50 protein-coding genes, 1 other RNA gene and 1 pseudogene (1 of these 52 running past the window's edge) are annotated in these 57,671 nt (G+C 72.9%); 28 read left to right on the top strand and 24 right to left on the bottom strand.

Going from position 1 to position 57,671, the window contains the following annotated elements; all coding sequences use genetic code 11:
• The 5 genes from BCD48_RS22390 to BCD48_RS22365 form a co-directional block, all read right to left on the bottom strand.
• On the bottom strand, positions 1–484 hold the start of the coding sequence (locus tag BCD48_RS22390; protein ID WP_071050349.1) for a DUF58 domain-containing protein. The gene continues 812 nt to the left of window position 1, outside the view; only the first 484 of its 1,296 coding nucleotides appear in the window; the start codon lies at positions 482–484; the stop codon falls past the left edge of the window.
• Positions 485–491: 7 nt separating this feature from the next.
• Positions 492–1,460 (bottom strand): AAA family ATPase, encoded by a 969-nt coding sequence (locus BCD48_RS22385; protein ID WP_083419034.1) that lies wholly within the window; start codon positions 1,458–1,460, stop codon positions 492–494.
• 416 nt (positions 1,461–1,876) lie between these two features.
• Positions 1,877–3,346, bottom strand: a complete 1,470-nt coding sequence (locus BCD48_RS22375) for a DUF4350 domain-containing protein (RefSeq protein WP_071050346.1) — start codon at positions 3,344–3,346, stop codon at positions 1,877–1,879.
• Positions 3,343–4,029, bottom strand: coding sequence for a DUF4129 domain-containing protein (locus BCD48_RS22370; protein ID WP_071050367.1), 687 nt, complete (start codon positions 4,027–4,029; stop codon positions 3,343–3,345). The genes BCD48_RS22375 and BCD48_RS22370 overlap by 4 nt, the downstream gene beginning before the upstream one ends.
• The gene (locus tag BCD48_RS22365) at positions 4,029–5,216 is read right to left on the bottom strand and encodes a hypothetical protein (RefSeq protein WP_198543351.1); all 1,188 of its coding nucleotides are present in this window, start codon (positions 5,214–5,216) and stop codon (positions 4,029–4,031) included. Before BCD48_RS22365 ends, BCD48_RS22370 begins: the two co-directional genes overlap by 1 nt.
• A gap of 337 nt (positions 5,217–5,553) precedes the next feature.
• On the opposite strand from BCD48_RS22365, the gene BCD48_RS53960 reads away from it, so the two are divergent.
• From BCD48_RS53960 to BCD48_RS22350, 3 genes are all read left to right on the top strand, one after another.
• Positions 5,554–6,540, top strand: a complete 987-nt coding sequence (locus BCD48_RS53960) for a phosphoribosyltransferase family protein (RefSeq protein ID WP_071050344.1) — start codon at positions 5,554–5,556, stop codon at positions 6,538–6,540.
• 311 nt (positions 6,541–6,851) lie between these two features.
• On the top strand, positions 6,852–7,733 hold the full coding sequence (gene hpf, locus BCD48_RS22355; RefSeq protein ID WP_071050343.1) for a ribosome hibernation-promoting factor, HPF/YfiA family: 882 nt from the start codon (positions 6,852–6,854) through the stop codon (positions 7,731–7,733).
• A 501-nt stretch (positions 7,734–8,234) separates the two neighbouring features.
• Positions 8,235–8,948: a response regulator gene (locus BCD48_RS22350; RefSeq protein ID WP_071050342.1), complete on the top strand. Its 714-nt coding sequence runs from the start codon at positions 8,235–8,237 to the stop codon at positions 8,946–8,948.
• Between the two features lie 306 nt (positions 8,949–9,254).
• Here BCD48_RS22350 and BCD48_RS22345 read toward each other — a convergent pair whose 3' ends face one another.
• Entirely contained in the window at positions 9,255–9,821 is a 567-nt protein-coding gene (locus BCD48_RS22345; protein WP_071050341.1) for a GNAT family N-acetyltransferase, read from the bottom strand.
• Positions 9,822–10,124: 303 nt separating this feature from the next.
• Here BCD48_RS22345 and secA point away from each other — a divergent pair, with 303 nt between their 5' ends.
• A complete protein-coding gene (gene secA, locus BCD48_RS22340) occupies positions 10,125–13,115 on the top strand; it encodes a preprotein translocase subunit SecA (protein WP_071050340.1) in 2,991 nt (996 codons plus the stop codon).
• Positions 13,116–13,159: 44 nt separating this feature from the next.
• On the opposite strand, the gene BCD48_RS22335 is transcribed toward secA, so the two are convergent.
• Together BCD48_RS22335 and BCD48_RS50790 are read right to left on the bottom strand one after the other, a co-directional pair.
• Positions 13,160–14,023, bottom strand: coding sequence for an Rv3235 family protein (locus BCD48_RS22335; protein WP_071050339.1), 864 nt, complete (start codon positions 14,021–14,023; stop codon positions 13,160–13,162).
• 36 nt (positions 14,024–14,059) lie between these two features.
• Positions 14,060–15,640 (bottom strand): LysM peptidoglycan-binding domain-containing protein, encoded by a 1,581-nt coding sequence (locus tag BCD48_RS50790; RefSeq protein WP_131804089.1) that lies wholly within the window; start codon positions 15,638–15,640, stop codon positions 14,060–14,062.
• Between the two features lie 346 nt (positions 15,641–15,986).
• Between BCD48_RS50790 and BCD48_RS22320 the strand changes: the two genes are divergently transcribed.
• Positions 15,987–16,697, top strand: coding sequence for a hypothetical protein (locus tag BCD48_RS22320; protein ID WP_491677164.1), 711 nt, complete (start codon positions 15,987–15,989; stop codon positions 16,695–16,697).
• Between the two features lie 430 nt (positions 16,698–17,127).
• Here BCD48_RS22320 and BCD48_RS22315 read toward each other — a convergent pair whose 3' ends face one another.
• The gene (locus BCD48_RS22315) at positions 17,128–17,364 is read right to left on the bottom strand and encodes a helix-turn-helix domain-containing protein (protein ID WP_071050365.1); all 237 of its coding nucleotides are present in this window, start codon (positions 17,362–17,364) and stop codon (positions 17,128–17,130) included.
• Between the two features lie 694 nt (positions 17,365–18,058).
• On the opposite strand from BCD48_RS22315, the gene BCD48_RS22310 reads away from it, so the two are divergent.
• Both BCD48_RS22310 and BCD48_RS22305 read left to right on the top strand, forming a co-directional pair.
• Entirely contained in the window at positions 18,059–18,892 is an 834-nt protein-coding gene (locus tag BCD48_RS22310) for an SAF domain-containing protein (protein ID WP_083419031.1), read from the top strand.
• Positions 18,889–20,223: a CpaE/TadZ family protein gene (locus BCD48_RS22305; RefSeq protein WP_071050336.1), complete on the top strand. Its 1,335-nt coding sequence runs from the start codon at positions 18,889–18,891 to the stop codon at positions 20,221–20,223. Before BCD48_RS22310 ends, BCD48_RS22305 begins: the two co-directional genes overlap by 4 nt.
• Before the next feature lie 93 nt (positions 20,224–20,316).
• Here BCD48_RS22305 and BCD48_RS22300 read toward each other — a convergent pair whose 3' ends face one another.
• Both BCD48_RS22300 and BCD48_RS22295 read right to left on the bottom strand, forming a co-directional pair.
• Complete coding sequence (locus tag BCD48_RS22300) at positions 20,317–21,489, bottom strand: patatin-like phospholipase family protein (protein ID WP_071050363.1); 1,173 nt, start codon at positions 21,487–21,489, stop codon at positions 20,317–20,319.
• Positions 21,490–21,868: 379 nt separating this feature from the next.
• Positions 21,869–22,363, bottom strand: coding sequence for a transcriptional regulator (locus BCD48_RS22295; protein ID WP_071050335.1), 495 nt, complete (start codon positions 22,361–22,363; stop codon positions 21,869–21,871).
• A 450-nt stretch (positions 22,364–22,813) separates the two neighbouring features.
• Between BCD48_RS22295 and BCD48_RS22290 the strand changes: the two genes are divergently transcribed.
• Together BCD48_RS22290 and BCD48_RS22285 are read left to right on the top strand one after the other, a co-directional pair.
• Positions 22,814–23,296, top strand: coding sequence for a DUF6912 family protein (locus BCD48_RS22290; RefSeq protein WP_071050334.1), 483 nt, complete (start codon positions 22,814–22,816; stop codon positions 23,294–23,296).
• A 604-nt stretch (positions 23,297–23,900) separates the two neighbouring features.
• Entirely contained in the window at positions 23,901–25,685 is a 1,785-nt protein-coding gene (locus tag BCD48_RS22285) for a helix-hairpin-helix domain-containing protein (RefSeq protein WP_071050333.1), read from the top strand.
• Positions 25,686–25,694: 9 nt separating this feature from the next.
• On the opposite strand, the gene BCD48_RS22280 is transcribed toward BCD48_RS22285, so the two are convergent.
• Positions 25,695–27,638 (bottom strand): PAS domain-containing protein, encoded by a 1,944-nt coding sequence (locus tag BCD48_RS22280; protein WP_241841915.1) that lies wholly within the window; start codon positions 27,636–27,638, stop codon positions 25,695–25,697.
• A 594-nt stretch (positions 27,639–28,232) separates the two neighbouring features.
• Between BCD48_RS22280 and BCD48_RS22275 the strand changes: the two genes are divergently transcribed.
• The 6 genes from BCD48_RS22275 to BCD48_RS22245 all read left to right on the top strand — a co-directional run bounded on the left by BCD48_RS22275 (position 28,233) and on the right by BCD48_RS22245 (position 33,405).
• Positions 28,233–29,636, top strand: coding sequence for a TadA family conjugal transfer-associated ATPase (locus BCD48_RS22275; protein WP_241841914.1), 1,404 nt, complete (start codon positions 28,233–28,235; stop codon positions 29,634–29,636).
• A 64-nt stretch (positions 29,637–29,700) separates the two neighbouring features.
• Entirely contained in the window at positions 29,701–30,561 is an 861-nt protein-coding gene (locus tag BCD48_RS22270; protein ID WP_071050332.1) for a type II secretion system F family protein, read from the top strand.
• Positions 30,562–30,754: 193 nt separating this feature from the next.
• A complete protein-coding gene (locus tag BCD48_RS22260) occupies positions 30,755–31,726 on the top strand; it encodes a type II secretion system F family protein (protein ID WP_071050330.1) in 972 nt (323 codons plus the stop codon).
• Between the two features lie 317 nt (positions 31,727–32,043).
• Complete coding sequence (locus BCD48_RS22255) at positions 32,044–32,286, top strand: hypothetical protein (RefSeq protein WP_491677163.1); 243 nt, start codon at positions 32,044–32,046, stop codon at positions 32,284–32,286.
• Positions 32,273–32,785, top strand: a complete 513-nt coding sequence (locus BCD48_RS22250) for a TadE/TadG family type IV pilus assembly protein (RefSeq protein ID WP_397428680.1) — start codon at positions 32,273–32,275, stop codon at positions 32,783–32,785. Before BCD48_RS22255 ends, BCD48_RS22250 begins: the two co-directional genes overlap by 14 nt.
• A 176-nt stretch (positions 32,786–32,961) precedes the next feature.
• On the top strand, positions 32,962–33,405 hold the full coding sequence (locus tag BCD48_RS22245; RefSeq protein WP_071050359.1) for a hypothetical protein: 444 nt from the start codon (positions 32,962–32,964) through the stop codon (positions 33,403–33,405).
• A 43-nt stretch (positions 33,406–33,448) separates the two neighbouring features.
• On the opposite strand, the gene BCD48_RS22240 is transcribed toward BCD48_RS22245, so the two are convergent.
• The 4 genes from BCD48_RS22240 to BCD48_RS22220 all read right to left on the bottom strand — a co-directional run bounded on the left by BCD48_RS22240 (position 33,449) and on the right by BCD48_RS22220 (position 37,724).
• A complete protein-coding gene (locus tag BCD48_RS22240; RefSeq protein WP_071050328.1) occupies positions 33,449–33,808 on the bottom strand; it encodes a toll/interleukin-1 receptor domain-containing protein in 360 nt (119 codons plus the stop codon).
• A 605-nt stretch (positions 33,809–34,413) separates the two neighbouring features.
• Positions 34,414–35,022, bottom strand: a complete 609-nt coding sequence (locus tag BCD48_RS50785) for a hypothetical protein (RefSeq protein ID WP_131804088.1) — start codon at positions 35,020–35,022, stop codon at positions 34,414–34,416.
• A gap of 375 nt (positions 35,023–35,397) precedes the next feature.
• The gene (locus BCD48_RS22225; RefSeq protein ID WP_071050325.1) at positions 35,398–36,618 is read right to left on the bottom strand and encodes a cytochrome P450; all 1,221 of its coding nucleotides are present in this window, start codon (positions 36,616–36,618) and stop codon (positions 35,398–35,400) included.
• Positions 36,615–37,724 (bottom strand): type III polyketide synthase, encoded by a 1,110-nt coding sequence (locus BCD48_RS22220; protein WP_071050324.1) that lies wholly within the window; start codon positions 37,722–37,724, stop codon positions 36,615–36,617. Before BCD48_RS22220 ends, BCD48_RS22225 begins: the two co-directional genes overlap by 4 nt.
• 58 nt (positions 37,725–37,782) lie before the next feature.
• Between BCD48_RS22220 and BCD48_RS50780 the strand changes: the two genes are divergently transcribed.
• Positions 37,783–38,046, top strand: coding sequence for a hypothetical protein (locus tag BCD48_RS50780; protein ID WP_131804087.1), 264 nt, complete (start codon positions 37,783–37,785; stop codon positions 38,044–38,046).
• A 205-nt stretch (positions 38,047–38,251) separates the two neighbouring features.
• On the opposite strand, the gene BCD48_RS22215 is transcribed toward BCD48_RS50780, so the two are convergent.
• Positions 38,252–39,283, bottom strand: coding sequence for an ICP22 family protein (locus BCD48_RS22215; protein WP_071050358.1), 1,032 nt, complete (start codon positions 39,281–39,283; stop codon positions 38,252–38,254).
• Positions 39,284–39,684: 401 nt separating this feature from the next.
• Between BCD48_RS22215 and BCD48_RS22210 the strand changes: the two genes are divergently transcribed.
• The gene (locus BCD48_RS22210; RefSeq protein WP_071050357.1) at positions 39,685–40,140 is read left to right on the top strand and encodes a pilus assembly protein TadG-related protein; all 456 of its coding nucleotides are present in this window, start codon (positions 39,685–39,687) and stop codon (positions 40,138–40,140) included.
• Between the two features lie 90 nt (positions 40,141–40,230).
• Here the strand turns inward: BCD48_RS22210 and BCD48_RS22205 are convergent, their stop codons facing one another.
• Positions 40,231–41,232: a hypothetical protein gene (locus tag BCD48_RS22205; protein WP_071050323.1), complete on the bottom strand. Its 1,002-nt coding sequence runs from the start codon at positions 41,230–41,232 to the stop codon at positions 40,231–40,233.
• A gap of 693 nt (positions 41,233–41,925) precedes the next feature.
• Here BCD48_RS22205 and prfB point away from each other — a divergent pair.
• The 3 genes from prfB (at position 41,926) to cobA (ending at position 44,407) form a co-directional block, all read left to right on the top strand.
• Complete coding sequence (gene prfB / locus BCD48_RS22200; protein WP_071050322.1) at positions 41,926–43,029, top strand: peptide chain release factor 2; 1,104 nt, start codon at positions 41,926–41,928, stop codon at positions 43,027–43,029.
• Positions 43,030–43,355: 326 nt separating this feature from the next.
• On the top strand, positions 43,356–43,550 hold the full coding sequence (locus tag BCD48_RS22195) for a hypothetical protein (protein ID WP_071050321.1): 195 nt from the start codon (positions 43,356–43,358) through the stop codon (positions 43,548–43,550).
• Positions 43,551–43,624: 74 nt separating this feature from the next.
• Positions 43,625–44,407 carry a uroporphyrinogen-III C-methyltransferase gene (gene cobA, locus BCD48_RS22190; protein WP_241841913.1) on the top strand — a complete coding sequence of 261 codons (783 nt, stop codon included), beginning with the start codon at positions 43,625–43,627 and terminating at the stop codon, positions 44,405–44,407.
• A 70-nt stretch (positions 44,408–44,477) separates the two neighbouring features.
• On the opposite strand, the gene BCD48_RS22185 is transcribed toward cobA, so the two are convergent.
• Positions 44,478–45,767 carry a PQQ-dependent sugar dehydrogenase gene (locus tag BCD48_RS22185; protein WP_071050319.1) on the bottom strand — a complete coding sequence of 430 codons (1,290 nt, stop codon included), beginning with the start codon at positions 45,765–45,767 and terminating at the stop codon, positions 44,478–44,480.
• Positions 45,768–45,849: 82 nt separating this feature from the next.
• Complete coding sequence (locus BCD48_RS22180) at positions 45,850–46,041, bottom strand: hypothetical protein (protein WP_071050318.1); 192 nt, start codon at positions 46,039–46,041, stop codon at positions 45,850–45,852.
• 289 nt (positions 46,042–46,330) lie between these two features.
• On the opposite strand from BCD48_RS22180, the gene ftsE reads away from it, so the two are divergent.
• From ftsE to ssrA, 7 genes are all read left to right on the top strand, one after another.
• Positions 46,331–47,149 carry a cell division ATP-binding protein FtsE gene (gene ftsE / locus BCD48_RS22175; protein WP_241841912.1) on the top strand — a complete coding sequence of 273 codons (819 nt, stop codon included), beginning with the start codon at positions 46,331–46,333 and terminating at the stop codon, positions 47,147–47,149.
• Positions 47,150–48,022, top strand: coding sequence for a permease-like cell division protein FtsX (gene ftsX / locus BCD48_RS22170; protein ID WP_071050317.1), 873 nt, complete (start codon positions 47,150–47,152; stop codon positions 48,020–48,022).
• Positions 48,023–48,224: 202 nt separating this feature from the next.
• The gene (gene smpB, locus BCD48_RS22165) at positions 48,225–48,704 is read left to right on the top strand and encodes an SsrA-binding protein SmpB (protein ID WP_071050316.1); all 480 of its coding nucleotides are present in this window, start codon (positions 48,225–48,227) and stop codon (positions 48,702–48,704) included.
• 332 nt (positions 48,705–49,036) lie between these two features.
• Positions 49,037–50,401 (top strand): class I SAM-dependent methyltransferase, encoded by a 1,365-nt coding sequence (locus BCD48_RS22160; RefSeq protein WP_071050315.1) that lies wholly within the window; start codon positions 49,037–49,039, stop codon positions 50,399–50,401.
• A 126-nt stretch (positions 50,402–50,527) separates the two neighbouring features.
• The gene (locus BCD48_RS22155) at positions 50,528–50,995 is read left to right on the top strand and encodes a VOC family protein (RefSeq protein WP_071050314.1); all 468 of its coding nucleotides are present in this window, start codon (positions 50,528–50,530) and stop codon (positions 50,993–50,995) included.
• 215 nt (positions 50,996–51,210) lie between these two features.
• Positions 51,211–52,248, top strand: coding sequence for a YoaK family protein (locus tag BCD48_RS22150; RefSeq protein ID WP_083419027.1), 1,038 nt, complete (start codon positions 51,211–51,213; stop codon positions 52,246–52,248).
• 277 nt (positions 52,249–52,525) lie between these two features.
• Positions 52,526–52,898, top strand: a transfer-messenger RNA (tmRNA) gene (gene ssrA, locus BCD48_RS22145).
• Between the two features lie 82 nt (positions 52,899–52,980).
• Here the strand turns inward: ssrA and BCD48_RS22140 are convergent.
• The 4 genes from BCD48_RS22140 to BCD48_RS22120 all read right to left on the bottom strand — a co-directional run bounded on the left by BCD48_RS22140 (position 52,981) and on the right by BCD48_RS22120 (position 56,059).
• The gene (locus BCD48_RS22140) at positions 52,981–53,367 is read right to left on the bottom strand and encodes a hypothetical protein (RefSeq protein ID WP_241841911.1); all 387 of its coding nucleotides are present in this window, start codon (positions 53,365–53,367) and stop codon (positions 52,981–52,983) included.
• Positions 53,368–53,553: 186 nt separating this feature from the next.
• Positions 53,554–53,880 (bottom strand): hypothetical protein, encoded by a 327-nt coding sequence (locus tag BCD48_RS22135; RefSeq protein WP_131804086.1) that lies wholly within the window; start codon positions 53,878–53,880, stop codon positions 53,554–53,556.
• Between the two features lie 11 nt (positions 53,881–53,891).
• Positions 53,892–54,206, bottom strand: a complete 315-nt coding sequence (locus BCD48_RS22130; RefSeq protein WP_131804085.1) for a hypothetical protein — start codon at positions 54,204–54,206, stop codon at positions 53,892–53,894.
• A 1,541-nt stretch (positions 54,207–55,747) separates the two neighbouring features.
• Complete coding sequence (locus tag BCD48_RS22120; protein ID WP_071050308.1) at positions 55,748–56,059, bottom strand: cold-shock protein; 312 nt, start codon at positions 56,057–56,059, stop codon at positions 55,748–55,750.
• Positions 56,060–56,865: 806 nt separating this feature from the next.
• On the opposite strand from BCD48_RS22120, the pseudogene BCD48_RS52430 reads away from it, so the two are divergent.
• A pseudogene (locus BCD48_RS52430) lies at positions 56,866–57,671 on the top strand (hypothetical protein); the annotation flags it as partial.

Here is a 57,671-nt window from a genome sequence, read left to right as displayed (position 1 = left end):
GGGAGTGGAACGGTGGCAGCACCCGCACCCGCCACGGGCAGTGGTGGCGGCCCTGCCGTCCGGCCAGGCCCAGCGGGCCGAGCGAGCGGACGGTGATCCGGAACGGCTCCCGGTCACCACGCCGCGTCGGGTAGAGAGTCGCCTCCAGGAAGCGTCGCTCGCCGGCCGGAACGGTCACGCTGTAGGTCAGCGGCCGCGCGCCGGCCGACGGCGGCCACGCGTCCCGGATCCTGGCCCGCACCGCCCGGGTGCCGTTGTTGCTGACGGTCAGCACCAGCGGCACCGGCTGGCCGAGCCGCGCGCCGCGCGGCCCGCTCCGGGAGAACTCCAACGCCCGGACCGAGCCGGCGAGCGCCACGTCGAGCAGCACCAGCCCGACGATCAGCAGGTCGACGATCAGGATCACGACGCCGGGGACAGGGGCGAGCGCCACCGCCACCGCGCCGAGGAACGCGCATGCCGCCGCCCGCCCGGTTATCGCCATCGGCTGCTCAGCGGGGGACGGGAACGGTCGCGAGCACCTGCTCGAGCACCACGTCCGCGGTGACACCGTCCAGCTCGGCCTCCGGGCGCAGGCTGATCCGGTGCCGCAGCGTCGCGCGGGCGAGCGCCTTCACGTCGTCCGGGGTGGCATAGCCGCGGCCGGACAGCCACGCCCACGCCTTCGACGTCGCGAGCAGCGCCGTCGCGCCTCGCGGCGACACCCCGAGCAGGACCGACGGCGCGGAGCGGGTCGCCCGGGCGAGGTCGACGATGTACGCCAGCACCTCGGGACGGACCTGGACGGCGCGGGCACTGGCCCGGGCGATGGCCAGCTCGGCCGGGCCGGCGACCGCCGTCACGCCGGCGGCGTCGAGGTCACCGGGGTCAAAGCCCGCCGCGTGGTGCGCGAGCACCCGGACCTCGTCGTCACGGGACGGCAGCGGCAGCGTCACCTTGACGAGGAACCGGTCGAGCTGTGCCTCGGGCAGCGGGTAGGTGCCCTCGTGCTCGACCGGGTTCTGCGTGGCCAGCACGGCGAACGGGCTGGGCAGCGGCCTGGGGGTGCCGTCGACGCTGACCTGGCGCTCCTCCATGACCTCCAGCAGCGACGCCTGAGTCTTCGGCGGGGTGCGGTTGATCTCGTCGGCGAGCAGCAGGTTGGTGAAGACCGGGCCCTCGCGGAAGGCGAACTCGGAGCTCCGGTTGTCGTAGAACAGCGAGCCGGTGACGTCGCCGGGCATCAGGTCGGGGGTGAACTGCAGCCGCTTGGTCTCCAGCGCGAGCGCCCTGGCCAGGGTACGCACCAGCAGGGTCTTCGCCACGCCGGGAACGCCCTCCAGCAGCGCGTGGCCGCGGCAGAGCAGCGCCACCACCAGGCCGCTGACGGCCGCGTCCTGGCCGATGACGGCCTTCCCCACCTCGGAACGCAGCCGGACCAGCGCCGCCCTCGCGGCCTCCTGCTCCTGCGCGGACGGCATGCCGGCGGGCGCCGCCGCCACGGGCGCCGGCCGCGTTACGGGCGGCGGGGGCGGCGGGGGTGGCGGTGACGGTGGCGGGACGGTCAGCGCCGGGCCCGTGACCGGCGCGGGCGCGGCTGGCCACGGCGTCGGCAGTGGGGGTGGGGGTGGCTGTTCCGACGGTGGGGACGTCGAGGGCCGCGGGGCCGGCGCGGTCGGCGGCGGGGGCCCGAACGGCGCCCGGATCGTGTCGCCCCCGACGATGGTGACCTCACCGGCCGCCTCGTCCTCGAGTGCCGGGTCCTCGGGCGGCGCCGTGGTCCCGGGCGGCGCCGTCGTTGCGGACGGCCTGGCGGCGCCAGGGTAGCCCTGGCCGCCGGCCGCGCCAGGTTCCGGCGCCGGAACACCGGGGACATAGGCGCCGGGATACGGAGTTGTCACCTTCCACCCACCTGCCGATCGAGCTTGTCGAGTGCTTTAGCGAGCCGAACCAGCGCGGCGTCGTCCAGCGGTTCTGGTTGCTGGGGACCCGGCGCGGGGGGCCCGCCGGCGGGGGGAGCCGGCCAGGCCCCCGGCGCCGGCATGACCGCGGCCGGCGGCGCGGCCTGGGCCGCGGGCGACCAGCCCGAACCGTACAGGAGCGCCCAGATCTTCACCGGCGGGCGGCCTGTCCGCGCGACGACCGAGGCTACGAGGGCCGCCGGGTCCGGCCCGCTGATCTCCTTCGCCACGGCGCCGGCACGCACTGTGCCACCAGCGCCGGGCGCGCTGTGCGGCGGCAGGCCCAGCCGGTCGGCGAGCCGGGCGCGCAGGCCCGCGCGCAACGCCTCGGCGGCGAGGCCGCGCGCCCTGGCCGCCGAGTAGAGCCGGCCGCGGCCCTCCGTGGTCTCGGCGGCGCGCACGACCACGGGCAGCGGTTCCGGCACCGGTGGGCCGAGCCGCCGTCCGCGCCAGAGCGCCAGCAGGACGAGCGCGACGAGGATCTGCAGGCAGGTCAGCCAGAAGCCGGGCCCCAGCAGGTCCGCGACGCTGTCGCGGTCGGCCGGGTCCGTGAGGACCTGCTCCTGGATCACCCAGTCCAGGTGGGAGTGGCGGGCGAGCAGACCGAGGGCGAGTGCGGCGTTGCCCTCGCGGTCGAGATCGGCGTTGGTGAGGAAGCCCGCCCCGCTGAGCAGCACGAGCCGCCCGGCCCAGCTCGGCGCCGTCACCACGGCCAGCGGCGCGCCGCCCGCGGGCGGCGCGTAGCAGAACGTGGCCGTGACGCCGGCCGCCGGCCCCTCGGGAGCCTCGGTGGGCCGGTCGTAGTGGACCGAGCCGGAGATCGTCGTGCGGCCCGCCGTGCGGGCCTCGGCCAGCTCGCAGGCCGGGGTCTTCGCGCCGGGCAGGGTGACCGTGTCGACGGTGTCGACGGGCACGTCCAGCGCGGCCAGCACGTTGGCGTTGGCTCCCACCAGCACCACGTCGGCGCCGTCCTCGGCAAGCTGACGCAGGTTGCCGAGGGTGTAGCGGTCGAGCCGGCCCGGCCTGATCACGACCATCGTCAGGTCGGCGGCGTCGCCCGGCGCGGTCAGCGCGTCCCACGCATGGTCGCGGGGGGTGACGTCGATGCCGCGGTGGCGCAGGATCTCGGCGAGCGCCATGGTGCCGGCTGGTGCCGGCGACCTGGTGTCCAGGGACTCCTTGCCGCCGCTCGACGGCTGGCCGATCGCCACGGCGAGCAGGGAGTAGGCGACGACGACCACGCCGACGACGGCGAGCGCGATCGTCACCCGTCGCCGCGTGGCCGGGCGCGGACCGCTCTGCTGGAACGTCGAGCCGGTCGGCCCGGGCCCGCCCGGCCCGCCCGCGCCAGGCGTGCCGGCCGGCTGGCCCGGCGGGGCCGGGGCGGGGGCCGTCGGGGCGGTCATGCGGGCACCGCGTGGCTCGGGCCGGAGGGGCGGTCCTCGTGTGCCGGCCGGCGGACGTCCGCGAGTGCGTCGTCGRCCCGCACGACCGCCTGGTACGACTCGGGGCCGGCCGGACGGCCGCCGTACCAGATATCGCTGAACACGGCCACCGCGACGCGCAGCTCGCCGATGCCGGTCGTCGTGACCGCCGTCATCTCCATGACCAGCTCGCCGGCGGTGCGACTTGCCCTCGGGTCGAGGACACCCTTCTCCTCCAGCATCCGCACCACGGCGCGCAGCCGGGAGCGCACCGCCTCGGCGTGGCGGCCGGCAGCCGCGTGCCCCTCCGCCTCGGCGCGAAGCGCCCGTGCGGACAGGGCGCTCGCGAGGTCGGTCTCCTGCGAGCGGTCCCTGGCCGAGCGGCGGACCGGGCCGAGCCACAGCCGCAGCACCATCGCCAGCGCGACCAGCACCAGCAGCACGGCGAGGATGCCGAGCCCGGTGTAGTTCCCACCAGGCTGGTGGACGTTGGGGTCGAGCCAGTCGAAGAGCTGGCTCAACTTGTGGTTGATCCAGTCGACGGCCCGGTGTAGCCAGCCCGGCGAGTGGCGCCCGTCCTGACGGCCGTAGATGTCGCGTGAGAGCTCCCGGCGTGCCTCGTCCTGGGCGCCCTCGCGGGTGACCGCGCCGCCGAGCGTCGCCATCAGGACCACCCGCCCTGGTGCGGCCATCCGCTCTGGCCCGGCGGCGGCGCCGGCGGGCGGGCACCGGCCGCCGGAAAACCAGGAACCGGGATGCCCGCGGCAGGGAAGCCAGCCGTGGGGAAGCCGGCGGCCGGCGGGGCGGCCGCCGCGGCGACGGCGTCAGTGGCGCCGGTGGCCGCCGCCCGCGCGAGGGTGACGTCGAGGGCCTCCCTGCGGATCCGCCGGTCGATGTAGAGGATCGCGATGACGCCGGCGAGCACCGGGGTGACGATCGTGACGATCAGAAGGCTCCCCAGGGCCTGGACGACGAGGCCGGTGGTGCTTGGATTCCCGGACGACTCGGTGAGCGACGACGATGCGGGCGCCGTGAACAGGGCGACCGGCACGCTCACGACGAGTACCAGCGTTCCGGCGATTACCCCAGCGAGTAGCAGGATGCCGAACGTTCGCCACCAGGCGCCCCGGATCAGGTAACGCGACCGGCGCAGTGCGCCCGTGACCGTCCCGCCCTCCAACGCGTACACCGGGGTGGCGAAGCAGAACAGCACCCCCAGCCAGATCGACACCGCGCCGAGCGTGACCAGGCCGAGGACCATCAGCAACGTGAGCAGCAGGGCCAGCCTCACCAGCCCCGGCAACCGGGGCGCGACCCGGCGGACCGCCGCCCCGAGGCCGATCCGGGACCTGCCGGCGGGCCCCGGGCCGAGGCTCGCCTCGGCGACGACGACCGCGAGCACTCCGGCCAGCAGGATCACCAGCATGAAGTCGAGCCCGCGCAGCACGACCTGCAGCAGCGTGTAGAAGGCGAACGACGCGTCCTGGGCGGCGAGCGTCACGATCGCGCCCACGGTCTCGAACACGGCTCCGGTTACGAGGGTGAGCCCGAGCGTCGCGCCCGGGTTCGTCCGCATCGTGACGAACGCGCCGTCAAGGATCTCGCTGACGCTCAGCGGCCGCAACGGCACCACGCTCGTCGCGGCGCCGACCGGTCGCCCCGCCGGCCGGCGGAAGGCGCCGCGGCGGGCGCCGCCGCCCGCGCCGCCACCACCGGCGAGCTCGGAACCCGGAGCCGACCAGCCAGCCGTCGAGGCCCCGGGAGCGTGCTGTCCCTGCCCGCCCGGGCTCGGCGCGGGTACCGGGCTCCATCCCGCCGCTCCCGGTGCCGGGCCCGCCGGCCCCGCCGGCACGGCGGGCCCCCACTGACCGGGTCCCCATGGGCCCGGCGGGGGCTGGCCAGGGCCGTAGGGGGGCGGCGGGGGCTGGCCGGGACCGTATGGGGGCGGCGGCGGATACGGGCCAGTGACCGGCCCACCTACGGCCATGCGCGCTCCCGTCGTCCCGAATGATCGGGCTCATCCTTTCAGAGCCGGGCCGGAGCGGTACCGGCGCCGTCGGGCGGCCGACGCCGCGGACACTCCGTGCTCATCCCGGGAGGCCGGGCCGGAGACAGCCCGCCGGCGTGGGTTGTCCACAGGGCGGACGCCGGGGCTGGCGCGGGCGAGGGCGCTGGCCGATGCTGCGCGGGTGACCGGATCACGGCGCCGCGGCGCGTGGGTGCACCAGACCGCTCGTGGGCCGGCGCGCTCGGCGCTCGGCACCCTGGCCGACCTGGTGCTGCCGCGGGCCTGCGCCGGCTGCGGGCGCGCCGGCGCCGCGGTGTGCGCGGCCTGCGCCGCGGTGCTGGCCGGTCCCCCGATTCTCGCCGCCCCGGGCAGTGCGGCCACCCCGGGGCGGCGAGGCCCGCCGCCATGCGTCGCGGCCGCCCGCTACGCCGGCCCGGCCGGCTCGCTGGTGATCGCGTACAAGGAGCGTGGCCGCCTGGATCTCACCGGCCCGCTCGGCGGTGCGCTGGCCTCCGCGGTCAGCGCGGCCCTCGCCGTCACGCGCCCGCCTGTCGGGCCGGGCACCGGAGTGGTCCTGCTCGTACCGGTGCCGGCAAGCGGGGCGGCGCTGCGCCAGCGAGGGTTCGACCATGTCGCCAGGGTGGCGGCGGCCGCCGCCCGGGTGACGACCCGCGCCGGCATGCCGACGTGGGTCGCGCCGCTGTTGCGCCCGGTCCGCCGGACGGCCGACCAGGCCGGGCTCGGGGCCCGCGCGCGGGCCGCGAACGTCGCCGGGGCGTTCGCGGCGCGGCCGGCGGTGGCGGCCCGGGTGGCGGCGGCCTGCCGGGAGGCCGGTCCCGCCGGTCAGGAGGGACGCGGCCCTGTCTGGCCCGTTCGGACCGGGCCCGCCGACGGGCCGTCCCGGGCCGGCGGGCCAGACGGTGGCCTGCGCGCGGGCGGAGGCCAGCCCGGCCCGGCCGGCGGCCGGCCGGGCCGAGTTCCGACCGACAGGGTCGACGTCGTGGTGGTGGACGACGTGGCGACCACCGGCGCCACGCTCGCCGAGGCGGTACGGGCGCTTCGCCAGGCCGGGGTGCCGGTGCTGGCCACGGCCGTCATCGCGGCGGCCGGCGGCACTCCGGCACGCCCACGTGTCCGATTGCCCACCACGCGGGTACCGGATGGGTGAAACTAGATGGCCTACCGGTGAACGGGCGGGTCGTCCGACCACCCGCGCTCCGGTAGGCGGGCGCCGACATCCGCCACACCAGGCGAGACGAGAGGAGCGGACCGACAGGCAGGACCGATCGAGACCGCACAGCGGCGACAGGCGCGCGTTTTTCCTGAGATGGGGGACAGCCAGTACGACGACGAGACCCGGTTCGGTCGGGCCCGCTCGGGCCCGTGCCAGCACCGGAGCGCCGGGCTCCGTCCCGGATGCGGAGCTAAGCCGCCGCACCGCGGACGGGACACCCGGCCGGCGAACGGGAGGTGGATCGCGTGGACATCGTGGTCAAGGGCCGGCACACGGCGGTTCCAGAACGGTTCCGTACGCACGTCCAGAGCAAGCTCGCGAAGCTCGAACGGTACGACGGCAAGGTCATCCGGGTCGACGTCGAGCTGTCCAGGGAGCGCAACCCCCGCATGTCGGACGTCCGCGAGCGGGTCGAGCTCACTCTTTACAGCCGTGGTCCGGTGATCCGCGCCGAGGCCGCCGCCGCCGACCCCTACTCCGCGCTGGACGGGGCGACGAACAAGCTCGCCGAACGGCTGCGCCGGGCGGCCGAGCGCCGCGCCGACCACCAGCACGGTAACCACGGTCAGGGCCACGGGCGCGCCTATGTCGGGCCGCCGCTGACTGGCCGCGGGGACCGTGGCCCCGCCGCGTCGGAGCAGAACGAGCGCCGGGCGGCGTCCGCCCTGCCCGGGCAGGGCTCGGCGACGACGGGCGCACCGGCACCTTCCGGCGGTGGCGTGGTCACCCCGGCCGACGTCGCGGCCGCCGTGGGCAGGCGCGGCACGGCTGGCACCGGCCAGCGATCCCCGGGTGCCTCGAACGGCGCCCGGCCCGCCGGCGGCGAGCGCGAGTTCGAGCGCGAGTTGGAGGGCATCGACGTGGACCGTTACGAGCAGCCGGACCGCTCGCCCATGATCGTGCGTACCAAGACGCACCGGGCGGCGCCGATGACGCTGGACGACGCGCTGTCGAACATGGAGCTCGTCGGTCACGACTTCTACCTCTTCCAGGACCAGGTGACCGGGCAGGCGAGTGTCGTGTACCGCCGGCGAGGCTACGACTACGGCGTCATCCACCTGATCGGCCCGGAGGACCCGGCGGCGGCCTCGGACGAGGAGCGTGAGCCCATGGGAACGACGTCGTAGGAGGTCCCACGGAACGCCCGCGGCGGGCCGGCCTGGCCGGCCCGCCGCGCCGGCCCTCTGGAGAGCCCGGTCGGGGCTGCCCAGGGGGCCGGCTCGTGTCCGGCTTCCCGCCGACGGGCGCGCTTGCACGTCCGCCCGAAGTCAGGGCCCCGCTGCCTCACGGCTGTCCGTAAAGACGGAGATCCCACCGGTCTCAGGAGTCCCGCCAATCCGGTGACCACCGCGTATCACAGCGTTCTCTGTCGATCCCCATACAGGCCTCGGACGTGGCCGAACTTGGAAATTGGTGCCTTGTCCGGTGTTGGCTGATCGGTGGGGAAGGTGGATCGGTGGGGGAAAGCCCCGCCGACGTGGGATCATCGGCATCGGGTGGCGGGCGCCACGGGCCGACGGGAGGGTTCGGCCCGGTCTGGCCGTCGGACTGGTGCGTGGGCAGCGTCCGCGTTCGGGTCCGGCCGCGCCGCCGCCCGTGATGCCGGGGCAGCGGTTTAGGGAGGCCAGATGACGGTGGACGAGCAGCGCTCGCCCGAGACGCCGCGGGCGCCATCGGAGGAGAACCCCATCCGGGTGCTGATCGTCGACGATCATGCGCTGTTTCGCCGCGGGCTGGAGATGGTGCTCGCGCAGGAGCCGGATATCGAGGTCGTCGGCGAGGCCGCCGACGGCACCGAGGCGGTGACGATGGCCAGCGAGATGGCTCCGGACATCGTCCTGATGGATGTACGGATGCCGCGTCGAGGGGGCATCGACGCGACCAGCGTCATCAAGCAGGCGGTGCCCAGCGCGAAAATCGTCATGCTGACGATCAGCGACGAGGAGGCCGACCTCTACGACGCCATCAAGGCCGGCGCGATGGGCTACCTGCTCAAGGAGATCTCGATCGACGAGGTCGCGGCCGACATCCGCGCCGTGTACAACGGGCAGAGCCTGATCAGCCCGTCGATGGCCTCGAAGCTGCTCAGCGAGTTCGCCTCGATGATCAAGAACAAGGATGACCGGCCGCAGCTGCCCACCCCTCGCCTGACCGACCGGGAGATGGAGGTGCTCCGGCTCGTCGCGAAGGGTATGAACAACCGCGACATCGCCAAGCAGCTCTTCATCAGCGAGAACACGGTCAAGAACCACATCCGCAACATCCTGGAGAAGCTCCAGCTGCACTCACGGATGGAGGCCGTCGTCTACGCCGTCCGCGAGAAGCTCCTCGAGATCACCTAAGGCGCTCCCGTTGCCGGATGCTTCGCGCCCGCAACCGGGCGGCGCCGTCGGGCGCTGGGCGCCCTCCCCACGTGGTTCCGGGCCCTAGCGTATGGCGGTGGTCGGCCTGGTTCCGGGCCGGCGACTTGGCTGAGCTGACGCAGCGCCGATGCGCCGTCACCGCTGGTGGTTGCGCTTCGTTGTCAGGGCGGCAGGATGCCGGTCCAGTGGTCGGCCCTACCACCGCTGCGGCGCTGCGGGAGGGGCAGGGGCGCGGGGCCGACGGTAAATCCCGCCTTGACCGCCACGTGTCGGGGCGCTTCGTTGTCAGGGCAGTAGGACGCCCGTCCAGAAGTTGGCGATGACGCCGTCGCGGGGGTGCGGGAGCGACCGGGGGGCCGGGTCGATGGCGAATCCGGCCTTGACCGCCACGCGCCGGGACGCCTCGTTGCCCGTCAGCGCGATCCAACGGATTCTGGCCAGCTCCAGCGGCCCGAACCCCCAGCGGCAGAGCACCTCGACCGCGCTGGTCACGACCCCGCGCCCGCGAGCGGTGGCGGCGCACCAGTAGCCGACCTCGCCGTCGCCGCCCGGCGCCACCCCCGGGTGCCCGGCCGGGTCGCGCAGGTCCTGCAGCCCGACGGAGGCGAGCAGCTCCCCGCTGGTCGCGTCGACCACGGCGAACTGGGCCGCCGTGCCGGTGGCCCAGTTCGCCGGGGACCTGCCGTCGACGAAGCCGGTCGCGTCGTCGCGGTGGTACGGCGACGGGATCGTCGTCCAGCGCTGGATCTCCGGGTCCTGGCAGACGGCGAACACGGCGTCGGCGTCGCCCGGCCGCCACGGGCGCAGGTGCAGCGAGCCCGCGGTGATCTCGACCGGCTCGAGTGTGGACATGGCGTATTCCTCCGGACATGTACTCGGCTGCGGCGCGAGTGTGGGGCGGGGCGGGGCGGCGAGCCTGGCCATCGCATTAGCGCCGAACCGGGACCCGAACCGAGACCAGTCTTGTTCGCGTTCTGACCGGCGAGCGGCGGGGGCGGGCGAAGGCATCCGGCAGTCGGCGTGCCCCGGTGTCCTGTCACACACGCGCGGATGACCCGGCCTTGGCGCGTCGTGGGTTCCGATCGGACGGCCGGGAAGGGCTAGCATCGTGGTGTCGGCCCGCTCGTCGACATGCCAGCCGGAGGAGCCTCGCCCGTGGTACTAGATAAGATCCTGCGCGCCGGCGAAGGACGGATCCTGCGCAAGCTCCGCGACGACATGGAACTTGTGAACCGCATCGAGGACGACTTCGTTGGCCTCTCGGACGCCGAGCTGCGCGGCATGACCGACGAGTTCCGCCAGCGCCTCGCCGACGGCGAGGAGACGCTCGACTCGCTGCTGCCGGAGGCCTTCGCCGCGGTACGCGAAGCGGCCAAGCGCACGCTCGGCCAGCGGCACTTCGACGTGCAGATCATGGGCGGGGCGGCGCTGCACCGCGGCAACATCGCCGAGATGAAGACCGGTGAGGGAAAGACGCTGGTCTCGACGCTGCCGGCGTATCTGAACGCGCTCGCTGGCGAGGGCGTGCACGTGATCACGGTGAACGACTACCTGGCCCAGCGCGACGCCGAGAACATGGGCCGCGTCCACCGCTTCCTCGGCCTTTCGGTCGGCGTGATCCACCCGCAGATGCCGCCCTCGGCGCGTCGCGAGCAGTACGCCTGCGACATCACCTACGGCACGAACAACGAGTTCGGCTTCGACTACCTGCGCGACAACATGGCGTGGAGCGGCGAGGAGCTGGTCCAGCGCGGCCACAACTTCGCCATCATCGACGAGGCCGACTCGATCCTCATCGACGAGGCGCGTACCCCCCTCATCATCAGCGGCCCGGCCGACCAGCCGACCCGTTGGTACACGGAGTTCGCGCGGATCGCCCCGCTGCTCATCCGCGACGTCGACTACGAGGTCGAGGAGGGCAAGCGGACCGTCGCCATCACCGAGTCCGGGGTCGAGAAGGTCGAGGACCAGCTCGGCATCGAGAACCTCTACGAGTCGGTGAACACCCCGCTCGTCGGCTACCTGAACAACTCCCTGAAGGCCAAGGAGCTCTACAAGCTGGACAAGGACTACATCGTCACCGACGGTGAGGTCCTGATCGTCGACGAGTTCACCGGCCGTATCCTGCACGGCCGGCGCTACAGCGAGGGCATGCACCAGGCGATCGAGGCCAAGGAGAAGGTCGAGATCAAGCAGGAGAACCAGACCCTCGCGACGATCACGCTGCAGAACTACTTCCGGCTCTACGAGAAGCTGTCCGGGATGACCGGTACGGCCATGACCGAGGCCGCCGAGTTCCACCAGACCTACAAGCTGGGTGTGGTGCCGATCCCGACGAACAAGCCGATGATCCGGGACGACCAGGCTGATGTCGTCTACAAGACCGAGGTCGCGAAGTTCGCCTCCGTCGTCGACGACATCGTCGCCCGGCACAAGAAGGGCCAGCCGGTCCTCGTCGGCACCACCAGCGTCGAGAAGTCCGAGTACCTGTCCCGGCAGCTCACCAAAGAGGGCGTGAAGCACGAGGTGCTCAACGCCAAGCACCACGAGCGTGAGGCGCTGATCATCGCGGAGGCCGGCCGGCGTGGCGCCGTCACGGTCGCCACGAACATGGCCGGCCGAGGTACGGACATCATGCTGGGCGGCAACCCCGAGTTCATCGCCCAGGCGGAGCTGCGTTCCCGCGGGCTGTCGCCGCTCGAGACGCCCGAGGACTACGAGGCCGCCTGGCCGGAGGCCCTGGAGAAGGCCAGGTCGTCGGTCGCCACCGAGCACGACGAGGTCCGCGAGCTCGGCGGGCTGTACGTGCTCGGCACGGAGCGACACGAGTCCCGCCGGATCGACAACCAGCTGCGCGGGCGCGCCGGGCGCCAGGGTGACAGCGGCGAGTCCCGGTTCTACCTCTCCCTCGGCGACGACCTGATGCGGCTGTTCAACGCGTCCACGGTCGAAGGGATCATGGACCGGCTCCAGATCCCCGAGGACGTGCCGATCGAGTCGAAGATCGTCACCCGTGCGATCCGGTCGGCCCAGACGCAGGTCGAGGGCCAGAACTTCGAGATCCGCAAGAACGTCCTGAAGTACGACGAGGTGATGAACAAGCAGCGCACCGTTATCTACGAGGAGCGCCGCAAGGTTCTCGAGGGCGCCGACCTGCACGAGCAGGTCCGCCACTTCGTCGACGACACGATCGCCGGCTACGTGCAGGGCGCCACCGCCGACGGCTTCGCGGAGGAGTGGGACCTCGACACGCTGTGGACCGGCCTCGGCCAGCTCTACCCGGTCGGCGTCGAGGCCCCGGCGTCCGACGACCGCGACGGCCTGAGCACGGACATGCTCCTCGAGGACATCCAGACCGACGCGCAGGATGCTTACGACCGGCGGGAGGCCGAGCTCGGCGCCGGCCCCGACGAAGAGCCGGTGATGCGTGAGCTCGAGCGGCGGGTTGTGCTCGCCGTGCTCGACAAGAAGTGGCGCGAGCATCTCTACGAGATGGACTACCTGCAGGAGGGCATCGGCCTGCGGGCGATGGGGCAGCGTGACCCGCTGGTGGAGTACCAGCGCGAGGGCTACTCGATGTTCCAGACCATGATGGAAGGGATCAAGGAGGAGTCCGTCCGGCTGCTGTTCAACGTCGAGGTCCAGGTCGCGGGCCGCGACGAGGGGCCGGGCGGCCAGCAACCAGCGGGGACCGCTCCCACGCTGGGCGCGCCGACGCCGCTGACCGCGGTGAACCGGCCGGCCGCGGAGCGCGAGGTGCCGCCGGCCGCGCAGACGGCCCCGCTGGCACGGGGTGGTTCGCGTGCCGCCCGCAGGGCGCAGGGGGCCCAGGCTCCGGCCCCTCCGGCCCCTCCGGCCCCTCCGGCCACGCCCACTCCGCCGGTGCCCGCGGCTCCCACGCCTCCGCCGGTGTTCGTCAAGGGTCTGGAACCTCGCCGGCCGAGCGGGGGCCTGCAGTACTCGGCGCCGTCGGTCGACGGCGGCCCGGAGCCGGTGGCGTCCTACGGGCGCGATGGGGCTGGCGGGGGCGCGGCGGCTGGCGGCCTGGGCGGCCAGCCGAAGGGCACCGCCCGCAACGCGCCGTGCCCGTGCGGATCTGGCCGCAAGTACAAGCGCTGCCACGGCGACCCGGCCCGCCGAGGCTAGCGGGCCGTCTCGCCCAGATCGGCTGACCGCCCCCCCGCGGGCGGTCAGCCGATCTGGAGGCTGGTCACCTGCCAGCGGCCTCCCGCCGACTCCATCCGCAGCGCGAGGGCGGCTACCCGGTCGCCGCGGTTGACGACCGCCACGATCTCGGCGACGCCTGGCCGCGGCTCGCCGATCCGGATGCTGCGGACGGAGCCGCGGCCCGGGTAACGGCCGCCGAGCTTCTCCAGCGCGGCCTGCAGCCGCGGGGTAGCCCAGCCGGCCAGGTGCGAGACCGGCCGCACGCCGGAGAGCACCTCGACGATCGCCCGGACGACGATGGTCGCGGCCGGGGCTGGACTTTCCAGAAAACGGCTGTCACGGACCTGCGGCGGGATCCGGAGCGGCGCGTGGCGCGCCGCCGGGTGCGCCGTCACGTTCGGCCGCCCGGAGACGGTGCGCAGCGAGACGTCGTCCGTCGCTCGGGAATGACCACGGGAGCCCGTGGCGGCCGGAGACGGCGGCGGCGGAAGCCGGACGTCGCCGGGCCCACGGTGGGCGGCGGCGCCGTGCCGCGCGCCTCGCCCGTGGGAGGAGCCGGCGGTGCCGGGGCCGCGTCGCCCGCCGGTCTGGAGGGTGCGCCGGCCGGCATGGGCCCGCGGCGCCTCACCATCACCCGCGCACCGCGGCTTGTCCGCGCCGGCACCTCGCGGCTTCTCGTCCCGGGTGTCCCGTGCGGCGTCGCCGTCGCCGTCGCCGGTGTTTCGCGCCGCGTTTTCCCGGACGCTTCGCGCCTCGTCGTGTCGGGCGCTTTGCGCCTCGTCGTCATAGGGCGGCTCGGTCATGAACGCCGGGTGCCCGCGCAACGCCGCGGGCGAGGGCGGCTCGGGTACGTCGGGCTGCCTCGCGTGAGCGTTGGGAAGAGTCATATGCGCGCCTCCGGGAGCAGGCCGGTGTGGGCGGGGTCAGGGCCCGGAGGGCGGCTGTAGCCGCTGGCCGGGAAGGAGCAGGTTCGGGTCTGGACCGATCACGTCCCGGTTGGCTGCCCACCACTGTGGCCATTCGGCCGCGATCTGGGCTTCGGTCGCGCCCGGGCCGAGGTGGCGGGCGGCGATCGTCCACAGGGAGTCGCCGCGGTGGACGACCACCTCCGTCCGCGAGCCGTCGTCGGACGGCCCGCCGATCCCGCGAGGCGCCGAACCCCCCAGCGGATCGAGGCCCGGCGAGGGCGAGCTCGAGGGGGAGGGCGACGAAAGTGGCGGCGACAGGTCCGGCCAGCCGGAGGCGGGCATCGCGGCCGGCCGGAGGACGGACGCGGGTGGCTCGCTCGTGGGCATCGTCGGCGTCCAGGGCGTCGGGCTGGCGGACGGCGTCGGCGAGGCCGCTGGCGTCCACGTCGGGTCGGCTGTCTGAGCCGGCGCGGACGGGAGCGTCGTGGGGGAGGACGAAGGAGCCGCCGACGTGCTGGCGGAAGGCGACGGGGCGCCGGGGGCAGGGGCGCCCGTCTCGGGAGTGGCTGAGGGCGAGGCGCCTTGGTCTCTGGGAGTGAGCACGACGATCGGGGTGCCTTCGGGCAGCCCGGCCCGCGGCCCGGCCCCGTCCGGGGAGGCCGATGCCGGGGCGGTGGGCGACACGGAAGGCTGGTCGGAGGCATCCGGCGCGCTGGTAGACGGGCTGGGGGTGAGCGATGCCGCCGGCCCCGGGGTTCCTGCCGGATCGGCTGACGGCGTCGGGTTGGTCGGGGTGGCCGGCGCCGCTGGGGCGGTGGTGACCGGCGCCGGGACGGCCGGCGCCTGCGCGACCGGTGTGGTGGGGGCTGGTGCGGCGGGTGCTGGCGGTGGTGCGGCTGGCGGTGGTGCTGGTGCGGCTGGCGTGGTGGGGGCCGGCGCCGCCGGCTGGGTCGTCGGGGGCCGCGTGGTGGGCGCGGGTGGGTTTCGGGCGGGTGGACTCGGCGCCTGGCTCGCGGGCGCGGGCGCCGAGCCGCTCGGCGGGGAGAGGTCGGGCCAGTTCGTGCCCGACGTCGAGGTGGTGACCGGGGGCGAGAGATCCGGCCACGAGCCGGATGTCCCGCTCCCGGACGAGGCCGGTCCCTGGGCGATGGGCGGGGAGAGATCAGGCCACACCTGGGTCTGGGCGGCCGTCGGCGAGTCGTGGGGCACGCTCGCCGACGCGGGCGTCGCGGCGATCAGTCCGCTGGCGCTGCTCGCGACGATCGTCAGGCCGAGGCTGACCTCGAGCAGGCGGTGCATCGTGCGCGGCAGCATCCAGCGTGACAGCTGCCCGGCGCCACGCCCGGCCGCCCCGGGCAGCGCCGCGAGCGAACCGATGACGACGCCCAGGCACAGCCACAGCAGGCAGGCCCAGGCGGCCGCGGCCACCGCCGTGACCAAAGCCTGCTCCGGCGCGTCGGAGAACCAGCGCGGAACGTCGGCGAGGCTCGCCGGCAGGTCGGCGAGGCCCGGGCCGGCGACGATCAGGACCGCGGCGACGCTGCCCGCCAACGCGATCGGGAAGACGGCCCGCACCACGCGCCGGATCGATCTCATCGCGCCTCACTTCGCGCTGTGGGCCGTCGCGCGGCCGCCCTGTGGGCAGCGAACACGGTGGGCTCGTCTCGGATGATTCGGGGGGGCGTCCCCCCGAAATGGCACGCACCTGCCTGCCCGCCGTCCACGGCGCCGCCTCGGGAGAGGCGGTCTCCGCGGGGGCGGGTCACCGGGAGATCACCCAGGGCGGTGCGCAAGCTGCTTCGTCGAAGCCGGTTCCGTCGGAGTCGCCTGTAATGGGACCCCGTTCGCTGCGACCCCCTTCTGGATGGCCTCGACGATGCGGAATACTTCGTTTGCTTCTGTTTGCCTGTGTAACCCTCTGGCGGCAAAGTGTCAATCCTGGTTGTCTGACCTGGTACGGGTCGACGGCCCTCGGCCCGCGCTGGTTCGTGTGGTGGCCGGCGGGCACGTCCGTCCGTCGGGTGGCCGGCTGCCTGGGGCGACGTCGCCGGTCCGTATTGTCGGGACGGCCAAGGGGGGTGTCAGGTTGCGTTGGGAGGCGCTGTTCGCGGATCTTGAGGCGCAATGGGAGGCGGCCGAGGCCGCCGACCTCTCCGCCGAGATCGCGGACCGGAGCCGTCGGGAGATCGGCTACCTGAGACTCGTCGATCGGCTGCGCCCGGCTGTCGGGCATCGGCTGCGCTTCGACATCATCGGCCAGTCAGGCCCGGAGCGAGGCGTGATCGCCGGTCGGCTGCTCGCACTGGGGGCGGACTGGCTGCTCGCCGAGGACGTCGCCGGGGGTGAGGCCCTGGTCCCGTTCCGGTCCCTGCTGGCGGTGCGCGGGCTGCGCGGCGCGGCGGCGCACCCGGGGCACGAGGGCCGGGTCGGTGCCAGCCTCGACCTGCGGCACGTGCTGCGCGGAGTCGCCAGGGACCGGTCCAGCTGTCTGGTCGTGCTGGCCGACGGCCGGACGGTCAGCGGAACGATCGACCGGGTGGGCGTCGACTTCGTCGACCTCGCCGAGCACGCTCCCGGCGAGTTCCGCCGGCCGCGCGCCGTCGAGGCCTGCACCGTTCCGCTGGCCGTGATCGTCCTGCTCCGCAGGACCTGAACACTGGCGCCCCGGTGCGAGGCCGTTCTGGCGAGCAACGCACGCAACCCAGCCCTAGCACGTGACGGCGCATCAGCGCGGCGCCCACCCGGCCACCTCACCGAGCCGAACCCAGCCCTACCACCGCCATATACCTGTTGCCGGAACCACGCAGGGAGCAGGGTCCCTGCCGGATCGGCGGAGCTTGCGTAGCCGATCTGGGAGGTTAGGCTCAGCGCCCGACAGACACCCCATGGGCTCGGATGTCCAGCCCAGCCACAGCTGGTGACGGCGCATTGGCGCAATACCCACCCAGCCACCTCGTCAGCCCGGTCCCAGCTCTACCACCGCCATATGCCAGGGCCCGGAACCACGGGGCGAGCGCGCCCAGCGCCTCGCCCCGACAGGCGGTGCCCGGCGGCGGGCGCGGAGCGTCCGGTCGCGGGATGTCTCAGTCCTCCGGCACCGGCTCGTGGCGGGCCAGCGGGTTGGCCAGGACGAATGCCCGCGTCTGCTCGTAGGCGCGCTGGATGTATGCCTCCAGCTCGGTGCGCTCCACCCGCCACTGGCCGCGCCCGCCGATCTTGATGGCCGGCAGCTCGCCGCTACGGACCAGCGCGTAGGTCTGCGACGCCGAGATGTTGAGAATCTCCGCGACGTCGCTGAGCTGCAGGAACCGTTCGTTCATCGAGCTGCCCTCCATCCCTCCGCCGCCCGTCCGGCAGCCGTCCGGCTCGCCGCCCGCGCGGCCCTCGTCGCGACCACGCGTGCCTCAGGCCCACCTCGGCGGCCCGGGGCCGGGGCCGGGCGCACCCTCGCCGGGGCCGCGGCCTCCCGGCCGCTCCGCCGGGCGGCAGCCGCGTGGGCGTATCGGTGCGTCCGACTGCGCTGGTGCGGCGAACGGTTCCGTGAAGGCCGGCCGGTGCCTATGACGTGTGTACCAGTTTCTCGCGCCAGGATGCGCCCGGATGCCTTCGGTTGTGGATAACTGACCTCGATCGCGCTCGGTCGTACCGCGACGGCGGACAGGCGACGACGGTTCGCGCCTGTTTGCATACTTTCCGTGATTAATTCGCCGGGGCTCGGCCGCATTGACGAGCACGATGTACGAACTGCTGGTCCAAGGACATCGTGTCGGCCTTCTGAAGCGTCCAACTCGTTGTCCGGTGGGAGATCCCCACAGGTGCCACGACGTGGTCTATAGGCGCGTACGCTGTGCAACGTCGTATTTCCGTGCGCGTCGCCTCCCGAGCGCATAGCGCGACGGTCCGACCATGACCTGCCCGGTCGCCTCGTCGACCGGGCCGGGACCCCGTCGTGGGAACCGCCGCCACCCCAGGGTGCACGCCCGCGGGTGACCGAGCACGATGAGGAGATCACCGGTGACCGACCTGGCGCCCGCGTTCGGCCCAGGGTCCCTGCCGGATGGGCGAGGCTCATCCGGCAGGTCGGCGGACCCGATCATCCCGCCATCGCCGCCGGCCCGCCGGCTCGGCCGCCGCGGCTGGCGTGACACCCGGCTGCTGTTCGGCGTGCTGCTCGTGCTGGTGTCCGTGGTGATAGGCGCCCGGCTGTTCGCCACGGCCGACCGGACGGCCGCCTGGGTGGCCGCCAAGACGAACCTGCCCGCCGGTCACGTCGTCACCGCGGCGGACCTCGTCACCGTGCGCGCCCAGCTCGACGATGACACGGCGGCCCGTTACTACCCGGGACGGCGGTCGAATGAGGTCATCGGCGGCACGCTCGCCCGCCCGGTCGGCAAGGGCGAGCTCCTCAGCGGCGGCGACTTCGCCGGCCCGGACGCCGGGGCGACCCGGATCGTGCCCGTGGTGGTCAAGGCTGGCCGGGTTCCTCCCCTGACCCCCGGTGACCACGTCGACGTGTACGTCTACCAGCCGGCGGGCGCCGTCGACGAGACCGACACTTCCAGCGGATCCGGCACCTCCGACGGAGCCACCAGCCCCAGCGATGTGGGTACCCCGGCGGCCGGCGGCGCCGGCGCCGAGGTCCTGGTCCTGCACGACGTCGAGTTCCTCGGCGAGCAGCGGATCGCGACCGGCGACCGGTCACTGACGCTGCGGGTGCCCGTGGACGCGGCAATCCGGGCGGTCGCGGCATCGCAGAGCGAGCGTGTCGACGTCGTGAAGCTGGAGCGTGACGGCCGCGGTCAGGTGGGCGACACCGGGCCGACGGCGGCCCAGGGGTACGGCCGGTGAGCCTGCCGATCCTGACCGCCGTCACGGACTCGGTCGTCGAGGCGGGGCTGGTCTCGGCCTTCGACCGCCACGACCTCGGCGTCACCGTCGTCCGCCGCTGTGTCGACCTGCCGGACCTGATCGCCGCCGCGACGACGGGCGCGGCGCGGGCCGCGCTGCTGTCGGCCGACCTGCGCCGTCTCGACCGGGAGTCGCTCGCCCGGCTCGCGCAGGCGGGCGTGGCCGTGGTCGGCCTGATCTCGCCCGGCGACGAGGCGGGTGACCGGCGGCTGCGCCAGCTCGGCGTCGTCGCCGTGATCGCGACCGACGCGACCGCCCAGACGGTGGCCGCCGCCGTCGTGGAAGCCGCCAAGGCCCTGACCACCCGCCCAGCCATCGGCCCGGTATCGATCAACCACGGTTTCAGCGACCCGGTCGTGGGCTACGGCGCCATGCCGCCGTCCGCCCTCGGTGAGGCGGGCGAGCTCGACGACGAGCGTGCCGGGGCGCCGGTCGCTCAGGGGCGGATCATCGCCGTCTGGGGCCCGACCGGCGCCCCCGGCAGGACGACGATCGCGCTGAGCCTCGCCGCGGAGCTCGCCGACCTCGGCTCGTCCACTCTGCTCATCGACGCGGACTCCTACGGCGGATCCATCGGCCAGCTCGTCGGCCTGCTCGAGGAGGCTCCCGGCATCGCCGCCGCGGCGCGGGCCGCCAACCAGGGCACGCTCGACGTGCCGCGGCTCGCCGTGCTGTGCCGCGATCTCGGCGGCGGCCTGCGGGTGCTGCCGGGCATCGCCAGGCCGTCGCGCTGGCCGGAGCTGCGGCCGTCCGCGCTGGAGAACGTGCTGGACCTGTCCCGGCGGCTCGCGCAGTTCGTCATCGTCGACTGCGGGTTCTGCCTGGAGGCCGACGAGGAGCTGAGCTTCGACACCTCGGCGCCGCGACGCAACGGGGCCACGCTCACGGTGCTCGCCGAGGCCGACACGGTCGTGGCGGTGACGTCGGCCGAGCCCGTCGGCCTGGTCCGGTTCGTCCGCGGGCTCGCGGACCTACGCGAGCTGGTTCCCGGCGTCGAGCCGCTCGTCGTCGTCAACCGGCTGCGCGCCTCGGTGGCCGGCGGCGATCCCCGCCGCGAGATCGCCAGGGCACTCAACCGGCACACCGGCGCCCAGCCCATCGCCCTGATCCCCTACGACCTGGCGTCGTTCGACGCGGCGCAGGCGGCCGGCCAGCTGTTGCGCGACATCGCCCCCGCGTCGCCCGCGCGGGCGGCGATCCGCGATCTCGCGACCCGCCTGACCGGCCGGACGCCCCGCGGCCAGCGCCGCCGCCTGCCCGCCCGCCGCTGAAGGCCGCGGCCAGGCGTCAAGGCCGGAGCCAGGCGTCCGCTCACTGGTGCGCCTCTCCGAGGCGCGCCCTGCGCGGACGGCCGCGCGCTCGTCTCAGCCGGCGAGACCGGGCTCCTCGCGGACCGTGAGTCCGGGCTCCTCGCGGACGGCCGGGCGCCGTACCGGCCCGGTGCGGCGGGACGGGGCGGTCTCGAGGCGCGCCGCGCCGGCGACGGTGGGCGCGGTCGCCGGCACCGTCGGCCTCCTCGGCTTGGTCGGCCTCGTCGGGCCGAGTGTCACCGCGGCCGCGTCTTCCGGCACGGTCACCCCGCCGGCCGCCCGGTCGGCGAAAACGGCGGCACAGGTGCGCAGCGCGGTCTCGAACACCTCGGCCCGCCGGGTGACGTCCATGACGTTGCCGCCCATCACCTCGAGGTCCTCCCGGCCGGGAGACAGCGCGTACACACTGGTGCCGGTCGCGTCGGCCAGCACGATCTCCCTGGCGAGCCGGCGGGTGGCGGCGCGGCGCAACTGGCGTTCGGCGATGGCGACGGGGTGCCGCGGCCGGTCGTAGTCGAACGCGCATGCCGGCGCCAGCACCAGGATCTCGTCGAGCCCCGCGTCCATGCACAGGTCAAGCGACGTCGGTGAGCGGGTTCCGCCGTCGACGAAGCGTCGCCCGCCGATCGTGACGGGGGCGTACCAGCCGGGGATGGCGCAGGACGCCATCACGGCCTGGGGGGTCGTGACCTTGGGCGCGCCGTTCGCGCCGAACAGCACGCGCGCGCCGGTGTCGAAGTCCATCGCCACGACCCGCAGCCGTCGCGGCCAGCTGGTGGCGCTCGCCGCGTGCTGCGCGGCGGCGCTCGCGACCAGGTCGCCGACCGCGGCGATCGTGCCGCGCCCCTGTGGCAGAAGCGCGGCGAGCGCCACCATCGGCGTCGTCCGGCGGGGGTGCAGCACCGCGCTGGTCAGCAGCCGCGGGGATCCCATCCGCATTCGGGGCGGCGGCGGCAACGACGCCCCGAGATCCCGGTAGTCCAGGATGGGCGCGCCCGGCTCGTACAGCCCTCGCTCGGAGTCAGCCATGGCGTCGACTCCCACGCCGAGGCTGAGGAGCGCCGCGACCACCGAACCGGCCGACGTGCCCACGATGAGGTCAAAGGACCGGGCATCATCGCCGGTCTGGGCCTGGTACGCCCGTAGGGCACCAATCATCCAGGCAGAGCCGAGTACCCCACCAGCGCCGAGGACCAACCCTCGGCGTGGGGCTCGTTTGCGTGGCATCGTCACCACCTCCCAGCGCGGCGACCGAAGCCCGCGCGACCGGCCTCGCGGCTGCCGACGGCCTATGGCCGTTGGCGGGGCGCCCGTGGCGCGGCATTTCCGCGGCGGTCTGGCGACGGCTCGCGACGGCCCCGGTCGGCGGTGACCGGGGCGTGCGGGTCGTGCGGGCATGGTCGCGTCCGCGTGGGCCGTTGACACGGGTGTTCTCGGACCGGCCGCGCGGTGGGGGAGGCCCGCCGGGGTCCGCGCCGAGGTCACCGAGGTTCCGGTCCACGGTCCGCATTGACCGTTCGTACTGCTCGGTACGTGTGCTTCCTGCCCGGAACCAGCCGGGTCGGGTGCCCCGCGCCCGACGGCGAGGGTGCCTTGCGCCCTCGCCTTACTCGGGCTCGGCGGGTTCCGGGAAGGTGGTCTCCAGGACGCCCCAGGAACGCAGCCGGTCGGCGAACTCCTGTGGGGTGGTGTCGTGCAGCAGGGCAAGTGCGCGCAGGTCGCCATCTCGGATGGAGAGGACGTGGCCCGCGTAGTCGTCGCGCTGCCGTTGGATCTGGGCGACCCACCTGCGCACGAGGGCGGAGGTGTCGGGCGGGGCCTGGGCCAGCTTCTCGAGGTTCAGCACGGTCCTGGGTCGTTGCTCGCGTGGGGGCAGCTGGTCCTCGTTCGGCAGCAGCGCCGAGACCGGTACCCCGTAGAAACCGGCCAGCTCCGAGAGCTGATGCACACTGATCATCCGGTCGCCGCGCTCGTAGGAACCGACCGCGGCGGTCTTCCAACGACCGCGCGACTTCTGCTCCACACCTTGCAGGGAAAGACCTTGCTGAATACGGATCGCCCTCAGGCGAGAACCAACGGCCTTCGCGTACTCCCGGCTCACCCGACTCACCCCCAGCCTCGAACGAGCATCCGAACCCTCCGTAACGTCACGATGACCCCTCTCGATCGTCAGGCTTGCCGTCGGAATCGCACGGGATCACTAGGCGCGACAACGTTTGTAACGTTGCCGAAAGAGTCCGTTTACCATATTACCTAGATCGAAATACGCTAGGTATCGATCTTGCGTTCAATACCGGACAAACCGCCGTCAAAGGTGACACTGCTGACTACCGGTTGCCATCGGTGTGCCCCCTCGTTGGCGAGTGGTGGCTCCCCCGTGGCTCGCGAGCGGATCAGGGGAAACCCCGCTGGGCTGGCGGCGGCGACTGCCTCCGTCACTGCTTGTGCACTGCTCGTGTCGATGCCCGCGAATCGCTCCGCGTAACCCCCCGTCACGCGCAGCTATCGGCCCCCGTTCACGGGTTCGCGACGGAAGGGGCAGACTGGCGGGGTGCGTGTCTACCTGCCGTCAACGCCGACGGCCGCGCGGGCGGTGCTCGATGAGCGCGCCGTGCCCGCCGGACTGGGGTTCGCGGTCACCCCGGCCGTTCGTGAGTGGTATGCCTGGTCGGACACGGAGGAGATGGAGTACGCGGCGCTGCTCGCCGCCGCCCGCGCCTGCCTCCGTCTCCTCGACGCCGACCCTGCCGCGCCCAGGCGCCGGGTGGTGTTCGCCGTCGACATCGACGAGGCTGGAGTCCGGGTCCGGGATGACCTCGACCGGGGCGTCGTCGAGGTCGTCGCGGCCGTGCCGCTGTCCGGCGTCCGCGCCGTGCACGTGGACGACGACGCCGCCGAGCCCGCCGTGGCCGCCGCCGCCGACGCCATCATGGCGGCCGACCTGGGCAGCGAGGACTCCGCGTTCATCGTGGACAGCGCGGACGGCCACGAGCTGCTCTGGTATGCCACCCAGGAGATCGCCGAGCTGTTCTGATGGTGGGACGCGGGCCCGTCCGGGTTCACCGGACGTTCCGCGCCCGACCCGGACGTCTCGGTCGACCCGCCGCGCGGAGTTCCGGCGTTCAGAGGCGGGTATCGAGCTGAGCTGACCCGGCCCGCGGTCGGCTCAGGTGGCTGACGTGTCGCGACGGGTGGCCGGCGGCTCAGCCGTGCCCCGCGCCGCGCGCCTTGGCGCGGGCCGGCGGCGGGCTGGCCGGGGTCGGCGTTGTCCCAGGTTGACGACGTGGCTGGGCGATGTGTCCGGCCTGTGTCACTCGGCGGGTCGCTGTCTGGTCTGGCGCGGCTGGCACGCTATTGTCCCGTGCCAGACGAGCACGTCTCGGACAACGCGGCGCGGTACCGGAGTCGGTCACCGTGTCGTTCTGCCCGAAGAGGCGATTTTCCTCAACAGGCGGTCACCGCCTCACCTGCGCGCGCCCGCGCGCGGGATGGGACCGGTGGTCGGTCGTCCGTAGCTCCAGGTCCGCCGGCCTGTGACGATCCTGCTTTCGTCGTCGCTAGCCGTGGTCACCGCTGATCGCTGTCCGCGTTCGACCGCCCGCGCCCGGGATCCGCGCGCGGGAGGGAGGCTGGTTCCCGTGCTCTACCTCGCCGGGCAGATCCTGGCGTTCATGCTGGTGGCGCTGGTTCTTGGTGCCGCGCTGGCGTGGGTCTTCCTGATCGGGCCGATCCGGCGGCAGCGGCCGGCGTTCGCCGGCGTGGGCGCCGCCGCGGCGATGCCCGCCTCCGGCCGCGTCCGGGGCCCGGCGGTGCTGGCCGCGACCACCAATGTGTCGGTTCTTGGCGGCGTCGGGCGCGCGCGGACGGCGGAGCCGGACCGGGCCACCCGTGAGCAGGTGCCGACCGCCGACAGGGAACCGGCCAGCCCGGAACTGGCCGGTCATGACCTTGACGATCTTGTTAAGACGGATCTTGTCCCGGCGGAGGCCGAGCTGGCGGACCTCCTGCCGGTGGGCTTCGCGCCTGTCGACGCGGTGCCCCTGGAGGCGGGGCCCCTGGAGCAGGTGGCGGCCGGCCAGGGCGGAAATCGGGCCGGTGAGACCCCTGGCACCGCCGAGGCCGAGATCGCCTTGGGTGAGATCGTCGAGAGCGTCACTGCTGAGGATGAGAGCGCCGGGAGCCGCATCGCCGGGGACGAGAGCGTCCAGGGCGAGGTGGCCGGGGACGAGAGCGCCGCGGGTGAGGTCGCCGAACGCGTCACCGCCCCGGACGATGCCTTCGGCGGTGCCGGCGCGGACGCCGGGCGGGCGGCGCTCGACGAGGACAGGATCGCGGTGCTGACCGTGCGGCTGCGCCGGCAGGAAGAACGCAGCTCAGCCGAGAACGCGGATCTCGCGTCCCGCCTGGCCGCGGCGGAGCTGTGGGCCACGGCGTCGGAAAGCCGGGTGAGCGCGGCGGAGCGGCAGGCGGCGAACGCGGCCGTGCAGGTCGGCGCGGCGCAGGCGCGGATGGCCCAGATCGAGGCGGAGCTGCGCGGCGAGGCCGAGGGGCGTGACGGCCAGGCCGGCCACCTGCAGACGGCGCTCGCCGAGGCGGAGACCCGGGCGGCTCGCTTCTCCGCGCGGCTCGCGACCGTGCGGACGGAGGCCGAGGAGGCCGCCCACCAGACCGCCGCGCTGGCCGAGCGGCTGGAGCGCCGCCAGGCCGAGTGGGCGGCTGAGCGGGCCGGGCTGCTCCGGAGGATCGCCGAGGTGGAGGCACTCGCCGCCAGCTGGGCGGCCGGCGCCACGAGCACCCGGGTGGACACGGCCGACGGGCTGGACCTCCCGACCGGCGCGGCTAGCGTGGACGGCATGGATGGCGTGGACGGCATGGACGATGACGCCCCGGCCGGTGGCGCCCCCGTGCCGGCCGCCCCAGCCGCCCAGGACATGGCTGTCCCGGAGATCCTCGGTGCTGCCGACGAGGCCGCCACTCCCGAGGCATCCCGCGAGGCGGTGGGCGCCGAGGCGGTGGACGCCGAGACGGTGGTCTCGGCGGCTGTCCCAGCGGCCCCCCACCCGGCCGCCTCCGACGCGGCGGCCCCGCTTCCGGCCCCGGCCGCCCAGGCGGCGAAGGTGCCGCCGGCCGCGGCCGGCGGCCGGTCGAGGCCCGAGCCGGCGGAGAAGTTCCCGTCCTGGGGCGGCCTCGCCGAGCCGGTGGTCTCGACCGACAACCTCAAGGAGATCGTCGGTGTCGGCCAGGTGATCGAGGCACGGCTGCGCGGGCTCGGCATCACGTCGTTCCGCCAGCTGGCGACCATGGGGGACACCGACGTCGAGCGCCTCGCGGCGCGGCTCGAGGGGTTCGGCAGCCGGATCGTCTCGGACGACTGGGTCGGCCAGGCCCGCGAGCTGCAGGTCCGCTACCACAACGGGCTGTAGCAGCCGCGGCTACAGCTCGGAGATCAGGCCCTCGATCTCGGCGTCGAGGATGCGCCGGTCGGTGACGTCCACATACAGCCAGAGGTGGCCGCGGTAGCCGTCAGGACTGACCAGGGGCAGGTGGCTGCGCTCGAAGACCCGGCCGTCGGAGAACATCACCGTCTCGCGGCGCAGTGTGCGCCGCCGCCGCAGCAGCGTGTCGAGCCGGTCGGCGAAGCCGGCCGGGTCGTCGACGAGGCCGGTGCGCGGACGCAGCAGGAGGCGGCAGTCGGTGCCGACGAGGTCGACCGGCGCCTCAGCCAGGTCGAACAGGTCGCAGTAGGCCTGGTTCACCCCGACCACCTGGCTGTGCGCGTCGGCGAGTAGTACCGCCGCGGGCAGTTCGGCGAGCAGGCTTGTGAGCCAGCGTTCCCGGTCGCGGCAGGCCGCCTCCGCACGGGTCAGCTCGCCGTAGAGGCATCCGCACTCCGCCGGCGGCAGCCTGTCGGGCCGGCCGCGTCCGCCGTCACCCATGCCGGGCCCGCGTCCGCCGCCCTGTCTGGAGCCGTGGTCGCCGGTGTGACCCTGGCCGCCGTCGCCGCCACCGATCGGGCCGTGGCCCTGGCCGCCGGGCTGGGCGTGCGCTCGGGCGTGATGACGACCGTCGTGGGCGTGCTGATGAGCCGCCACCGGAACCTGATCCTGGGCGTCGTGCCCGCCAGTGGCACGGCCATGCAGCGCGATGGCGGCCCGCCACTCGCCCCCCAGCGTCGGCGCGACCTTGGTCTCCGCGATGCCCGGCCAGCTGTCCCCGCCGTCGGGCGCGGCCGCTCGGCGGCGGTTGCCGTCCCAGGCGAGGTGGTCGTGTCGAGGCCGGCCGGGGCGGCGTTCGCCGGGCGCGGCGATCAGGCCCGTTGACTCCGGGTCGTCTCGTCCAGCCAGGTTGATTGCCTGGTCCCACCAGGTGGAACCGGCCTCGTCGTCGCCGTCGTCCTCGCCGTCCCAGGCAGGCAGGCCGTCGCTCTCCCGGGTGGGCAGGTCGTCCCGGCACTCGGATTCCGGTGTGCCGGTGCCCGCCGTCGCCGGCGACGGCGGCTCCTGCCCGGTCCGTGGCCTCGGCACGGGGACCGGTATCGCCGCCTGGTCGTCGTCCCCGCCCAGGCGGCCGTCGTCCTGCGCCCGGCCCTCGGCACGGCCGCCGCGCTGGCCGTCCGGCCCGGTACCCGAAGCCGGGACGTCCGGGCTCGCGAGCGAGGCGGGGCCGGGCGGAGCCTCGAGCGGAGGTGGCAGGGGCACGGATTCCGCGCCGGCGCGCTGGCCGGGCGTCGGCAGCGACGACGGCAGCGGCGGAAGCGGGGTGAGTGTCCCGATGAACCGCGGGATGCCCGCCTCGCCGTCCGTCGGTACCGCCTGCAGGATCGCCGCCCGGTGCAGCCCGTCGGGGCGCAGCAGCCGCAGCCGGACCCACAGCCCGTCGCCGCCCGACCGGGCCCGTCCCCACTGGTTGGTGACGGCCAGCAGGTCGTGCGGATGGATCGCGCGCTCCCAGCCCCAGCCCATGGCCTCGTCGGGCTCGACGCCAGTCAGCTCGCTCCACTTCGGATTGACGAAGACGTGCCGGCCGACCGCGTCGGTGGCGAAGACCGGCAGCGGGCAGCTCATCGCCATCCGGCGGAACAGATCCCACCCGGTCGTCCCGGCGCGGTCGGCACTGCCAGCGCGGTCGGCACTGCCAGCGCGGTCGGCACTGCCAGCGCTGCCGGCGCCGTCGTTCTCCTCGTCCGCGGCGACGGCGTCGCCGCCGCCCGCGCCCTCGCGGCCGCGAGCCTCGCGGCTCGAGGACCCGTCGGGCGTGGCGTTCCCGCCGTCGGTGCCTTCGCGGACCTCACTGAGGGCAGCCTCGCCGAGCACCCCGTCGCCGCGGCTGCCCTCAGCGGCCCACTCGTCGGACTGGTCGGGCATGGGAACGCCCACAGCTGACACCCCCGGGAGGCATGCCACGGCGGTCCGACAAGGCGGTGGACGTGGGGGAAGGTCCGTCGCCGAACGGCTCGTGACTGAGTGAACGTGGAAGGTTGCTAAACGTCATCAGGTTAGCGCGCGCCGGGTGAAGGTTCCGTCAGGTGCATCGCCGTGGCCTGTCGCCCGCGACGGGTCGGGCCGGCCGGCGCCGGCTTGTCGGGATTGGCTTCTTTGGTGACTCGCCGGCCGCCTCGGTCCGCTGGCGCCCGAGGCGGCGGCGCGGCCTGGATCGCGAACTACAGCCAGGAATCGCCGTGATCTGGGTCATCGACCCGGACCGTCTGACCTGCCCGGTCGTGCGGCCAGGACCCGCATGATGCGGGTCCGCGATCCGCGGGGTCGATGAACATCACGTCTCGTCATCACGGCCGCTGCTCAAGTGATGGCATTCTCACGGAACGCGTCAAGGTGACCATACCCCGCCACCACGGGCCGACCGGGATTGTGCGAATGTTGGTTCCGTGCACCCCCTTCGTCGGGGTTGCCGGGATGTGGCGCCGTTCCTACCCTTCGTAGCGATTGCCCGCTCACGCGAGGTGGTGGCACGTGCGCCCGGATGAGGAGCGGCGGACTCTCGTGGCGGCGGTGCGCGGTGGCCCCCTGAGCGGTGGCCCTCTCAGTGGTGGCCCTCTCCGTGGTGGCTCGCTGAACGGTGGCCTGGCGGGCGGCGGCCCGGGGCCGGGCGGCTGGCTCGACGCGACCTCCCTCGTGGAGGCCGAGGTCCGGGAGCTGGTCCGGCGGCGTTCGCTGGACCCGGTACGCGAGCCGATGGCCGTGCGCCGCCTGGTCGACGACGTCCTGACCGACTATGAGGACCGGGTCCTCACCAGCGACCTGCCGGCCATCACGGACCGGGAGCTGACCGCGCGGCTCGTCTACGACGCCGTCGCTGGTTTCGGCCCGCTGCAGCGCCATCTCGACGACCCCACCGTCGAGGAGATCTGGATCAACGAGCCGGGCCGGGTGTTCATCGCCCGCCACGGCCGCAGCGAGCTCACCAACACGATCCTCACCGCCGACCAGGTGCAGGACCTCGTCGAGCGGATGCTCAAGTCGTCCGGGCGGCGGGTGGATCTGTCGACCCCGTTCGTCGACGCCATGCTGCCGGACGGCTCACGGCTGCACGTCGTCATCCCGGACGTGACCCGTCAGCACTGGTCGGTCAACATCCGCAAGTTCATCCTCTCGGCGTCGAGTCTTGACGAGTTGGTCGCGATGGGCACGCTCCCGCCGGCCGCCGCCGCGTTCCTGGAGGCCTCCGTCGTCGCCGGCCTCAACATCATCGTCGCCGGCGGCACTCAGGCGGGGAAGACGACGATGCTCAACTGCCTGGGCTCCGCGATCCCGGCCAGGGAGCGGGTCGTCAGCTGCGAGGAGGTCTTCGAGCTGCGGCTGCGCTCCCCGGACTGGGTGGCGATGCAGACCCGGCAGGCGAACCTGGAGGGCACCGGGGAGATCCGGCTGCGGCGGCTGATCAAGGAGGCGCTGCGGATGCGCCCCGACCGGCTGCTGGTCGGCGAGGTCCGCCAGGAGGAGGCGCTGGACCTGTTGATCGCGCTGAACTCCGGCCTGCCCGGGATGTGCAGCCTGCACGCGAACTCGGCGCGCGAGGCGGTCACCAAGCTGTGCACGCTGCCGCTGCTGGCCGGCGAGAACGTCAGCCACAACTTCGTGGTGCCCACCGTCGCCGCCAGCGTCGACATCGTCGTCCACCTGGCCAAGGACGTGCATGGGCGGCGGCGCGCCACCGAGATCGTCGCCCTGCCGGGGCGGGCCGAAGGCGACGTCGTCGAGGTCGCGCAGATCTTCCGCGCCTACGGCGACACGCTGATACGCGCCGAGGGCTACCCGCCGCACCCGGACCGGTTCGCCCGCGCCGGCTATGACCTCGCCACCGTGCTCGCCCCGCCGGAGCGCGGCGGCTGGCCCGAGATCGCGGTCGACCGATGACAGAGACACGGGCACGGGCACAGACGCGCCAGCGGATCCAGCGGACAGCCACGGGGGTGGGCTGATGGGAATCTTCGTCGGGCTGCTGTTCGGCCTCGGGCTCTTCCTGATCGTCGGGCCGCGCCGGCAGCGGCGACGGGAGGCGGACGCCGAGGCCAGCTGGCACCGGTCCACCGCCGAGCTGCTCGCCCAGGCGGGGGTGCGCGGCCTTTCCCCGGGCCAGTTCGTCGCCGTGAGCGTCGCGGTCGGTGTGGTCGCCGGCCTCATCGTCTTCGCGTTCACGGCCACCGTCTCGCTCGGCGCCGCGTTCTTCGTGTTCGCCGCGTTCCTGCCGCGCACGCTGGTGGTCCGCCGCCGCCGGTCACGGATGCACGACCTGCGCGCGATGTGGCCGGACGTCGTCGACAACCTCGCCAGCGCCGTGCGCGCCGGGATGTCGCTGCCGGAGGGGCTCGCCGCGGTCGGCCAGCGCGGGCCGGCGCCGTTGCGCGGGGCGTTCACCCGGTTCGGCGAGGAGTACCGGGCGACCGGCTCGTTCAGCACATGCCTGGACAAGCTCGCCGACGAGCTCGCCGATCCGGTGGCCGACCGGATCATCGAGTCGCTGCGGCTGGCCAGGGAGGTCGGCGGCACGGACCTGGGCCGGCTGCTGCGCACGCTGTCCACCTTCCTGCGCGAGGACGCCCGCACCCGCGCCGAGCTGGAGACCCGGCAGGGATGGACGGTCAACGCGGCCAGGCTCGCGCTCGCGGCGCCCTGGGTGGTGCTGCTGCTGCTCGCCACCCGCGGCCAGAACGTCTCCGCCTACGACAGCCCGACGGGGGTCGGGGTGCTGGTCGGCGGCGGGGTCGTCTCGGTGTTCGCCTACCTGGTCATGAAACGGATCGGCCGGCTGCCGGAGGAGGGGCGGGTGCTGCGACGGTGACTCAGGCGACGGTGACTCAGATGACCATGGCCCCGACAACCGTGGCCCAGACAACCATGGCCCCGACAACCATGGCCCGGGCAGCCGTGGCCGGGACGGGGACGCGGCCGGCTGCCGACGGGACGGCGCGACGGAGGTACGACGCGCGGGCGCGACGGGCGGACGCGGGGACGGGCGAGGGGACGGACCAGCGATGAGCCTCGCCGCCACCGGCGCCCTGCTAGGGATGATCGCCGGCACCGGGCTGGTGATCGTGGTCGTCCGCTCGCCGCGGGCACGCCGGATCCGCTATGCCGATCGGGTCGAGCCCTACCTGCGCGACAACCCGGCGCCCTCCCGGCTGCTCGACGAGCGGACCGTCCGCGAGCGGCGCCGGGCCGGCCGCGCGGCACCCACCCCGCTCGCCGCGGTCGAGGCGCTCGCTCGGCCGTTCCTCACGGACGCCGCCCGCCGCCTCGACCGGTTCCTCGGCGGCCGGGCCGGCCTCGCGCGCAGGCTGACCCAGGCCGGCGGGCGCACGTCGGTGGAGGAGTTCCGCGCCCAGCAGGTGATCTGGGCGGTGGTCGGCGGCCTCGTCGGGGCGCTGCTGCTGGTGCTGCGCGCGACCGTCGGGATCGGGCCGCCGCCAGCCGTCGGCGTCGCGCTGATCGTCGCCGGTGTCGCGGGCGGCGTGGTCGCCAGGGAGTGGCGCCTCACCCGGTCTATCGGGGAGCGCGAGGACCGGATGCTCATGGAGTTCCCGACGGTCGCCGAACTGCTCGCGCTCGCGGTCACCGCTGGCGAGTCGCCGGTCGGCGCGCTCGAGCGGGTCGCCCGGCTGACCCACGGCGAGCTCGGCCACGAGCTGCGGCTCGCGCTCGCCGACGCCCGCGCCGGGGCCACCCTGGTGCAGGCCCTGGAGGGGATCGCCAACCGCACCACGCTGACGTCGCTCGCGCGTTTCGTCGACGGGATGGCCGTCGCGATCGAGCGCGGCACCCCGCTGGCGGACGTGCTGCGCGCGCAGGCGGTCGACGTCCGGGAGGCCGGCCGGCGCCAGCTGCTGGAGGCCGGCGGGCGCAAGGAGATCGCGATGATGGTTCCCGTCGTCTTCCTGGTCCTGCCGACGACGGTGATTTTCGCGTTCTATCCGGCGCTCGTGAGTTTCACCTTCTTCGCGCAATGACGCGCTCGTACCAGGCCGGAGCGCCTCCCCGGCGGCGATCTTGGCGAAGTTCTGGGCGGCCGGCCGCCCAGTCGGGGTGCCGGGCGCGGTGCCGCCCGTGAGTCTCGCGCGATGAGGCGCGTGGGCCGCCGCCGGTGCGAGGCGGCGGCCGGGTCGCGGGGCGTCTGAGGGGTCGCTCCGTGGGTGGGGGGTCAGTGGTCAGAGGGGGTCGAGGGGGCCAGGGGTTCTGCTGCGATTAGGCAGGCCCGCGGCCGCGCGAGGCTTCGCCGTCGTCGCGCGTCGCCGGCCAGCCGGACTGGGAGGACGAGATGGCACGGATGGCGACGGCCTTGGTCGTCGGCTACTTCGCGTGGTGGGAGCGGCGGCACGTGGCCGCGGCCCGCCGGGGCGGGGACCGCGGCGACGTGCCGGGCTGGGTGATGGTGACAGTGATGACCGCCGCGCTGGTGGTCGCGATCGCCACCATCGCCACTCCGGCGCTGCAGGACATGTTCACGTCCGCGATCAACAAGGTCACCGGCGTCGGCGGCGACGGTGGCGGTGGCGGTGCCGGCGGCTGAGTGCCGGCGTCCGCGCCGGCTGGCCGCCGCGGTCCGGGCTCCCGCCCGTGTCCGCGTCGGCCAGCCGGTGGGGGCCGAGGGGGATCACCGGGCGGAGCGGCCTCGAGTACCAGGCCCGTCAGCCCAGGACGCCGGGTCGGCGATCGTCGAGTTCGTCATGGTCAGCACGCTGCTGCTGTTCCTCTTTCTGGGGATCATCCAGGTCGGCCTGGTGCTGCACGTCCGCAACACCCTCGCCGCGAACGCCGCGGAGGGTGCGCGGCACGGCGCGAACCTCGGCGTCGACCCGACCGACGGCGGCCCGTACGCGCAGCGACTGATCGCCGGTTCCATCCCGGGCCGGTCCGACACGACCTGCACGGGCGCCCAGATCGACGGCCCGGGAGGCGTGCCGCTGGTCCAGGTGACCTGCGAGGTCCGCGTCCCCCTCAGCCTGCTCCCGTTCGGGGGCGGCGTGACCGTGCACGTCACCGGCCACGCGGTGAAGGAGACCCCATGACGACGCGGCCAGCCGAGGCACAGGAGCCCGCCGCACTGGGCCACCGCCCGCGTCGGGCATACCGGGCCGTCCGCGTGCTCCGGCGGAGGTGGGCGTCCGACCTGGCTGGCCGGCGCGCACGGAACGGGCGGGATGGGCGGAATGAGCGAGCGCGACGGCCGGACGCCGGTTCGGCGATGATCGAGTTCGTCGGGCTCTCGGTTGTGCTGCTGATCCCGTTCGTCTACTTCTTCCTCGCGCTGTTCTCCGTGCAGCGCTCGGCGTTCGCGGTTACGCAAGCGGCGAGGGAGGCGGGCCGGGCCTACTCGACGGCCAACAACGAGGAGGAGGGCCTGACCCGCGCCCAGCTCGCCGCCCAGCTCGCCTTCCAGGACCAGGGGATCGACACCGCCCCCGAGCTCCGGTTCGCGCCTCAGGGCGCCGACTGCGGCGCGTCCGACCCCGGGGACGGCGCCGAGACCCTGGAACCGGGCGCCGTCTTCGTCGTCTGTGTCCGCACCATCGCCCCGCTCCCAGGAGTCAGCGTCCTCGGCTCGGGCCTCGCCGACGTAACCCTCAACGGAGCGTTCACCGTCGTCATCGACCAGTACCGAGCGGACCGGTCTGACGCGCAGCCCTAGCTGGACTTTCGCCGTTCAGCGGATCACGGCGGATCACGCGGTTTCACAGCGTCATGCGGACTGAATGCGGACCGGTGGTGATCGTCAGTCCGCATGCGAACGCCCCGCCGTCCGCTGCCAGCGGGTCGTTCACCCAGGCTGCCTGCCACTCCGCCTCGGCGTAGGCCGAGCCCAGATAGGCGCTGGACAGGATGGCGACGGTCCGGGTGGCGTTCCGCGCCGCGCGGTGCATCTCGTGGACGAAGTGCGACCCAGTGACGAAGTCCCACGCCTGGATCACCGTGGTGTAGCCGGCCTCCTCCAGCTCGTACGCGATCCACTCCGCGTGCTCTTCATCAGGCGGCGCGTAGGAGATGAAGAAGTCGACCTGCTCGTCGGTAGCCGGCTCCGGAGCCTGATCCATCAGACGCTCGCGGCTGCGGCGACCAACCCGACAAGCAGCAGTACCGCGGCAGAACCCGTTCGACGCGCCCCACCCTGTAGTTCCCCCATGACGACATCATCGTCGCCGGCGGAACGCCGTCGGTCACGATCACCGCGGCATACAGGGCGGATACCTGCCCGGCTCGGCTGTTGTCCACGGGCTGGTCGACGATGGCGGCGCCCATGTGGTGCAGCGCGGTCGACAGGGCGAGGTGCCGACCGGCGAACCGTGGGCCGGAGGTCACTGGCCTGCGCCCTCGTCCAGGGCGCGCAGAACACCGGCGTCCAGGGGGAAGGTTTGGGCGTAGGCGCGTACCGCCTGGCCGCGCTCTGACAGCTCGTTGTCGTCAACCACGCCGCCGAAGTTCCAGGTGCCCTCAGGCTCCCGGTCGGTCCCGGGTACCTCGTCACGCTTGGCTGGCCGGTTCGGCAGGCGTGGATGCTGTGCCCATACGGCGCCCCCCAGCGGCGTCGCGGCCCCGTCCTGGCTGGGCTTCGCGGTTCCCGTCCGGGCAGATCAAGAACGGATGGTGCGGGGTCTCAGGGCGGAGGCGTTCGCCGCGACCGTCGCGTAAGGCGTGCGGCTTAGGCCGCGACGTGCAGGGGTGCGTGGAGCGGGGCGTTGTCGAGCTGCATGATCTCGGCGATCGTGGTCGTGACTGGCAGACCGCCATCGGCACGGTCCGGGCGGAACTCGTCGTGGCTGAACGTGCTGACCCAGATCATGTTGTCCGCGACCGAGACGACCATGTTCAGCGCGTCGCCAGGCTGCATCTGCTCGAAGACCCAGTCGAGGGTATCCGTGGGCATCGCGCAGACGAATACCACGTCGCCGAGCGCCGTGGTGCGCCGGGCGGCGAGATTGGTGGCCTGGGCGGGATCACCGAGCGCGGCGGAGAGCCGCTCGGCGACGTGCTGACGCTCCCAGAGGTGCTCGTCCTGGCACACTCGGACGACGACGCCCCGGATCTCCCCCTCGACATGAACGCGCAGGTCGACCAGAAGATCCCGGTCACGTTCCCCCGTCGCGGCGAGGTCCGCCGCCGGCTGGAGAAATTCGCGGATGGCTCCCCGTGCCTCGCGGACGAGATCGGGCTGAGAGAGCTGGACGATGGCCAGCCCCGGGCATCGCGGCGACCAGGCCGCCCAAGTGCCTTCGTCACGGCGGACGATCAGGTCGACAAGCTCAGCCACGTCTGATCGCCTCCAGTGCTTCCTTCGGGGTCAGGCCGACGTCGCCTACGAGATCTTCCGCACTATTACCGGGCCGATCGACGTGACTGACGGATGAAACGCCCACAGGAGCCTGGCCTTCCTGGCGCGGTCAGCCACTGGTGCGAGCCGCCAGTTTTCGGCTTCTCTTCAACGTAGCCCAAGTGGGCGAGCACCCGCAGCAGCTCGCGCGGCTTCATGGCCGGGAACGGATTACTCACTGTGCCCGACCCGCCCGGTCTGCCCACGCCATGAGTGCATGATCCTCTCATGGCGCCAGCCGCGTGCTCCGTCCCGCTCCCCTGTGGACAAGGTCCGTCGGGATCCGCGGCTCCTGCTGTGCCCAAGCGCCCCGGGCTACCAGGCGATGGGGAGACGCTCGGGGTAGCGCCAGATGGAGCCGGTGTGCCAGGGGACCTCCTCGCCGGGTACCGCCAGGCGCAGGCCCGGGAAGCGGGCCAGCAGGGTCTCGAAGGCGATGCGTAGCTCCATCCGGGCGAGGGCGGCGCCGGCGCAGTAATGGGTGCCGTGGCCAAAGGTCATGTGTGTCGGGTGCCGACGTTCGAGGTCCAGTTCGTCCGGGCTCGGGAACATCCGGGGGTCGCGGTTGGCGGCGAGGTAGGAGACGTGGACGACGTCGCCCGCGCGAATGGTCACGCCGCCAAGTTCGACGTCCTCGGTGGCGACGCGGGCGATGCCAACGCCCTGGCGGAACGGGATGAACCGCAGCAGCTCCTCCAACGCCGGCTCCAGGAGAGCGGGGCGTGATCGCAGCAGCGCGAGCTGCTCGGGGTGGGTGAGCAGCGTGTAGAGGATGTTGCTGAGCTGGTAGGTGCTCGTGTCATGGCCGGTGATCGTGAGGACCATGGCCAGGACCGCCAGTTCGGTGAGGCCCAGGAGCTCGTCGCCGTCCCGGGCGGCGGCGAGCGTACTGATCAGATCGTCGCCCGGCCGCTCGCGGCGCTTCGCGGCGAGGTCGAGGAAGTAGGTGCGCAGGTCGGCCTTCGCGTCCCGCGTCGACCGGGCCCCTCCGTCGGTGGACATGAGCGCGACCGCCAGTTGCCGGATCCGCGGCCGGTCGGCCTCGGGGATCGCGAGGACCTCGCAGATCGCGGCCATCGGCAGCCGTGCGGCGAACAGTTGGGTGAAGTCGGCGGGGGCCCCGTGGGCGGCGATGCCGTCGACGAGCCGGTCCACGATCGTGTGGATCTTCGGGGTCATACGCTCGACCTGGGCCGCCGCGAATCCGTGGGCGACCAGCCGTCGCAGCCGAGTGTGCGCCGGGGGATCCATCAGGTTGATCGCCTCGGTCTGGGCGATTGGTTCAGGCGTCATCCTGGGCAGATCGCGACCGATACCGGCGGCGCGGCTGAACCGCTGGTCGCTGACGACAGCGCGGACGTCGTCGTAGCGCGTCACCAGCCATGCCCAGCCTTCGCCATAGGGCATGGTGATGCGTGCGATGGGGGCCTCCTCGCGCAGCCGCCGCAACAACGGGTCGAACTCCAGCGCGGTCGGGTGGTTGAACGGGCAGTGCACAACGCGCCGGTCGGTCGCTTTCGTGGTCTCGATCGTCATGGCGTCTCGCTCTCCGCGGCTGTGGTACGGGATATCAGGGCAGGGGCCTGGCCGGCGGGGACGGCCCAGGTACCGAGGCAGCTTTCGGCCGTGATCCCGGGGCCAAATCCGGCGATCACGCCCGTGGCGCCGCGCTCGAGCGAGTTGTCCTCGAACATGCGGCGTAGCGCGTCGAGCACCACGGCGCTCGCGATGTTGCCGTACTCGGTGAGGGTCGCCCTGCTGTGGCGGAAGAACGACGAGTCCACCCCCAGGATGTCGCGCAGATCGTCCAGAATGCGTGGCCCGCCGGCGTGGATGACGTAGAAGTCGAGGGCGCCGGCATCCCAGCCGTGGCTGTCCGCGAGCGTGCGCAGCGCGGGCGCGAGCATCGCCATCGTCGTCGGGACCCGCTTGTCGAGCCGGAAATGGAAGCCGGTTGCCTTGACCGAGTAGGAGATCCAGTGCTCGGTGTCCGGCACCAGATACGAGCCGTTGCGTTCGAGCCGCACGCCATGCCCCCCGCGTCCGCGAACGACGGCGGCGCCTACCGCGTCGCCAAACAGCCCGTTGGACAGCAGCGACCCCACATCGCTGTCGGACGGCTGGTAGAGCAGTGAACAGAACTCGCAGGCGACGATAAGTACGTTGGTCCCTGGGTAGGCATTACAGAAGTCCGCAGCCCGGTTGATCGCGGCGCCGCCCGCGGCGCAGCCGAGCTGGGCGATCGGGATTTGCCTGGTGTCGTTCCGGAACCCCATGTTGTTGATCATCCATGCTGTCATCGACGGCATCAGGAAACCCGTGCAGGAGACGAAGATGATGGCATCGATGTCCTGGGCGCGCAGGTCGCCGGCCGCGGCCAGCGCGGCGAGCGTGACCTCTGGCACTCGCCGCCTGGCTTCCTCCTCGTAGATGAGGTTGCGTACTTCGACACCGGGATGGCGCAATGTCTGGGCGAGCGGGCGCACCAGATGGCGCTTGCGTACGCCCGTATTCTCGATGAGCTGAAGCACGAGATCCAGTCGCGGATGGTCCGCATGCAGCCGACACGCCAGGTCCAGCGTCTCGCCCATCGTGATCGTATGTTCCGGCACCATAACGGCCGGACGGCAGAGAATCGGCATACGACGGACGCCTCCTCCGGCGATCCAGGTCGGCCCGTGCCCGACGGCCCGGAACCCCGTGGCGGATATCGGCTTGCTCGCCTCACCGGGCCGGCCAATGGCCAATACAGCCTGCCCCGGCCTGGACCGTCAAAACGGCGGCCTCCTGCCCGGGGAGCGAAAACAGGCGCCGTCTCGCGGCATTGAACACAGGTGTGGCCTGAACGGGAAAAAAATTCGTTTGGGCGGGCCGGTCAGGACGTTTGGCGGCGGCGACTGGTCCGTCTTCTCGGCGATTCCGTGGTGGACGATCACGCCGGGCTCCGCCGCGTTCAGGATCTGACCGTGGAAGTTGTCGGCACGGTTTCATGATCTGGTGTGATTTTGGGAGCCGGGCTCCGACGATTCCACCAGATCATGAACGGCTCGTGGGCTCGTGGGCTCGGGGCCAAGCCGCGCGAACGCGGCGCGGTGCGGACATCCGGCCGGTCGCGCCGAACCAGGGCATAGCGAGAACGGGCTGGAGCCTTGGGCGCTCCGGCCGGTCCCTACGGCTTGCGGAAAGGAGCCCGGACCGTGCGCCCGAGAGCGGGGAGACGCGCGGCGACGCCCTTGGCCGCGGTGGCCGCGCGGGAGGCCACCGAAGGCCCCGTGGCCTCCTCGGGCGCGAGGCCGAGCTCGGTGTAGGCGGCGGTGGCGATGTCGGCGAGGGCGTGGCGCTCGCCGAGGGTGGCACCGACGACGCCGACCGCGGGGAGGCTGCCGAGCGCGCGATGCCAGAGGCGGCCCTCGGCACGCTGGCCGACGAGGCGGTGCACGGTCCACAACTCGCGAGCCGCGCGGTAGACGGCCACCGGGATCTGCTGAGCCACCAGCCTCCAGGTCGCGTACTCCTCTGCCACCTCGTCGGGGCTCTCAGCCTCGGGGTTTTCGGCCGCGTCCCCGGGGGTCTCGGCCTTGGGGCCAACGGCCACGTCGCCGGGGACCTCGGTCTTGGAGCTCTCGGCCCCAGGGCCGCCAGCCACGGCCTCGGGGCTTTCGACCACGTCCTCGGGGAGCTCCACGTCCTCAAGGAGCTCAGCCTTGGGGCCAACGGCCGCGCCCAGACCCACGCCCGCACCCGTGACGGCCCCGGTGTCGCCGGGACCGCCGTCTTCGGCCGGGCCGCCCTTGCCGCCGTCGTACCGGGCGCCGGCTGTGGCGCCGCCGTCGGCGGTGTCGTGGGCCGGGTCGGGCGCCGACGGCATCCAGCCGGCGGGCAGGTCCTCACGCAGCATCAGGACGGCGACCAGCCGGACCTGCTCGCGCTCGTCCGTGACGTCGCAGAGCTGCGCCAGCGACAGCACCAGCAGCCCCTGCACGGTGCCGGCGAGCACCTCGCGGATCGGCTGCGTGAACCGGCCGCCGATCCCGGGCAGCGCGGCCAGCGGAACGAGCTCGTTGCGCCAGTGCCGCACGATCCGGTCCGCCTGGGCGCGCCGGTCGTCATCGGCGGTGGTGGTCACGCTGACGGCCGTTGCCGCCACCGGCCGGGCCACGCGGACGAAGCGCAGCAGCGTGTCGGCCTCGCGCTTGCGCACGGTGTCTCCCATCCCGCCCGGAGGGCGGCCTTGGCCGTCTGGGCCGGCGGCGGCTCCGCCGGGCTGGCCGCCCGTGCGCTCGCCTGTCCGTGTCCACGGCGTGGCGGGCCCTGGATCCCAGGTCCAGAGAACCACATCGTGGCCAAATGACGGGAACCGGCGAGGTTGTCCGCCGAGCGAGATTTCTGATCTTGTCGAAGTGGGGGCCGGAGCTGGCGGCGCCCTTGATGCGGGAGGTGCCCCGGCGCTCTGCTGACCGGTAGCGAGGTTGTTGGCCGTGGGGAGGCGTGGCGCGGGTCCGGTGATGGGTGTGGCGCGTTGGGTGGGCGGCCTGTCCCTGGCTGGGCGCCGTGAGTGACAATGAACGGGTGATACGGGTTCGTGCCGTTGTGTCCGCGTGGATGCGGGTGCGCCCGTCAGCGCGCCGCCCGGCCAGGCGGGGCGACGCCGGGTCGATCATGATGCTGACGCTGGGCTACCTGATGGTCGCGTCGATGCTGGCGATCGTGGTCACCGACGTCTCGGCGGTGTACCTGGCCCGCCGTTCGGTCGCGTCGGCGGCGGACGGGGCGGCGTTGGCCGCGGCGCAACGGATCGACGAGAACGCCGTCTACACCGCCACCGGGCAGCTCGACCGGCTGCCGCTGGCGGACGTGCTGACCGCCGTCGCCGACTACCAGGACCGTGCCGACCCCAGCGGGGCGACCGTGCTGACCGGGTCGGTCGTCGACGGGGACACCGTCGAGGTCCAGGGCAGCCGGGTCGTCGACCTGCCTCTCGTCGGCTTTCTCGGTATCGGCCCGGTGACGGTCCACGCTGCGGCGGACGCTCAGACCGTCGTGCGCCAGCAGCCCTGACGGCGCCGCCAGGGCGCGGCCGGCATGCGCCGGGCTCCCGCTCTCGTGCGCGCCGGGTTTCGCCCCCGGCCAGTCGGCCGGGGGAGGGGCTCAGACCCAGGCGGCGGTCGCGGCGACCAGGTCGTCGAGGGCGTGCCCGGTGCGCTGCTCGGCGAGGCTGGAGACGTCGCGGACCAGCCGGGCGACCCACTCGGCGGGCCGGTCGGCGGCCAGCGCCACGGCGGCCGCCGCGTGCTCCGCGGCTTCGAAGTGGTCTGGGCGGTCACCGCTGACCGACGCTCGGGCCTGCGCCATCAGGACCGACACGATCATGCCGGTCTGCCCGCTGTCCTTGATGAGCGCGTACGCCTTCTCCAGGTATGGCCGGGCGTCCTCGGCGGCGCCGACCGTGGTCAGCGCCTCGGCCGAGGCGAGTGCCAGGTCGGCGGGGGAGTAGGTCTCGATCGCGAACCCCGGCCGGCCGTAGGCGTTGTCGTCGAGGTGCTCCATCGTGCGCCAGGCACGGGCGACCGCGTCGCGCACGCCGGCCAGGTCGCCCGCCGCGGCGTAGGCCCCGGCGACGACCTTGCCGGCGATCATCGCGCGGGCGGGGCTGTGCCCGGCGATCCGGGCGGCGGCGCCGGCGATCTGCAGCGAGACGGCCGGGCTGTGCTGGCGCACCAGCCGGGCCCGCAGGGCGAGCGCCCGCGCCGCGAGCGGGCCGTCACCGGCGGCCCTGGCGAGGCTCGCGGCCCGGTCCGAACGCGCGGCGGCGTCGGAGTGCATGCCCCGGTCGTAGTCGGTCCCCGCGGACACCATCGTGACGGCGGCGTGCAGCCGCATCCAGTCCAGCGCGTCCCGTCCGCGCAGCCGGCGCTGGCGGGGAATGGTGCGGGTGGTGTTCTCCAACGGGCGCATCGAGGACGCGGTGGTGGTCAGGTCGGACGTCTCATAGCTGCTGATCGCCTGGCTGAGGGCCGCGGAGCAGGCCTGGTGCAGGTCGGTGGTGCTGCGCAACGGTTCAAGGTTGGGCTGGAGCTCGAAGCTCACCGCGACCACCGCCGAGGCCCCGAACGCGCGTAGCAGGAAACGTCTGTCGACGACGTACGGCACGGCGACGACCTCCGTGATCCGCTTCCGGCCGGTGTTGGCTGTGCGCCTCTGGCCGCGCGCGGCCTCGCCATGGTCGCGCGGTCCTCGGCGTTGTCGGGACGGCCGCCAGCAGCGGACGAGGGAAGGAGGAACAGAGCCCCGGCCGTCGCCGCGGGAGCCCGTAGAGCCGGCAGACCGCGATGTGATCGCATCTTGAAGTACCTCACGGCGTAGCGGGGGACCTTAGATTCAAGATAGCGTTCGATCCAAGGGCCGAGCTCGCTCCCGGCACGACAGTGGTGTGGCCTGTGTCTCGACTGAAGAAGCGATGTGGGCACTCGCCCAATAGCATTACGCGACACGCCGACAATGTTTCTGGGAAGTGTCGTCGCGCAATTGCATGTTACGGCGCTGGGTCGGGCGGGCCAGGCTTGTTCGCCGGCCGCCGCCTCCTGGGCTTACGCGCGGTCCGCTATGCCGTCCCACGGCGTCGGCCACCGGTGGCGCGCGCTTCGCGGGATGGCGTCCCTATGTGTGATCCCGCCGCCCCGCGAGTCGATGATCGCGACGGTCACGGGAGGCCGGCGCGGGGCTGGGGAGCGGCTGGTCCGCACGGCCGGCGGGCGCAGCTGGCGGCCGTGCAGGCGACGAGCGGCGTGCGGCGCGCGATCACTACCGCGTCAGGGATGCATGGCCGCCGGTAAGGTTGAGGACATGGCCGCCGACTTCGCTGAGGAGCTCAAGAACCTCGACGCGACCCTGACCGGTATCGAGACTGTGTTGGACGTCGAGGGGTTGCGCCGGCGCGCCGAGGAGCTGGAGCGGGAAGCCGCCGACCCGGACCTCTGGAGCGACCAGGACCGGGCGCAGGCGGTCACCCGCAGGCTGTCGTCGGTGCGGGGTGACGTCAGCCGCGTCGAGGGGCTGCGCCGCAGGCTGGACGACCTCATCGCCGCCTTCGACCTCGGTGACGACGACCTGATGGCGGAGGCCGCCGACCAGCTGCCCGCGATGTCGAAGGACATCTCGGCTCTGGAGGTCCGCACCCTGCTGTCCGGCGAGTTCGACGAGCGGGACGCGATCGTCCAGCTGTCCGCGGGCGCGGGCGGGGTCGACGCCGCCGACTGGACGGCGATGCTGCTGCGGATGTACACGCGCTGGGCCGAGCGGCACGGCTACACCACCGAGGTGTACGACTCGTCCGAGGCTGAGGAGGCCGGGCTCAAGTCGGCCACCTTCCTGATCAAGGCGCCGTACGCGTACGGGACTCTGCGCAGCGAGCACGGGGTGCACCGGCTGGTTCGCATCAGCCCGTTCGACAACCAGAACCGCCGGCAGACGTCCTTCGCCGGGGTGGAGATCACTCCGGTCGTCGAGCAGTCCGACCACGTCGACATCGACGACAAGGACCTTCGGATCGATATTTTCCGGTCATCCGGCCCTGGTGGGCAGGGCGTCAACACGACCGACTCGGCCGTGCGCATCACCCACCTGCCGACGAATATCGTCGTCACCTGCCAGAACGAGCGCAGCCAGTTGCAGAACAAGGCGGCCGCGATGGTCGTTCTGCAGGCAAAACTGCTGGAACGGCGCCGGGCCGAGGAAGCGGCCGAGAAACAGCGGCTGACCGGTGGCCCGCAGGATGTTTCGTTCGGCTCGCAGATCCGTAACTATGTTCTGCACCCATACCAGATGGTCAAGGACCTGCGGACCGACGTGGAGACGTCCAACACCGGCGCGGTGCTGGACGGCGAGATAGACGAGTTCATCGACGCCGAGGTGCGCTGGCGGCGCTCGGCCGAGTCGAGTGCCAACTAGCGAACGCCGCCCGACTCTCGATGCGCACCCGGCCGCCCGGCTCACCAGGACGACGTCGTCCGCCCGCCGGGCGTCCGCACGGGTCGTGGTCGTGGTCCTGGTCGGCGGCGCGCCGCCCGCCGGGGCGACGGGCGGCCGACCTGCGGGCCGAGCAGGTGCGGCTGCTGGAACTGCTGGCCGGGCTCGGCGACGCGGCGGACCTTCCCGACACGGCCGATCCCCCACCTGGCGCCGAGTTCGCGGAGCTGGGCGGTCTAGAGGGCCAAAGGAGGTGCGAAAATGCTCCTCCTTCGCACCTCCGGAGGCTCCCGTCCCCAGGAGCACCGGTGGAGTTCTCGGACCTGGCCGAGCTGCTGGAGCTGGCCGATACCGCCGAGCCCACCGCGACCTCCCAGATCGCTGACCTCCCGGATCACGACGTCCCGGATCAGCTTCGCGGATCCGGCAGGGACCCCGTCCGTCGATCCGACAGGGACCCTGTCGCCGATCCGGCAGGAACCCCGACCCCGCCAGTTGACTAGCGCGGGTCTGGACCTGGCGTGGACGCTGAAAGTGGCCGCGCCGGCGGCCGAATGGCGGGAAGGTGACCTGACGGGTGAAGCCGAGTGTGGAGACAGACGGCGCGGGCGTCGGCTGGGTGGCGCTGGTCGGCGGCGGGCCGGGCGCCCCGGATCTGATCACCGTCCGGGGCCTGAACCTCCTGCGCCGGGCGGACGTCGTGGTCGTCGACCGGCTGGCGCCCCGCGAGCTGCTCGCCGGCCTTCGCCCCGAGGTGGAGGTCGTCGACGCGGGCAAGGGGCCGCACGGTCACAATCTCGCCCAGGACGAGATCAACGAGCTGCTGGTCGAGCGGGCGCTGCGCGGCCTCCGCGTCGTCCGGCTCAAGGGTGGCGATCCGTTCCTGTTCGGCCGAGGCGGCGAGGAAGCGCTCGCCTGCGCGGCCGCCGGGGTGCCCTGCGAGGTGGTGCCCGGTGTGACCAGCGCGGTCGCGGTGCCGGCGCTTACCGGCATCCCGGTCACGCATCGCGGCGTGACCCAGGACCTCGCCGTCGTCTCCGGGCATGTCGACCCCTCCCACCCCGGATCGACGTCCAACTGGGACGCTCTCGCCTCCGGGCCGGGAACGGTGGTCGTCCTCATGGGCGTCGGGGCCTTGGCGGAGATCAGCAGAGAGCTGGTCAAGCGAGGCCGCCCCGCGTCGACTCCCGTCGCCGTCATCCACGCCGGCGCCACCACCCGCCAACAGGTCGTGACCGGCACCCTCGCCGACATCGCCGCGGCGGTGACCGCCGCGGGCCTGCGATCCCCGGCCGTCATCGTCATCGGCGAGGTCGTCACCCTACGCGACGGGATCGGCGCCTACCGAATCCCGGACTGACCCGGCCGACGGACGCCAGGACCCGGCCAGGGCCGGGGGCTGTGCGTGTACGGGGAAGAACCGGCCGTGGCTAGCGCAGGGAGATGATGCGGTCGTCGTCCTTGGCGGGCTGGCCGCGGCCGTCGGTGTTGCTGGTGGTGACCCAGAGGGTGCCGTCGGGGGCGGTGACGACCGTGCGCAGGCGGCCGTAGGCGCCGAGGCGCAGCGCCGCGGGCGCGCCGGTCGCCGGCGCCCCGCTCGCGGGCGCGCCCACGTCGCCCCGGGCCGCGGACGGCGCTGGGGCGGTGCCCTGGCCGAGCCCGGGGCGCAGGTCGATCGCCCAGATCCGCTCGCCGCGCAGCGCGGCGGCATAGAGGACGCCGCCGGAGATCGCCGCCCCGCTCGGTGAGGACTCGTCTGTCGGCCAGGTGACCACCGGGTTGGTGAAACGTCCGTCGTCGGTGTCGTCGACACCCTCGACGACCGGCCAGCCGTAGTTCGCGCCCGGCCGGATCAGGTTGATCTCATCCCAGGTGTTCTGGCCGAACTCGGTGGCCCACAGGCGGCCGGCGCTGTCCCAGGCCAGTCCCTGCACGTTGCGGTGGCCGAGGCTGTACACCGGCGAGCCGGGGAACGGGTTGTCCGGCGGGACCGATCCGTCCGGGCGCATCCGGAGGATCTTTCCGTTGAGGCTGGCAGGGTTCTGTGCGCGCGAACGGTCCGTGGCGTCCCCGACGCCGGCGTAGAGCATCCCGTCCGGGCCGAAGGCGATCCGGCCGCCGTCATGGAACTGGGCGGCGGCGAGGCCGGTGAGGATCGGCGTGACCTGGCCGATCCTGGGTGTCGCGCCCTTGTCGGTGCCGTCCAGGGTGAACCGGACGATCCGGTTGTCGGCGCGTGTCGTGAAGTAGGCGTAGATGAGGTGGTCGGTCGCGTAGGCCGGCGAGACCGCGAGGCCCAGCAGGCCGCTCTCGCCGACGTGGTACACGCCGGGCAATGTGCCGATCTCCACCGGCGTGTCGTAGCCGCCCTTGCCGCCGCTGTCGTCGGCCGGCATGAGCAGGACCTTGCCGCTGTCGCGTTCGCTGAGGATCGCGTCGCCATCCGGGAGGAACGCCAGCCCCCACGGTGAGCGCAGCCCGGTCGCTATCACCCGGTCGGCCCGCGAGTCGTCACCCGGCTGGCCGGCGGTCGCGTCGCCTGGCCTTGCCGGTGCCGCGGCCGTCGACGAGGCGCCGCCAGGCGTCTCAGCTCCGACGCCGTCGCGCCCGTCGCTGGAGCACGCGACCAGAGCGGCGGTCAGGACTGCCGCGACGACGGCCAGAGATGTCCACGGCTGGCCAGATGTCCTCAGGAACCGTCGGTCCCGACCGGGTGCCATGGTGCCAGGATCCACCTTGGTCGGGCTCGGGGGTGGGCGTCGTCGACGTCAGGATTCCAACGAGCGGGGTCTTGTATCCGACTTACTGGACCTGATGCGCGGCGAGCAGCGCCAGCGCGGTCAGGATGAGCAGCAGCACGGCGAGCAGCTGGGGGGACAGCGTGAACCCGCCGGACTGGTGGTGGAGCTCGGCGCGGGCGGCCCGGCACGTCGGGCAGCGGCCTTCGGCCACGGGGCTCGCGCACCGCGCGCAGACCAGGTCGTCACAGCACATAGCCGCCGTCCCTTCTCCCGTCCGCGGGGGCGGGCACCGCCCCACGATGCGTTCTTCCCGGATCCGCGGGTGGCTACCAGGCCGCGAGGGACTCTTCGCCACCCTGGTCCCCGCCATGATCCTTCGGACCACACTGTCGGACGCTGTCTGTTCACCGTACGCCCGCTCACCGGTCACGACCATCCAGTCACTTACAGTGCTGAGAGTAGTTCGGACGGTGATGCATTGGGATGGCCGTAGCGGCGGCGGTTCGCGTGCCGCCGCGCTGGCCGCGCGGAAGGGGCTCGGGATGATCCGGCTCGACGCGGTGACGATGACCTACCCGGCGGGTACCCAGCCGGCCCTGCGTGACCTCACCCTACGGATCGACGAGGGGGAGTTCGTCTATCTCGTCGGCCCATCCGGCTCGGGCAAGTCGACCCTGCTGCGGCTGCTGCTGCGCGAGGAACGGGCCACCAGCGGGCTGGTGACCCTCGACGGGGTGGATCTCGCGGCGATCCCCGCCCGGCGTGTGCCGCTGCTGCGCCGCGCCGTCGGCTGCGTGTTCCAGGACTTCCGGCTGCTGCCCGACCGCACCGTCGCCGGCAACGTGGCCTTCGCCCTCGACGTCGTCGGCCGGCCGCGGCACGTCGTCCGCGCGGTCGTGCCCGAGGTGCTGGGACTCGTCGGCCTGGCAGGCAAGGAGAACCGCTATCCCGACGAGCTGTCCGGCGGCGAGCAGCAGCGGGTCGCGATCGCGCGGGCGTTCGTCGGCCGGCCGCGCGTGCTGCTCGCCGACGAGCCGACCGGCAACCTCGACCCGGCCACCAGTGAGGGAATCATGCGACTGTTGGACGCCGTCAACCGGACCGGGACGACGGTGGTGATGGCGACGCACAACGCCGGGCTGGTCGACGCGCGCCGCCGCCGGGTGATCGAGCTCGCGGACGGCGCCTGCGTCCGCGACGAGCACGGCGGCGCCTACGAGGCGGATGACGCGGGTGGCACCGCCGCGACACCGGGACAGACGCCGGGACGAGCGACCGCGACGGCCGCCCGGGTCAGGACGGATGAGGACGCGGGCGACCGCGCGGGCGCTCCCGCCGGCGCCGGCGGCGGGGTGGACTAGGTGCGAATCGGGCCGCTGCTCGCGATTCTCGGCGCCGGCCTGCGGCGCAACCTGGCGGTGACGTCCGCCGTGGTCATCACCGCGGCCGTGTGCCTGGGCATGCTGGGCGCGGGGCTGCTCCTGCGCGCCGAGGTCCACACCATTGACGGCTACCTGGTCGATCAGCTCGAGGTCGTCGTCGACCTCGCCGACGACATCACCCCGGCCCAGCGGGCCACGCTGGTCGACGACCTGAAGGCCGACCCCGCGGTGCTGACCGTCCGCTATGAGGACAAACAGCAGGTCTACGAGCGGTTCAAGCGGGACTTCCGGTCCTCGCCCGACGTCGCCGCCGGGGTGAGGCCGACCGACCTGCCGGCGGCGCTGCGGCTGCGGCTCGTCGACCCGCGCGCCGGCGACCAGATCGTCCTCGGCTACACCGGCCGCGACGGCGTCGAGGCGGTGCGCGACCAGCGGGCCCTGCTGCGGCCGCTCTACCGGGTGCTGGACGGGTTCAGCATCGCCGCGTTCGCGCTCGCCGCCGTGCAGGCGGCCGCGTCCGGCGCGCTGATCTACACGATGATCCGCGTCTCGGCGCACGCCCGGCGCCGGGAGACGGCGATCATGCGACTCGTCGGCGCGACGAACGCGACGATCCGGGCACCGTTCGTGCTGGAGTGCGCCCTGTCGGGACTGACGGGCGGAATGGTGGCCGCGGCCGCGCTGGTTATATGTAAAGCGTTCCTGGTCGACGGGCACTTCGCGCACCAGACGACGTTCCCGCTGTTCGGCTGGGACGCGGTGTGGGTGTCCGGCGGCGCCGTCGTGGCACTCGGCGCGCTCGCCGCCGCCGCGATGGGCAGCCTCGCGCTGCACCGCCACCTGCGGGCTTGACGAGCCCGCCGGGCAGCCGCGAGGCGACCTGGCGCCGCCGTCGTCCGAACGATCACGAGAAGCTCCGCGGCGCCCGAAGCGGCGGGCGTGGCGGTACCCTCGTGACCTTGGGGTGCTGGCCGCGCGGGGTTGAGCGCGGTCTCGCGGACGCGAGACAGAAGACGACAGACGACGCAAGACGGAAGACGGTTGAGGGAAGACGGTGCCGAAGGAGACCGGTCGCAAGACGATCGCGCAGAACCGGCGTGCCCGGCATGAGTACGACATCCTCGACACCTACGAGGCCGGCGTGGTGCTGACTGGCACCGAGGTCAAGTCGCTGCGGCTGGGGCGTGCGTCGCTCGTCGACGGGTTCGCGCAGGTCGAGCACGGTGAGGTCTGGCTGCACAACGTCCACATCCCGGAGTACGTCGAGGGGACGTGGACGAACCACACGCCACGGCGCAAGCGCAAGCTGCTCCTGCACCGCGATGAGATCGAGAAGCTCGTCGGCAAGACCAAGGAGGGCGGCCTGACCCTCGTGCCGCTCGCCCTCTACTGGAAGGACGGCCGGGCGAAGATCGAGGTCGCACTCGCCCGTGGCCGCAAGAACTATGACAAGCGCACCGCACTCGCGGAGAAGGACGCGAAGCGCGAGATGGCCCGCATCATGGGCCGCCAGGCGAAGGGCCGCCACAGCTGAGCCAGCGACCGTCTCCGCGTCGCCGGCCGCCTAGCAGGGCAGCCGGCGGGGGTCCCGGGTCCGGCGCCGAGCGCCGCCGGCTGGCCCACACCGAGTGGCTCGTTCCACCGGCCTTCGACGGGTCCACGGACGCCCAGGACGAGGGACCCGGCTACGACGCGCAACGCGCCGAGCCGAGGGGCGGGCCAGCGGACGGGGAAGCCGCCGCGCCGTCCGGCCCCTCCGGCCTCTCCGGGCCGTCCAGCCCTTCTGGGTCCTCCAGCCCCGCTGGGCCCGAATGGCTGGACGAGCTGACCTCGGCGCGGGGCGCGCGGCTACTCGCGCGGGCGGCCGTGGCGCTCGAGGCCGGCGACGAGCTCGGGGCCGGCGCCCGGCTGCGCGCCGAGGGGGTGCAGCCCGGACTGGTCGCCGCCGCGTTCACCCAGGCGGAGCTGCGCCGGCGGGCGGGCGGCGCGTTCACCCGCGCGGCCGAGATGCTGTTCACCAGGGCAGGACTGGAGCAGTCGACGGCCGAGGCGGCGGCCCGCCACCGTGCCGCCCGGTTCGCCGGGCTGGGCCGCGTCGCCGACCTGTGTACCGGCATCGGCGGGGACCTGCTCGCGCTGGCCGGCGCCGGTCACCCGCTCCTCGCCGTCGACCGCGACCCGCTGCACCTGCGTATCGCCGTCCACAACGCGCGCGTCTACGTGCCGGACGCGGACATCGACGCGCGCGGCGCGGATGTCCGGGACGTGGACCTGGCGGGCCTCGATGCGGTGTTCGTCGACCCGGCGCGCCGCGCGGACGGCCGGCGGTTCGCCGCCGGCACCAGCGAACCGCCGCTGCCCTGGTGTTTCGCGCTGGCGGAGCGGGTGCCCGCCGTCGCGGTGAAGGCGGCGCCGGGGCTGCCGACGGCGCTCGTCCCACCCGGCTGGGAGATCGAGTTCGTCGCTGACGGCCGCGACCTGAAGGAGGCGGTGCTGTTCTCTCCCGCCCTGGCCGGCGGGACGCCGCGGCGCGCCACCGTCCTGCTCGACGACGTTCAGCTCGACGACGTTCAGCTCGACGCCGTCCGGCCCGACGACGCCGGCCCGTGGGGCTGCGACGGCCCGACGGCGGCGGGAGGGCCGCCGGAGACCTCGCCGGAGACCTCGCCGGAGACCTCGCCGGAGACCTCGCCCGAGATGGGGGGCCGCCTCCTGGGCGCCGTGGCCGCGACACTCGCCGGAGTGCCGGACGAGGACGGCGTGGGTGCGCGTCAGGTCGGGGAACCCGGCGCCTACCTGTACGACCCGAGCCCGGCCGTCACCAGGGCCGGGCTCGTCGGAGAGCTCGCCCGCCGGCTCGGCGCCTGGCAGGTCGACCCGATGATCGCCTTCCTCACGTCCGACCAGGCGGTCCCGACGCCGTTCGCCCGGCTGCTGCGGGTCGAGGCCAGCCTGCCCTTCGACGTCCGCCGGCTCACCGCCCTGCTGCGCGGCATGGGGATCGGCGCGCTCGACCTGCGCCGCCGGGGCCTCGCGGGCGACGTCGACACCCTGCGACGCCGGCTGCTTCCCGCCCGTCGGGACCTGGTCGCGGGCGGTCCGGCTGTCACCCTCGTCATGACGCGTCACCACAACCGTCCCTGGGCCTTCGTCTGTACCGCCCCAGCGGCGCCAAGCGGCCCTGCCGCGCCGGGTGGTCCTGCCGCGCCCGGCGGCCGCGCGGCGGGGTGACGGAACAGACGTCGATCAGGCATGGTTGCGTTGGCAACAATGTAGTGGGGCCGCAGGTGAGGTCGGATGTGAGGGCGGCATCGCCGGCCCAGTGACCAGGCCCAGCGACCGGAGGCGGCGGAGACGATGGAGATCAAGGAACTCGGGCACGTGGTGCTCTACGTGCACAACATCGAAAGGTCCGCGTCGTTCTACAGGGACATCCTCGGATTCCGCCAGGTCTTTCCGGATCCCACCAATGACGGCCCGTTGCCGTTCCCGGCGGCGGGGTTCTCCTCCGGTCGGACCCACCACGAGCTGCTGCTGATCGAGGTCGGCGAGGATGCGGCGGAACTGCCGCGCGGCCGGCGCGTCGGCATGTACCACTTCGGGCTGAAGGTCGGCGACACCGACGACGAGCTGCGCGAGGTGCTCGCCCAGATCACCCAGGCCGGCGTCTCAATCGCGGGCGCCTCCGACCACACGGTGACGCACAGCCTGTACATCGTCGATCCGGACGGCAACGAGATCGAGCTCTACATCGACGTCCCCGGCGTCGACTGGAAGAACGACCCGACCCTGGTCGCGGCCCCGATCCGCCCGCTGCGCCTCTAGCGCCGCGACACCCAGCCCACGATCGTTCATGATCGCCACGGGCGTGCCGTCACGGTCGTGATCTGGCCGAATCCGCGACTGTGACGACACGGAGGTAGTGATCTACCGGTCGCGTGCTGGCGGGCGAACGTGGACGAGGGCGGCACCCGCGCCCGCCGCCGGCCAGTCCGCGGGCAGCCGGGCGACACTGTGACGAGGGCGCGGGGCGCCCTCGGATGTCGGACGGCACGCGCCCGACTGCCTGGTCGCGGTTGCGGTTGCGGTGTGCCTGGTGGGGGCTGGCGATGGTGCGGGGCGGGCGTGGCGGGCGGGCTGGCGGCCCGGACGCGCGCTGGCCGCGGGCCACGGCGGGTGCCCTGCTGTCCATGACGTTCGTGTCCGGACTGGTGGACGCGGTCGTGTTCCTGGCCGTCGGCCACCTGTTCGTCGCGATGGTCACCGGGAACATCATGTTCCTCGGCTTCACCCTCGCCGGGGCGCCCGGCCACTCGGCCGCGCTCCTCGCGACCGCGGTGGCCGGTTTCTTCGTCGGCGCTGTGATCGGCGCGCCGCCCCGCCGGTCACCGCCCCGCCGGTCACCGGCCCGGCGGTCACCGGCCTGGCGGTCACCGGCCTGGCACGGTCGCGGGGACGCGGCGAGACCGGGCACTCTGGGATCCGGCGCTCTGGGATCCGGCGCTCTGGGGCCAGGCGAGCTGGGGCCAGGCGAGCTGGGAACGGCCGCCGAGGTGGTCGCCTCCGGCGGGATCGGCGCCGGGACCGGCCCGCCGCGCGCCACGGTGGACGCCGCCTCCGGCGAGGACCCCGCCCCCCGCGAGGACGCGGCCGTGTGGGCCGCGCGGCGCCCGCTGGCGCTGACGGCCGCGGCCTACGCCGGCCTGCTCGTCATCAGCCTCGTGATCACCGTGGTCTTCGACGCCGAGAGGGGCCGGATGCGGTACGCGATGATCGCCGTCCTGGCACTGGCGATGGGCATGCAGAACGCGGCCGGGCGTCGCCTGGCGATGCCGGACATTCCGACCAACGTGCTGACGACCCAACTGACCATGATCGCGGCTGATGGCTGGCGCACCCGTGAGCTCGGCCGAAGCACCCGGCGGCGTGCCGCCGCCCCGGTCATGATGTTCAGCGGCGCGCTCGTCGGCGCGGCCACCTACCGGGCGGGCGGCGTGCCCGTGCCGCTCGCGCTGGCGTCCGCGCTCGCCGTCGTCGTCGCGCTGGAGGTCGCCACCGGCCGCGTCCGTCCGCCCTGAGAGCGGTGCCAGAACGCCCCACGCGGGCGGGCCCTCCCGCCTGGGCGGGAACAAGCTCCGCTGGCGGGCGTTGTACTGCTTGGCGGGAAACGAACTTGCCGGGTGGAGCAGCCGGGGGTATGTTTGATTGCCAGGGCCCGTTGGGCTCGTTGCTCCTCTTGAACTACACAGCACGGCATGACACACGGTCATCGTATTGCCGCGAGGCATGGGTGGGCGTGTGAGCCACCTTCGCCAGGGCGCGTCACTCGCCTCGGTGATCGTGGAACCTGAACCTGGGGGTGACCGGTTTCGACTTCGGACGCCACGCCAGGGGAAGCGGGCCGAGGATGAGCGGTTATCTCGCAAACGATCCGCTCAAAAGAATAGCTGCCAACAAGACGCAGCCTGTTACCTCCGCTTACGCCCTCGCGGCCTGACGGATATAGGTAACTGTCAGCCTGGGAGCTCCTCCGGCCCAGGACCTGGCATCGCTAGGAGGATCACCTCGCCACCCGGTCACGGGGTAGCGCGGAACATCAAACAGTGACTGGGCCCACACCGGCCTGCCTGCGGGACCGGTGGGGCCGAGAAATAAGTAGCAGGCTGCGCCCGGAGAAGCCCTGACGCGCCGCCGGAGGACGCGGGTTCGATTCCCGCCACCTCCACAAGCGTAAGCATGTTTGAACCCCCGTCACGCGAGTGGCGGGGGTTCTTGCTTTTTGGCCAGCATCTATGACGCAGACCGGCGCTTCAGGGGGCGCGTCGCCTGGCCTCGGCGCGCAGCGCCCATTCCCGGGCCGCCGCGACCACCAGCAGCATGGCCACCAGAGGCACACCGAAGAAGATGACGAGCCCGAACCCGATGTTGGCGCCGATCACTCCGGCGGTCGCGACGTGGTACCCGAAGCCGAGGATCACGCCGACTCCAACGAGCGGGCACATCACCTGCCACCGGCGCGGGTCGGCGGCGCCGCGGCGGCCCCCGTGTAGCAGGAGCGCCGCTGCGGCTGCCGCCAGGAGCAGAGCGACGACGCCGATGGTCGTCATCCGCCCGGCCGGGATGTCCAGCGGTCGGACGGCGTAGTCGAGTTCCGAGCGCGGGACGCCCGGGTAGTCGTCCTGTCCCAGCAGTCCCACGACCGCGACCGGTACGGCCGCGATCAGAAGGATGGCGGCCCAACCGTGGAAGGCTCGCGCAAGGGTGGAGGTTGGCGTCCGTGCCGGCGGCGAGGTGAGCATGAGAAGCCAGTCTTCCCATCGGTCCCCGGCATGGCCTGAGCGCGAATACTCAAATTCACTGGGTCGAACGTCGGCTTGCCCGGGCTAGTTGGCGCGGCTGGCGTGGTCGCGGATCGCCGCGGCCGCCACGGTGATGGCGGCGAGCAGGACGGGGTGGCCGATCCGCCGCCAGCCGCTGTCGACGAGCACCGTCGTGTCGTGGACGTGCACGACGAGGACCGCGGCCAGGACGGTGTAGCCCGCGAGCAGGGACGCCTGCCGCCATGGCAGCACCGGACCGACGAGGACCGCCGGTACCGCGACCGGCGCCAGGGTCTCCCACCGGTCACCGAACGCCGCGGTACAGGCCGCGGCGACCGCGACCGCGACGAACCCGGCCCGCAACAGCGCGCGGGCCATCGGAGGCGACATCTGACGGGGAGTCACCGGCCCGTTGCGGACGCTTCGGGGTCGGCAGTCGGCCCGGGAGCAGCGCCGGTGTGGATGCGCAGTCCCTTCAACGGCACGTCGACGGCTACCGGGTCGGCGCCAGCACCGCTGGCGGTAGGCAGTGGCAGCCCCTCCCGGCAAGGCCTGCCATCGGCGGTGTAGCGAATGGGCCGCGACAGCGCGTCCAGACCGAACCGGCGACGGTCTCTACGCAGATCCCACCAGACCACGATCGCTGGCGCGATGAACATGAAGCCGAGTAGTGGGACCACGAGCAGCACGCGGCCCCAGTCGAGTCCTGAATGCACAGACTTTTCTCCATGACGGTGTCCCTGGACGCGGTCCGCGACGGGCGGAGGGCGCCAGGCAAGGTGTATGTGAAGGCCACAGCTGCGTCGTCTCAAACGCGGCGGAAGAACGCCGGGCCCGTGGGCGATGAGGAAACGCACAGCGAGGAAGCGCTACCCCAGCGGCAGATCACCGGCAGCGTCTGGCAACGCCGCAACGCCGCTGTTGCGGACGTCGGGGGATAGCTGTCGGGGGATAGCTGGATGTCCGGCGGGTCAACCTGGAGGGCCAAGCCGGTCAGAAGACAACTGCCTGCCCTCGCCACCGGGCCACCCACAAAGTGGCGCCCGGTCAGGACCGGCCGGATTTCCGTGATCCTCCGGTCGCGCGATCAGCGAGCCGCAGCCAAGGGTCTTACTACGGCGTTACCCGCCTGGATGGTGGGCCACGGGCGCCGCACACACCGTTGCGCTTGTCCGGCCGGCGGCCGTGGCCGGGAGCCCGTCGCCACCAGACGAGACCCGGTATCACCAGCGCGAAGAGCACCGCCGCGACGGCCAGATCACCAGGATGATCGGGGGCCAGCTTCGCCGACAGCGCCATGCGGCCATCGACGCGAGGAACGACCACATGCGCGCGGGCCGGGGAACCTACGACCGAAGAAACGGCGGCCAGCGCCCGGTCCGACGTGGCCGCACCAGATCCACCGCTGCCGGCGCCAGCGCCCAACAGGCCGATCACCAGTAGTGCCACCGCCCAGACAGCGCCGAAGCTCCGACGCCGGATGGTGACCACGTGCCCAGGGTAAACCAGTACCCCAGCACGCGGGCACGGACTGATTCCGTCCGCATACCCGGCATGGGTGAGCCCAGCCACACGACGTCAAGCGGAACGCCGCGACGCGCCGCTCACCGCCACGCGTGCCGCCACCTGGCCGAAGGCTCCGCCCGATACACTTCGAGATCGTCTAATGACGCGAACGGCCCGCGCGGGCGCCCCTACGGCCGTTGTGCGGGCAGCGGTTGAAGTGAGGGCCAGCGGCTGAGAATGCGGTCGCGCATGGTCGCGGCGAGCCGTCCGAGTCCTACCAGCTCGCCGCCGTCAGCGGTCGACGGAACTCCGGTCCTGGACATCAGGCCCTGGTTCCCCGAGTTCGATCCTCGGGGAGAAGGCCGCCGGGCCGGATGGTCCCAGGCGATGCTTGCGGACTACTTCGCCAAGGGATGAAATTCTTCCGGGGCGAGTCGTTCAGATCGGTAAGGGTGCCCCGCTCGCCGAGGCCGCGCGCGCCGCGTTCCAGTGCCGCTCCAGCGAATGTTCACCCCGTCGCTGGCACCATCAAAGTCAAGATTAGTCAGACGTCGCCCGTCACCGGTGGCGCGTAACGTCTGACTGATCTTGAAAAGGCCGTTCCGAAACGCGCGAACGTTGCCAGACGCGGCTCTAGGGCCAACGGCTGCGCGAATCCTCCAGCCCGGCCCGGCTTCTCATCACGTCCGTTTGCGGTGGACGGCGGCTGGTTTGCCGGCTTTTCTGGCACGTGACCGGGAGCGCCGTGTCGTCAGGCCGGGGCTGGGTCGTCGTCCCAGCTGATGGTGAGAGTGCTACTGAAGCCGCCTTCTCCTTGGCCGACGATTTTCGGTTCGACGGGCTCTTGCCCCGCCGGCCAGACACGCACGGCGCGGTAGGGGTAGCCGTCCTGGCCAGGTGCCTCCCAGTCCAGCTCGACCTGCTGGCCAGGATGCAGACCGCGGTAGGCGGCAATCAGCAGGTGGCTGAAGTGGGTCCAGCAACCGCCGGGGGTCTCGGGTGAGTCGATGACTCCCCAACCCTCTTCGTGCGACCACTCTCGAACGGTGCCGCGCGTCGTCACGAGCAGATCATCCCACGACCACAGTGAGATCGTGGCAGCCGCGGTTGGCCTCTGTCAGTCGTCCAGAACCTGCATGACGAGGACGGAACCGGTGGGCCCGTTGTCTCCGGCCGCGAGCGGGGTCGCGCTCACACGCACCCTGACGGTGCGACCGCGCCTGTTCCGGGAAGGATGAGCGGTCGCGCCCCGACCAGTCGTCGCAGGTCCGCGATGTAGCTCATGGCCGTTGGTCCCTATCCGTCCCAGCGCCGCACTGACTGGTACCCGCTGCTCAATGACGTGATGATTCCGGCCCAGCGACCTCTTCCCCGTGAAACCGGTGCCGACGTACGAGCTGTTTATCTCCGCCGCACCGGGAGAATTCGTGCCACTGGCGTCGCGCCGCCGTGGGAACGGAGCGACCGCCGCGATCCCGCCGGTAGTTCCTCGAGCGGGAAGCGGGCAAAAGCTCCGGATAGGCGGTGTGTTTTGTAATCTTTCCAGGGCGCTGTCGGCGGCTCTTCCGATCGGACCGTAAAACCTCGGAACCGTACTCCTTCGACGCTCCCAACCATGCCTTCTTGGGAATCGAAAGCGCGCCAGCGGACAGACACTGACATCACAATCCGCGGCATTCATCTAGCCATCGAAGTGCGACAGGGAAGGCGCCGTTAACTCGCAGGCAACACGCCTGTTTTGCGCTGCCGCCACCCCGGGTTCCGGCGGTTATGTTGTCGCCAGCAGGCGAAGGAAACATCCAATGGGAAGGGTTCCGAATGACGAGGGTAATTGGGCGGCGTGTCGCCCTTTTGGCCGCATCGAGTCTCGTGTCCGTAGCCGTTGCCCTCGGCACGGGCACGACGGCCGCGCAGGCGGCGGTGCCGAAGCACGGTCCGAGCGTGACGAAGGAGAGGGAGTCCTTCACCCACACGAAGGTCGTCTGGTACGACACCAAGGACAAGAAGAAGCACTACGGGAACGGCGAAGCAGACGGTCCCGGCATCGACGACCCGAGTGCGGAGGAATCTGACGACGCCGCACTGGTTTCGTACCAGGACCCGAGCAAAGACAAGAAGGACCCCTACAAGAACGTCAAGAAGAAGAAGGACTCGGTCACCTGGGAGAAGGTCGTCTGGTACGACAAGGACAAGAAGAAGCACGACAAGAAGAAGCACGACAAGAAGGAGCACGACAAGAAGGAGCACGGGGAGTCGTACGACGGCTACGCGGATGACGCCGGTTCCGACGACGGCTACGCGGACGAGGGCGCGCTCGCCGCCCCGACCGCGCTCGCCGCCCCGGCTGGGGCCGTCGACCCGGCTGAGGCCACCGACCCGGCTGGGGCCGTTGACCCGGCTGAGGTTGCGGACCCGGCTGGGGCCGTCGACCCGGCTGGGGCCACCGACCCGGCTGGGGCCACCGACCCGGCTGGGGCCGTTGACCCGGCTGAGGCCACCGACCCGGTTGGGGCCGTCGACCCGGCTGGGGCCGTTGACCCGGCTGAGGTTGCGGACCCGGCTGGGGCCGTTGACCCGGCTGAGGCCACCGGCCCGGCTGGGGTCGTTGGCCCGGCCACGTTCGCCGAGGCCACCGGCCCGGCTGGGGTCGTTGGCCCGGCCACGTTCGCCGAGGC

It is taken from the genome of Pseudofrankia coriaricola (assembly GCF_001854805.1).
Taxonomy (GTDB): Bacteria; Actinomycetota; Actinomycetes; order Frankiales; family Frankiaceae; genus Pseudofrankia.
The sequence above is the reverse complement of the archived record's forward strand: the minus strand, read 5'-3'. Positions and strand labels throughout refer to the sequence as shown.

Excerpts from the sequence above, each read along its gene's own strand:
- BCD48_RS22385 (WP_083419034.1), bottom strand. The coding sequence starts at position 1,460 with ATGCCGTCCGCGCAGGAGCAGGAGGCCGCGAGGGCGGCGCTGGTCCGG.
- BCD48_RS22315 (WP_071050365.1), bottom strand. The coding sequence starts at position 17,364 with ATGAACGAACGGTTCCTGCAGCTCAGCGACGTCGCGGAGATTCTCAAC.
- ftsE (WP_241841912.1), top strand. The coding sequence starts at position 46,331 with ATGATCCGGCTCGACGCGGTGACGATGACCTACCCGGCGGGTACCCAG.
- prfB (WP_071050322.1), top strand. The coding sequence starts at position 41,926 with ATGGCCGCCGACTTCGCTGAGGAGCTCAAGAACCTCGACGCGACCCTG.
- BCD48_RS22240 (WP_071050328.1), bottom strand. The coding sequence starts at position 33,808 with ATGGATCAGGCTCCGGAGCCGGCTACCGACGAGCAGGTCGACTTCTTC.
- BCD48_RS22260 (WP_071050330.1), top strand. The coding sequence starts at position 30,755 with ATGAGCCTCGCCGCCACCGGCGCCCTGCTAGGGATGATCGCCGGCACC.
- BCD48_RS22180 (WP_071050318.1), bottom strand. The coding sequence starts at position 46,041 with ATGTGCTGTGACGACCTGGTCTGCGCGCGGTGCGCGAGCCCCGTGGCC.
- BCD48_RS22345 (WP_071050341.1), bottom strand. The coding sequence starts at position 9,821 with ATGTCCACACTCGAGCCGGTCGAGATCACCGCGGGCTCGCTGCACCTG.
- BCD48_RS22225 (WP_071050325.1), bottom strand. The coding sequence starts at position 36,618 with ATGACGATCGAGACCACGAAAGCGACCGACCGGCGCGTTGTGCACTGC.
- BCD48_RS22255 (WP_491677163.1), top strand. The coding sequence starts at position 32,044 with ATGGCGACGGCCTTGGTCGTCGGCTACTTCGCGTGGTGGGAGCGGCGG.
- BCD48_RS22220 (WP_071050324.1), bottom strand. The coding sequence starts at position 37,724 with ATGCCGATTCTCTGCCGTCCGGCCGTTATGGTGCCGGAACATACGATC.
- BCD48_RS22185 (WP_071050319.1), bottom strand. The coding sequence starts at position 45,767 with ATGGCACCCGGTCGGGACCGACGGTTCCTGAGGACATCTGGCCAGCCG.
- BCD48_RS50790 (WP_131804089.1), bottom strand. The coding sequence starts at position 15,640 with ATGAGATCGATCCGGCGCGTGGTGCGGGCCGTCTTCCCGATCGCGTTG.
- BCD48_RS22135 (WP_131804086.1), bottom strand. The coding sequence starts at position 53,880 with ATGTCGCCTCCGATGGCCCGCGCGCTGTTGCGGGCCGGGTTCGTCGCG.
- BCD48_RS22375 (WP_071050346.1), bottom strand. The coding sequence starts at position 3,346 with ATGACCGCCCCGACGGCCCCCGCCCCGGCCCCGCCGGGCCAGCCGGCC.
- BCD48_RS22300 (WP_071050363.1), bottom strand. The coding sequence starts at position 21,489 with ATGCCACGCAAACGAGCCCCACGCCGAGGGTTGGTCCTCGGCGCTGGT.
- BCD48_RS22335 (WP_071050339.1), bottom strand. The coding sequence starts at position 14,023 with ATGACTCTTCCCAACGCTCACGCGAGGCAGCCCGACGTACCCGAGCCG.
- BCD48_RS22155 (WP_071050314.1), top strand. The coding sequence starts at position 50,528 with ATGGAGATCAAGGAACTCGGGCACGTGGTGCTCTACGTGCACAACATC.
- BCD48_RS22150 (WP_083419027.1), top strand. The coding sequence starts at position 51,211 with ATGTCGGACGGCACGCGCCCGACTGCCTGGTCGCGGTTGCGGTTGCGG.
- BCD48_RS22245 (WP_071050359.1), top strand. The coding sequence starts at position 32,962 with ATGATCGAGTTCGTCGGGCTCTCGGTTGTGCTGCTGATCCCGTTCGTC.
- BCD48_RS22210 (WP_071050357.1), top strand. The coding sequence starts at position 39,685 with ATGCGGGTGCGCCCGTCAGCGCGCCGCCCGGCCAGGCGGGGCGACGCC.
- BCD48_RS22350 (WP_071050342.1), top strand. The coding sequence starts at position 8,235 with ATGACGGTGGACGAGCAGCGCTCGCCCGAGACGCCGCGGGCGCCATCG.
- BCD48_RS22270 (WP_071050332.1), top strand. The coding sequence starts at position 29,701 with ATGGGAATCTTCGTCGGGCTGCTGTTCGGCCTCGGGCTCTTCCTGATC.